Origin of the sequence: Stakelama sediminis, from assembly GCF_014199335.1 — a bacterium.
Taxonomy (GTDB): Bacteria; Pseudomonadota; Alphaproteobacteria; order Sphingomonadales; family Sphingomonadaceae; genus Sphingomonas; species Sphingomonas sediminis.
Genome location: NZ_JACIJI010000006.1, coordinates 1 through 56,004 on the forward strand (window position 1 = coordinate 1; position 56,004 = coordinate 56,004).

Annotated in this window: 59 protein-coding genes and 2 pseudogenes (1 of these 61 only partly in view); 53 read left to right on the top strand and 8 right to left on the bottom strand. The window is 64.4% G+C overall.

The window, feature by feature from the left end:
* The 4 genes and pseudogenes from FHR23_RS13240 to FHR23_RS13255 all read right to left on the bottom strand — a co-directional run.
* Window positions 1–833: pseudogene (locus tag FHR23_RS13240) on the bottom strand (nitric-oxide reductase large subunit); the annotation flags it as partial.
* 18 nt (window positions 834–851) lie between these two features.
* Window positions 852–1,316, bottom strand: a complete 465-nt coding sequence (locus tag FHR23_RS13245) for a hypothetical protein (RefSeq protein WP_142634322.1) — start codon at window positions 1,314–1,316, stop codon at window positions 852–854.
* The gene (locus FHR23_RS13250; protein ID WP_012115018.1) at window positions 1,309–1,602 is read right to left on the bottom strand and encodes a TehB family protein; all 294 of its coding nucleotides are present in this window, start codon (window positions 1,600–1,602) and stop codon (window positions 1,309–1,311) included. Before FHR23_RS13250 ends, FHR23_RS13245 begins: the two co-directional genes overlap by 8 nt.
* Window positions 1,599–2,051 carry a group III truncated hemoglobin gene (locus FHR23_RS13255; protein WP_107396135.1) on the bottom strand — a complete coding sequence of 151 codons (453 nt, stop codon included), beginning with the start codon at window positions 2,049–2,051 and terminating at the stop codon, window positions 1,599–1,601. Before FHR23_RS13255 ends, FHR23_RS13250 begins: the two co-directional genes overlap by 4 nt.
* An 87-nt stretch (window positions 2,052–2,138) precedes the next feature.
* On the opposite strand from FHR23_RS13255, the gene FHR23_RS13260 reads away from it, so the two are divergent.
* The 13 genes from FHR23_RS13260 to FHR23_RS13320 all read left to right on the top strand — a co-directional run bounded on the left by FHR23_RS13260 (window position 2,139) and on the right by FHR23_RS13320 (window position 18,006).
* On the top strand, window positions 2,139–2,588 hold the full coding sequence (locus FHR23_RS13260; RefSeq protein ID WP_184004925.1) for an RrF2 family transcriptional regulator: 450 nt from the start codon (window positions 2,139–2,141) through the stop codon (window positions 2,586–2,588).
* A 166-nt stretch (window positions 2,589–2,754) separates the two neighbouring features.
* Window positions 2,755–4,176, top strand: a complete 1,422-nt coding sequence (locus FHR23_RS13265; protein ID WP_184004929.1) for an IS1182 family transposase — start codon at window positions 2,755–2,757, stop codon at window positions 4,174–4,176.
* A gap of 157 nt (window positions 4,177–4,333) precedes the next feature.
* Window positions 4,334–5,287 carry an ArdC family protein gene (locus tag FHR23_RS13270; RefSeq protein WP_184004932.1) on the top strand — a complete coding sequence of 318 codons (954 nt, stop codon included), beginning with the start codon at window positions 4,334–4,336 and terminating at the stop codon, window positions 5,285–5,287.
* Entirely contained in the window at window positions 5,287–6,060 is a 774-nt protein-coding gene (locus FHR23_RS13275) for a hypothetical protein (protein ID WP_184005273.1), read from the top strand. The genes FHR23_RS13270 and FHR23_RS13275 overlap by 1 nt, the downstream gene beginning before the upstream one ends.
* Complete coding sequence (locus tag FHR23_RS13280; RefSeq protein WP_184004935.1) at window positions 6,057–6,479, top strand: hypothetical protein; 423 nt, start codon at window positions 6,057–6,059, stop codon at window positions 6,477–6,479. The genes FHR23_RS13275 and FHR23_RS13280 overlap by 4 nt, the downstream gene beginning before the upstream one ends.
* 131 nt (window positions 6,480–6,610) lie before the next feature.
* Window positions 6,611–8,788, top strand: coding sequence for a ParB/RepB/Spo0J family partition protein (locus tag FHR23_RS13285; protein ID WP_184004938.1), 2,178 nt, complete (start codon window positions 6,611–6,613; stop codon window positions 8,786–8,788).
* Window positions 8,789–8,942: 154 nt separating this feature from the next.
* Window positions 8,943–9,497 (top strand): hypothetical protein, encoded by a 555-nt coding sequence (locus FHR23_RS13290; protein WP_184004940.1) that lies wholly within the window; start codon window positions 8,943–8,945, stop codon window positions 9,495–9,497.
* A gap of 69 nt (window positions 9,498–9,566) precedes the next feature.
* Entirely contained in the window at window positions 9,567–9,983 is a 417-nt protein-coding gene (locus tag FHR23_RS13295; protein WP_184004943.1) for a hypothetical protein, read from the top strand.
* Window positions 9,976–10,620 (top strand): antitoxin of toxin-antitoxin stability system, encoded by a 645-nt coding sequence (locus FHR23_RS13300; protein ID WP_184004946.1) that lies wholly within the window; start codon window positions 9,976–9,978, stop codon window positions 10,618–10,620. The genes FHR23_RS13295 and FHR23_RS13300 overlap by 8 nt, the downstream gene beginning before the upstream one ends.
* Window positions 10,621–10,778: 158 nt before the next feature.
* Window positions 10,779–15,104, top strand: a complete 4,326-nt coding sequence (locus tag FHR23_RS13305; protein WP_184004949.1) for a strawberry notch-like NTP hydrolase domain-containing protein — start codon at window positions 10,779–10,781, stop codon at window positions 15,102–15,104.
* A complete protein-coding gene (locus FHR23_RS13310; RefSeq protein ID WP_184004952.1) occupies window positions 15,105–16,166 on the top strand; it encodes a DUF7146 domain-containing protein in 1,062 nt (353 codons plus the stop codon). It abuts the gene before it with no gap.
* Between the two features lie 329 nt (window positions 16,167–16,495).
* A complete protein-coding gene (locus tag FHR23_RS13315; protein ID WP_184004955.1) occupies window positions 16,496–17,425 on the top strand; it encodes a DUF2493 domain-containing protein in 930 nt (309 codons plus the stop codon).
* Between the two features lie 164 nt (window positions 17,426–17,589).
* Complete coding sequence (locus FHR23_RS13320; protein ID WP_184004958.1) at window positions 17,590–18,006, top strand: hypothetical protein; 417 nt, start codon at window positions 17,590–17,592, stop codon at window positions 18,004–18,006.
* On the opposite strand, the gene FHR23_RS13325 is transcribed toward FHR23_RS13320, so the two are convergent.
* A complete protein-coding gene (locus FHR23_RS13325) occupies window positions 17,998–18,369 on the bottom strand; it encodes a hypothetical protein (protein WP_184004961.1) in 372 nt (123 codons plus the stop codon). The genes FHR23_RS13320 and FHR23_RS13325 overlap by 9 nt on opposite strands.
* A gap of 467 nt (window positions 18,370–18,836) precedes the next feature.
* On the opposite strand from FHR23_RS13325, the gene FHR23_RS13330 reads away from it, so the two are divergent.
* From FHR23_RS13330 to FHR23_RS13465, 29 genes and pseudogenes are all read left to right on the top strand, one after another.
* Window positions 18,837–19,241 carry a single-stranded DNA-binding protein gene (locus FHR23_RS13330; RefSeq protein ID WP_184004965.1) on the top strand — a complete coding sequence of 135 codons (405 nt, stop codon included), beginning with the start codon at window positions 18,837–18,839 and terminating at the stop codon, window positions 19,239–19,241.
* A gap of 455 nt (window positions 19,242–19,696) precedes the next feature.
* Entirely contained in the window at window positions 19,697–19,861 is a 165-nt protein-coding gene (locus FHR23_RS13335; RefSeq protein WP_169516635.1) for a hypothetical protein, read from the top strand.
* Window positions 19,862–20,109: 248 nt separating this feature from the next.
* Complete coding sequence (locus FHR23_RS13340; protein ID WP_184004968.1) at window positions 20,110–20,376, top strand: helix-turn-helix domain-containing protein; 267 nt, start codon at window positions 20,110–20,112, stop codon at window positions 20,374–20,376.
* Window positions 20,377–20,469: 93 nt separating this feature from the next.
* A complete protein-coding gene (locus FHR23_RS13345; RefSeq protein WP_184004971.1) occupies window positions 20,470–20,730 on the top strand; it encodes a DUF2285 domain-containing protein in 261 nt (86 codons plus the stop codon).
* Window positions 20,731–20,858: 128 nt separating this feature from the next.
* Window positions 20,859–21,083, top strand: a complete 225-nt coding sequence (locus FHR23_RS16815; RefSeq protein ID WP_221227538.1) for a transcriptional regulator domain-containing protein — start codon at window positions 20,859–20,861, stop codon at window positions 21,081–21,083.
* A complete protein-coding gene (locus tag FHR23_RS13350; protein WP_246359892.1) occupies window positions 21,070–21,621 on the top strand; it encodes a DUF2285 domain-containing protein in 552 nt (183 codons plus the stop codon). Before FHR23_RS16815 ends, FHR23_RS13350 begins: the two co-directional genes overlap by 14 nt.
* A 142-nt stretch (window positions 21,622–21,763) precedes the next feature.
* Window positions 21,764–22,045: a helix-turn-helix transcriptional regulator gene (locus tag FHR23_RS13355; protein WP_184004976.1), complete on the top strand. Its 282-nt coding sequence runs from the start codon at window positions 21,764–21,766 to the stop codon at window positions 22,043–22,045.
* 18 nt (window positions 22,046–22,063) lie between these two features.
* A pseudogene (locus FHR23_RS13360) lies at window positions 22,064–22,885 on the top strand (replication initiator protein A); the annotation flags it as partial.
* Window positions 22,886–23,193: 308 nt separating this feature from the next.
* Entirely contained in the window at window positions 23,194–23,847 is a 654-nt protein-coding gene (parA, locus tag FHR23_RS13365; protein ID WP_184004982.1) for a ParA family partition ATPase, read from the top strand.
* On the top strand, window positions 23,844–24,587 hold the full coding sequence (locus FHR23_RS13370) for a DNA-methyltransferase (protein ID WP_184004985.1): 744 nt from the start codon (window positions 23,844–23,846) through the stop codon (window positions 24,585–24,587). The genes parA and FHR23_RS13370 overlap by 4 nt, the downstream gene beginning before the upstream one ends.
* Window positions 24,584–24,769, top strand: a complete 186-nt coding sequence (locus tag FHR23_RS13375; protein WP_184004988.1) for a hypothetical protein — start codon at window positions 24,584–24,586, stop codon at window positions 24,767–24,769. The genes FHR23_RS13370 and FHR23_RS13375 overlap by 4 nt, the downstream gene beginning before the upstream one ends.
* Window positions 24,766–25,287, top strand: a complete 522-nt coding sequence (locus FHR23_RS13380; protein WP_184004991.1) for a DUF2840 domain-containing protein — start codon at window positions 24,766–24,768, stop codon at window positions 25,285–25,287. Before FHR23_RS13375 ends, FHR23_RS13380 begins: the two co-directional genes overlap by 4 nt.
* Window positions 25,284–25,829: a S26 family signal peptidase gene (locus FHR23_RS13385; protein WP_184004994.1), complete on the top strand. Its 546-nt coding sequence runs from the start codon at window positions 25,284–25,286 to the stop codon at window positions 25,827–25,829. The genes FHR23_RS13380 and FHR23_RS13385 overlap by 4 nt, the downstream gene beginning before the upstream one ends.
* 67 nt (window positions 25,830–25,896) lie before the next feature.
* On the top strand, window positions 25,897–26,244 hold the full coding sequence (locus tag FHR23_RS13390) for a DUF736 domain-containing protein (protein ID WP_184004997.1): 348 nt from the start codon (window positions 25,897–25,899) through the stop codon (window positions 26,242–26,244).
* A 69-nt stretch (window positions 26,245–26,313) separates the two neighbouring features.
* Complete coding sequence (locus FHR23_RS13395; protein WP_246359893.1) at window positions 26,314–27,027, top strand: lytic transglycosylase domain-containing protein; 714 nt, start codon at window positions 26,314–26,316, stop codon at window positions 27,025–27,027.
* 243 nt (window positions 27,028–27,270) lie between these two features.
* A complete protein-coding gene (locus FHR23_RS13400; protein ID WP_184005003.1) occupies window positions 27,271–29,010 on the top strand; it encodes a relaxase/mobilization nuclease domain-containing protein in 1,740 nt (579 codons plus the stop codon).
* A gap of 24 nt (window positions 29,011–29,034) precedes the next feature.
* On the top strand, window positions 29,035–31,020 hold the full coding sequence (locus tag FHR23_RS13405) for a conjugal transfer protein TraG (protein ID WP_184005005.1): 1,986 nt from the start codon (window positions 29,035–29,037) through the stop codon (window positions 31,018–31,020).
* A 5-nt stretch (window positions 31,021–31,025) separates the two neighbouring features.
* Entirely contained in the window at window positions 31,026–31,454 is a 429-nt protein-coding gene (locus FHR23_RS13410; RefSeq protein ID WP_184005007.1) for a CopG family transcriptional regulator, read from the top strand.
* A gap of 187 nt (window positions 31,455–31,641) precedes the next feature.
* On the top strand, window positions 31,642–32,625 hold the full coding sequence (trbB, locus tag FHR23_RS13415) for a P-type conjugative transfer ATPase TrbB (RefSeq protein WP_184005009.1): 984 nt from the start codon (window positions 31,642–31,644) through the stop codon (window positions 32,623–32,625).
* The gene (locus tag FHR23_RS13420; RefSeq protein ID WP_184005011.1) at window positions 32,622–32,954 is read left to right on the top strand and encodes a TrbC/VirB2 family type IV secretion system protein; all 333 of its coding nucleotides are present in this window, start codon (window positions 32,622–32,624) and stop codon (window positions 32,952–32,954) included. Before trbB ends, FHR23_RS13420 begins: the two co-directional genes overlap by 4 nt.
* Complete coding sequence (locus FHR23_RS13425; protein ID WP_184005013.1) at window positions 32,954–33,232, top strand: VirB3 family type IV secretion system protein; 279 nt, start codon at window positions 32,954–32,956, stop codon at window positions 33,230–33,232. The genes FHR23_RS13420 and FHR23_RS13425 overlap by 1 nt, the downstream gene beginning before the upstream one ends.
* A gap of 14 nt (window positions 33,233–33,246) precedes the next feature.
* Entirely contained in the window at window positions 33,247–35,691 is a 2,445-nt protein-coding gene (gene trbE / locus FHR23_RS13430) for a conjugal transfer protein TrbE (RefSeq protein ID WP_184005015.1), read from the top strand.
* Window positions 35,692–35,693: 2 nt separating this feature from the next.
* Entirely contained in the window at window positions 35,694–36,458 is a 765-nt protein-coding gene (gene trbJ, locus FHR23_RS13435) for a P-type conjugative transfer protein TrbJ (RefSeq protein ID WP_184005017.1), read from the top strand.
* 21 nt (window positions 36,459–36,479) lie between these two features.
* Window positions 36,480–36,776 carry a putative entry exclusion protein TrbK-alt gene (trbK-alt, locus tag FHR23_RS13440; RefSeq protein WP_184005020.1) on the top strand — a complete coding sequence of 99 codons (297 nt, stop codon included), beginning with the start codon at window positions 36,480–36,482 and terminating at the stop codon, window positions 36,774–36,776.
* A 3-nt stretch (window positions 36,777–36,779) separates the two neighbouring features.
* The gene (gene trbL / locus FHR23_RS13445) at window positions 36,780–38,147 is read left to right on the top strand and encodes a P-type conjugative transfer protein TrbL (protein ID WP_184005022.1); all 1,368 of its coding nucleotides are present in this window, start codon (window positions 36,780–36,782) and stop codon (window positions 38,145–38,147) included.
* Between the two features lie 2 nt (window positions 38,148–38,149).
* A complete protein-coding gene (trbF, locus tag FHR23_RS13450) occupies window positions 38,150–38,833 on the top strand; it encodes a conjugal transfer protein TrbF (protein WP_425506374.1) in 684 nt (227 codons plus the stop codon).
* On the top strand, window positions 38,830–39,789 hold the full coding sequence (gene trbG / locus FHR23_RS13455; RefSeq protein WP_184005026.1) for a P-type conjugative transfer protein TrbG: 960 nt from the start codon (window positions 38,830–38,832) through the stop codon (window positions 39,787–39,789). The genes trbF and trbG overlap by 4 nt, the downstream gene beginning before the upstream one ends.
* Window positions 39,789–40,952 (top strand): TraB/TrbI/VirB10 family type IV secretion system protein, encoded by a 1,164-nt coding sequence (locus FHR23_RS13460; RefSeq protein ID WP_184005028.1) that lies wholly within the window; start codon window positions 39,789–39,791, stop codon window positions 40,950–40,952. Before trbG ends, FHR23_RS13460 begins: the two co-directional genes overlap by 1 nt.
* 2 nt (window positions 40,953–40,954) lie before the next feature.
* Window positions 40,955–41,182 carry a DUF2274 domain-containing protein gene (locus FHR23_RS13465; protein ID WP_184005030.1) on the top strand — a complete coding sequence of 76 codons (228 nt, stop codon included), beginning with the start codon at window positions 40,955–40,957 and terminating at the stop codon, window positions 41,180–41,182.
* On the opposite strand, the gene FHR23_RS13470 is transcribed toward FHR23_RS13465, so the two are convergent.
* Complete coding sequence (locus tag FHR23_RS13470; protein ID WP_184005032.1) at window positions 41,127–42,074, bottom strand: LysR substrate-binding domain-containing protein; 948 nt, start codon at window positions 42,072–42,074, stop codon at window positions 41,127–41,129. The two genes, FHR23_RS13465 and FHR23_RS13470, sit on opposite strands and share 56 nt — an antisense overlap.
* Before the next feature lie 211 nt (window positions 42,075–42,285).
* Here FHR23_RS13470 and FHR23_RS13475 point away from each other — a divergent pair, with 211 nt between their 5' ends.
* The 6 genes from FHR23_RS13475 (at window position 42,286) to FHR23_RS13500 (ending at window position 49,501) form a co-directional block, all read left to right on the top strand.
* Entirely contained in the window at window positions 42,286–42,894 is a 609-nt protein-coding gene (locus FHR23_RS13475; RefSeq protein ID WP_184005034.1) for a TetR/AcrR family transcriptional regulator, read from the top strand.
* Window positions 42,891–43,922, top strand: a complete 1,032-nt coding sequence (gene hlyD, locus FHR23_RS13480) for a secretion protein HlyD (RefSeq protein WP_184005036.1) — start codon at window positions 42,891–42,893, stop codon at window positions 43,920–43,922. Before FHR23_RS13475 ends, hlyD begins: the two co-directional genes overlap by 4 nt.
* Window positions 43,882–45,708: an ATP-binding cassette domain-containing protein gene (locus FHR23_RS13485; RefSeq protein ID WP_221227539.1), complete on the top strand. Its 1,827-nt coding sequence runs from the start codon at window positions 43,882–43,884 to the stop codon at window positions 45,706–45,708. Before hlyD ends, FHR23_RS13485 begins: the two co-directional genes overlap by 41 nt.
* On the top strand, window positions 45,705–46,874 hold the full coding sequence (locus FHR23_RS13490) for an ABC transporter permease (protein WP_184005039.1): 1,170 nt from the start codon (window positions 45,705–45,707) through the stop codon (window positions 46,872–46,874). Before FHR23_RS13485 ends, FHR23_RS13490 begins: the two co-directional genes overlap by 4 nt.
* 66 nt (window positions 46,875–46,940) lie before the next feature.
* Window positions 46,941–48,005 (top strand): ABC transporter permease, encoded by a 1,065-nt coding sequence (locus tag FHR23_RS13495; protein WP_425506372.1) that lies wholly within the window; start codon window positions 46,941–46,943, stop codon window positions 48,003–48,005.
* Window positions 48,006–48,103: 98 nt separating this feature from the next.
* Window positions 48,104–49,501, top strand: coding sequence for an efflux transporter outer membrane subunit (locus FHR23_RS13500; protein ID WP_246359894.1), 1,398 nt, complete (start codon window positions 48,104–48,106; stop codon window positions 49,499–49,501).
* Between the two features lie 44 nt (window positions 49,502–49,545).
* Here FHR23_RS13500 and FHR23_RS13505 read toward each other — a convergent pair whose 3' ends face one another.
* Window positions 49,546–50,034, bottom strand: a complete 489-nt coding sequence (locus tag FHR23_RS13505) for a hypothetical protein (protein WP_184005045.1) — start codon at window positions 50,032–50,034, stop codon at window positions 49,546–49,548.
* Between the two features lie 620 nt (window positions 50,035–50,654).
* Here FHR23_RS13505 and FHR23_RS13510 point away from each other — a divergent pair.
* Window positions 50,655–50,909, top strand: coding sequence for a hypothetical protein (locus tag FHR23_RS13510; RefSeq protein WP_184005047.1), 255 nt, complete (start codon window positions 50,655–50,657; stop codon window positions 50,907–50,909).
* A 23-nt stretch (window positions 50,910–50,932) separates the two neighbouring features.
* Here the strand turns inward: FHR23_RS13510 and FHR23_RS13515 are convergent.
* A protein-coding gene (locus FHR23_RS13515) for an IS3 family transposase (protein WP_184005049.1) occupies window positions 50,933–52,086 on the bottom strand; the annotation gives its coding sequence in 2 pieces (ribosomal slippage) (window positions 50,933–51,828 and window positions 51,828–52,086; 1,155 coding nt in all).
* 98 nt (window positions 52,087–52,184) lie between these two features.
* Here FHR23_RS13515 and FHR23_RS13520 point away from each other — a divergent pair.
* From FHR23_RS13520 to FHR23_RS13535, 4 genes are all read left to right on the top strand, one after another.
* On the top strand, window positions 52,185–52,592 hold the full coding sequence (locus FHR23_RS13520; RefSeq protein WP_343043164.1) for a tyrosine-type recombinase/integrase: 408 nt from the start codon (window positions 52,185–52,187) through the stop codon (window positions 52,590–52,592).
* Between the two features lie 275 nt (window positions 52,593–52,867).
* Window positions 52,868–53,197 (top strand): HigA family addiction module antitoxin, encoded by a 330-nt coding sequence (locus FHR23_RS13525; RefSeq protein ID WP_184005051.1) that lies wholly within the window; start codon window positions 52,868–52,870, stop codon window positions 53,195–53,197.
* Between the two features lie 326 nt (window positions 53,198–53,523).
* Window positions 53,524–54,993: an HsdM family class I SAM-dependent methyltransferase gene (locus tag FHR23_RS13530; RefSeq protein WP_246359895.1), complete on the top strand. Its 1,470-nt coding sequence runs from the start codon at window positions 53,524–53,526 to the stop codon at window positions 54,991–54,993.
* A protein-coding gene (locus tag FHR23_RS13535; protein WP_184005055.1) for a BsuBI/PstI family type II restriction endonuclease crosses the window boundary here: on the top strand, window positions 54,990–56,004 show its 5' portion. It continues 50 nt past the right edge of the window; 1,015 of the gene's 1,065 nt are visible here — the first part of the coding sequence; it begins with the start codon at window positions 54,990–54,992; its stop codon lies beyond the right edge, outside the window. Before FHR23_RS13530 ends, FHR23_RS13535 begins: the two co-directional genes overlap by 4 nt.

A 56,004-nucleotide genomic window follows, 5' to 3' on the forward strand; every position in this document is an offset into this window, starting at 1 on the left:
AGAAGATCAGAGGTCGCCATGCCGCCCTCGGGCAGGATGTCGCCGCGCCAGACGTCGAACTGCTTGGCGTAATAGGCGATGAGTGCGCCTGCCGCTGCAAGCAGCAGGATGACCGAAGCAAGGCTCCACAACAGAGTGCCGGTGGTTGGGCTATTGCCCACCAGGGGTTCGTGCGGCCAGTTGCTGGTATAAGTGATGGTCTGGTCCGGACGATCGGTGGTCGCCCCCCAGGCCGTCCAGAAATAGAAGGCGGTAAGCTGCCGGGCTTCCGCGGCCGACAGCTCGCCATAGACCGGGAAGGCATAGTCGCGGCGGAGCTTTAGCGAGGCAGGATCGCCGCCATCGTACAGGCTTACGAAATGCTGCTGCACCTGCCGAATTGCGCGCGCGCGGGTGTCGCTGACCGTGATGGCGCCGGACGCGGGGTCATAGCTGTTCCTGCGCATTTCCTCTTGCAGCGCGGCCTTTCGCATCGCTTCCGCCTGCGTGGGGGACACGCCCGCGGGGAGCGGAGTGGCCGATAGGGCGAGCAGTGCCTCCGCCTCGCGGTGCAGCCAGTCGGCGCTCCAGTCGGGCGCCAGATAGCTGCCATGGCCCCAGATCGAGCCCTGCTCCATGCCGCCGATCGACTGCCAGATATTCTGGCCGGTCTCGATGTCCGCGCGCGTGAACAATGTCTCGCCGCTTTGGGACTTCACTGCTTCGGGAATGGGCGGCGCCTGCTGGTAGATCTGCTGCCCGAGCAACAGTAGGATTCCGAACATGACCACCATGCCGACCGACAGGATGATCCACAGCCTTTTGATGCTGAATGTCGTTTGATAGCTCTTCATGCCCCAAACCCCCTCTGTTCAGAATAGTCCGTGACTACCGCCTACCGCGCCCAAAATTGTTATGATGCTGACTGCAAGTAATAACTGATGCAGCCGGATCATTCGAGCGAAATCCGCCTCGGGTGACTGTGTATTGGCGAGACGACGATGGAGATGCAGCGGCTCGATGACGAACAACATCAGCGCAAACACGGTCCAGAGCGCGACCATCAGGTGCATCCACCAGAACCGGCCGTCGAGGAAGCGGCTCCACAGATCGGCGCGCGCCACCAGCCACAGGCCACTTGCGCCGGCAAGTAGAACCCACACGCGTGCCTGCCAGGCAAAGCGCGCCTCCATCTGCTGAAAACGGCGCAAGCGATCCTGCGGCAGTTCCGTTGCCTTAAGCGTCGGCATCAGCACCCAGGTGACGAAACCGACGCCGCCTATCCAGAACAGGACCGCGATGACATGCACCGTGCGAGCAAGGGCGAAGTCATCCACGGTCCGCGTCTTCGACAAGCTCTGGGCGTTCCCGGTAGAACTCGACCTGCATCGTCATGGGGCCGAGCGGAACGACATGATGGGTTGCCTGCGGCGGGATGATCGCGGGCCTGTCGGGCGTCACGAGCTGCTCGCTCGGCGGATCGACGAAAACGAGCCGCACTTCACCCTCCAGCATCCGCAGGAGGCCCCAGGTGCCTGCTTTGGTGCGATGATCGTTGCGCAGCGCGTCGGGTAGGCTTTGCTCATCGAAGATCGGCGATGCGCCGTAGGGGACCGGTGTCACGACGCGGCCCTCGCGGAAATGGCGGCCAGACCGCCCCGGTCGATCTTGATGCCGGTCAGCAAGCTCTCGCCAATGCGTTGCGCCGCTTCGCCAAACCGGTCCGCGACCGCTGCGTTCGGCGCGATCCGGTCAAGCGTCTGGTCCCAAAGCGACTGCCAGCGCGCGAAATGCGCCTCATCAAGCTCGCCGATCGCGATATGCTTGCGCATCGGATTGCCGCTGAACCGACCGGATTCGAGCATAATCGAGGCCCAGAAATCCTTCATCCGCGTCAAATGATGCGGCCAGTCGCCGATGCGTTCAGCAAAGATCGGACCGAGCATGTCGTCCTGCCGGACGGTGTCGTAGAACCTCTCCACGAGCCGCGAGATGAAAGCATCATCGATCCCGCAGGCGAGCGCATCCGCCATCTTGCGCGCCCGCGCCTGCTCGGCATGGTTCGACGTCATTGCCTGCCTCGACTCGATTAAGATGAATTTCCTATGCATGGTTTACGCGCCTTGGCGGATAAAACCAATATATGATATGCATCTTTTATGAGATTGTCCGTCCAGACCGACTATGCCCTTCGCACATTGATGTTCCTGGCCGTGAAGGACGGCCACCATTCGATCGCCGAGATCGCACACGCATATGGCATCTCGAAGAACCATCTGATGAAAGTGGCGCAGCGACTGGCCGCGGAGGGATTTGTCGAGGGTGTGCGGGGCCGGAGCGGGGGCCTCAAGCTCACACGGCCCGCCAATGCCCTGAACGTCGGTTCGATCATGCGCATCATGGAAGACACCGGGACATTCGTCGAATGCTTCGACGCGGCGACCAACAGCTGCGTCGTGACGCCCGCATGCGGCTTGCGCCATGCCTTGGCAGGCGCGCTGGAAGCTTTCGCGCGACACCTCGATCAGTTCACCATCGCCGATCTCGTACCGGATTCCAAAAGCTACGGGTGGCAGCTCGACGCGCAAGCGGCCACTGCTTCGATGTAACGGAGAACCCGGCGCTTCTGACCTGATCCTTCTCGGAAGCCCGCAACATCTGTAATGAGTTATTACGCCACCTGGCGCAGATGTTCAAAGCCAATAACAAGCTTTTACTCATGAACCTGTCAGTGTAGAATCCAATTATCTTCCCATCTTCCGCGCCGGGGTGTGCATGAGTTTTATTGAGGGACTCGCGCGAGATCAGGTCAGCCTGCTTCCTCCTTGTGTTGATGACTATGTTTCCCCGGACGCATTGGTCCGAGTCGTCGATGCTTTTGTTACCAGCTTGAACTTGGCTGAGCTTGGCTTCGGTCGCGCTATCGCTGCGGTCACCGGCCGCCCTGGATACCATCCAGGCGATATGCTCCGGCTGTACATCTGGGGCTATCTCAACCAGGTTCGGTCCTCACGCCAATTGGAACGAGCGTGTGTCCGCGACCTCGAAGCGCTTTGGCTAATGCGCCGGCTCGCGCCGGATTACCGAACGATCGCCTCCTTTCGTCATGACAATCCGGAAGCCATTGTCGGCGCCAGCGCTGCATTCATCCAGTTCTGCCGCGAAACCGGCTTGATCAGCGGTCGATTGGTCGCGCTAGACGGGACGAAGATGCGCGCGGTCGCGAGCTCAAAGAACATCGCTGGCGCCGACCGGCTCGCCCGTGACGTTGCGCACACCGAAAAGGAGATCGCCTACTACCTTGAGCGGCTCGACATCATAGATGAGGCAGTGGCCCAGGGGTTCGACGATCAGCCCAAACATCGGGAGGCGTTCACCACTGCGATCGAGACCCTCGGGCGCCGCAAGGACAGGCTCGTGCGCCGGCAGGACATCCTGAAGGATCGCGACGAGACGGCTTTGGTCTTTGGCGAGTCCGACGCGCGGCCGATGGGCTATGGACGTTCTCCCAAGACACCCTGCTACAACATGCAAAGCGTGGTCGATGTAGATAGCGGCCTGATCATACATCACGACGTGACCAACGAGGCAAACGACAGCCAGCTCCTGCATCCAATGTCGATGGCGACGATGGAAGTGCTTGAGGTTGACGAGCTCAAAGTCCTGGCCGACGGCGGTTACTCCAACGCCCAGGCGGTCGCGCAATGCGAGCGCGACCATATTGAGGTCGCGGCGCCGATCAAACGCGGTGCCATGAGCACCGATTTTTTCCGGCCAGCGCAGTTCGTGTATGATGAGGGGACCGACACAATCCGGTGCCCCGCCGGCAAGACGTTGAGACCATCCGGCAAACATACCCGCAACCGTGCGATCCGATATAGAACGTCCGCATGCAAAGACTGTCGGCTGAAGAGCCGATGCACGTCCGGCGCCCAACGGACCATCCATCGGTTGTTCGACCAGGCGGCGCTGGATCGTATGGAGGCCAGAATCTACGCGGATCCGAGCTTGATGGTGACCCGCCGATGTACTGTAGAGCACCCCTTCGGCACGATTAAACGGATGTCCGGCGGCGGAAGGTTCCTCACGCGAGGTCTCAGAGCGGTAAAGGCCGAAGCGGCTCTCTCGATTGTCGCCTTCAACATCCTCCATGCAGTAAATGCCTTCGGTGCCGAGCGACTGACGCCAGCGGGGTGAGACGCGCGTCGCGGTGCTGGCGGCGGCGGATTAGACGAATGAGTTTTTGCACAGCCTGCCCCGCAACGCCCCCTGTAGAGTGAGAGTGCGGACGGGTTTTCCGTGACGGGTTGAGGACCGGAAGAGAGTCTTCCGGCGCCCGTCGCGGAGAACCGCGATGTCCAGATATGACCGCACCCCTCGCACCGGCGCTGACCGGGCGAACCTCTATGACGAAATCACCGACAAGATCATTGCCGAGCTGGAAGCCGGCCGCGTGCCGTGGGTCCAGCCCTGGGGCACCTCGGCGGCGAAGGCTCCGCTCGGCTTGCCGCGAAACGCCACGACCTCGCGCAGCTATAGCGGCATCAATGTCCTGATCCTCTGGGGCGCCGTCATCGAACATGGTTTCCCCGGCCAGGACTGGCTCACCTTTCGCCAAGCGCTGTCGCTCGGCGGCCATGTCCGCAAGGGCGAACGCGGCACCACCGTCGTCTATGCCGACCGCTTCACGCCGGAGGACGAGAAGCGCCGCGCCTTCAAGGCCGGCGAGGAAGCGCAGGCGATTCCGTTTCTGAAACGCTTCACGGTCTTCAACACGGCGCAATGCGACGACCTGCCCGAAGACATCGAGGCGGCGGTGCCTCCTCCGCCGCCCGGCATGATCGAGCCCCAGGTCGAGGCGCTCATCAAGGCGACTAGCATCGACTTCCGCATCGGCGGCAACAGGGCGTTCTACGTGCCGTCGCTCGACTATGTGCAGGTGCCGCCGCCGGCCGCCTACTTCGAGCCAGTCAACTGGCATCGGACGGCGCTCCATGAACTCGGTCACGCCAGCGGCGCAGCGCACCGGCTGAACCGAAACCTCTCCGGCTCCTTCGGCTCGAAGCTCTATTCGGTCGAGGAAATCACGGCCGAGCTGATCTCGGCCTTTTGCTGCGCCTCGCTCGGAATCGTCCCGACCGTGCGCCATGCTGATTATATCGGCTCCTGGCTGGAGGTGCTGCGCGAGGACAATCGCGCCATCGTCCGCGCCGCCTCGCAGGCCAGCAAGGCGGCGGACTGGCTCCTGTCCTTCCTGCCGGACGCCGACAGCCCTCCCGATGCCGACGACATGTGGAGGGCCGCGTGATGCGCTTCGGCCGTTGGCATCGCCCCGAACCCTATCGCGATACCTCACGCAAGCGCGCGGCGTTCCACCGCAAGCAGCGGCTCGAACGCGAGGCCCTGCCGCTCTTTGCCGACGACATCGCCGCCACGCAGCATGGCGCCGACGAGGAAATGGCTCGCCGCACCATCTGGTGGGACGAGTACGAACGCGACCGTCGCGATCAGCGCGCTGCCTGGTGGCGGAAAGGTCGTGCCCGGCTCTTTACGCTGCCCGACGCCCTGCGCGCTCGCGTCCGCGAGATCTGGCGGACCTGCCCATATCCTGCCGATCCGGCGAGCTTCGCCGATTTCCTGCATCAGATCGCCGTCGGCAAGCTCGATCCCGACCGGCCGCCATGGGTCTTCCATCAGGAGCGTTCGGCTCGCATCACCCGCGACCCTTCGAGCTTCCACGACGCCTTCCGCCAGATCGGCAAGCGCAAGATCGCGGGCGGTCCGAACAGGGCCGAAAGCGACGAGCGGCTGTTCTGCGGCAATCTCGGATCGGGCATTCTGTTTCTCAACGAGCGAGTGCATCCCATTGATCGGAATGCAGGATTCCACGCCGCGTCCGACCATCGCCTGCGCGATTCCCATCTTCGCCACGCCGATCATCGCGTTGAGATCGAGGTGCGCGGCCAATGTTCGGATGCCGATGTGGCGTTGATCGAGCAGCTCGCGCAGGCCGCCGAGACGCGGCCCGTCACCGTCCAGCGGATCATCCCCGTCACTATCGCCGGAGGTGCCCGGCCATGAGCACGCCCGGATCAGGTCACAACGGCGGGCCGCCGCTAGATCCGCCCGTTCGCCACGAACGCGGCCAGTGCAAGAACTGCATCCACTGGCACGCTCCGTCCGACAACGAGCAGCGCGCCTACGAGATGTTCCGGCTCGACCTTTCGCGCAAGCGCGTCAAGCGGCTGTCCGGCACATGCGACCGTGTGCTTCTGGATGGCCGGTCCTCCACCGCCTTCTCGGCGACGACGGCCGAGTTCGGTTGCCGGAATTTCGAGGCGAAACCCCGACCGGCGCGCCCTGTCGGCGGCGGCCTCCTCACGATCTGGCGGAACGGCCGCATCGCCTGGCAGGGGCCGGAGGAGAAAACGCCTTCGCGTTATCTTCAGGAAACGCTCGATCTCGAAGACGGCGAGACGCCGGAAACCGGGGGAGGATGAGGCGCAGCCGTGCGCTCTGCCGGTTGGCGCCCCGCCAGCCGCACCGCCGATAGAGGGAGAGAGGGGACGGGATTTCATGACGGGTTAGGCCCGAGAGAGAGGCTCTCGGCGCCCGTCGTGGAGTAAAGACCATGGCTAAAGCCGCCCGCAAGAAGAACCCCGCCGTCGCGATGATCGAGTTTTCCCGCACGCGCGACATTCCGTTCAACCGTATCCGGCTGTCGGACAGCAATGTCCGCGAGATCGACGTCGAAGACGGCCTCGACGAGCTGACCCAGGACATCGATCGCCGCGAAGACCTCGTGATGGGTCTCAATGTCCGTGCCGTCCTCGACGATGCCGGCACCGAGACCGGCGACTTCGAGACCCCGGCAGGCGGCCGGCGCTACCGTGCTATCGCCCGCCTGGTCGTGGCGGGTCGTTTCCCGGCTGACGGTCTCGTTCCCTGCCTCGTCAAGAAGGCCAATGCTAAGACCTCGGCCGTCGACGATTCCTACGCCGAGAACGTCATCCGGCTGGCGCTGCATCCGCTCGACCAGTTCAAGGCGTTCAAGCGCATGGTTGACGGCGGCATGTCGAAGGAGGAAGTCGCCGACGCATATCGCACCACGCCGCGCTATATCGCCCAGCGTCTGCGCCTTGCTCGTGTGGCGCCGTCCCTCATGGACGCCTATGCGCGCAGCGAGATGACGCTGGCGATGCTGGAGGCGTTCACCGTCAACCCCGATCATGCCCGTCAGGAGCAGGTCTGGGAGGCGATCCAGCGTTCTCACAACCGCCAACCCTGGTATGCTCGTGATCTGCTGACCGAGACGACGGTGCCGACCAATGACAAGCGCGCGCAGTTCATCGGCGTCGAAGCCTACGAACAGGCCGGCGGCGTGATGCTGCGCGATCTCTTCTCCGACGAGGACGAAGGCTGGCTGGAAAATCCCGAGCTGCTCGACCGGCTGGTCTCGGACAAGCTGAAGGGCATCGTCGATGAAGTCGCGGCCGAGGGCTGGAAGTGGATCGAGGTCGATACCGATCTGCCCTACGGCCATGATCGCGGCCTTCGCGTCCTGACTGCCACGTTCCCCGATCTGACCGAGGACGAGCGCGCCACCCGCGAGGCGCTGCGCGAGGAATATGAGCGGCTCGAGGCGGAACACGCCGACTATGACGAGCTGCCCGATGACATCGACGCGCGCCTCGGTGAGATCGAGGCCGCGCTGAGCGCCTTCGAGAAACGTCCGGCGATCTACGACGTTGCCGAGATCGGCCGGGCGGGCGTCTTCATCAGCATCGACCGGGCCGGCGAACTTGTCGTTGCCCGCGGCTACGTCCGTCCGGGGGACGAGGCGCCAGTCACCGTCGACGGCGAGGACGATGCCGGTGATGGCGAGTCTGATGCCGAAGGTGGCGCGGTCGCGGCCCAGCCCGGCGTGCAGCGCGCCGTCATCACCATCGGCGGCGAGTCGGCGGATGCGGAGGACGACGAGGATGACGGCATCAAGCCGCTTCCCGAACGGCTGGTGATCGAACTCACCGCCCATCGCACGCTCGCGCTTCATGACGCGCTCGCCAACAACCCGCATGTCGCGATGACGGCGCTCCTGCACCGCCTGGTCATGCAGCGTTATCACTACTCGGCGCCGACCGGCTGCATGGAGATCTCCGTGCGCCAGCAGCATTTCGGTGTGCAGGGCGGTGATCTCAGCGAGACGCCCTCGGCCAAGGCCATCGACGAACGCTTCGCCGCCTGGAAGGCCGACGTTCCTTCCGACGAAGGCGCGCTCTGGGATTGGATCGCCGCGCTCGACGAGGCGAGCCGGATGGCGCTGCTGGCCCATTGCGTCAGCTACGGCGTCAACGCCCTCTACGAGCGGCCGAACCCCCACAGCGGTTCCGGTGTCTCGCAGTTCGGCCTTGATCGTCGCCTCTCCGGTGCAGACCGTATCGCCCGCGCCACCGGCTTCGACATGGTGGCCGATGGCGGCTGGAGGCCCACGGTCGACAACTATCTCGGCCGCGTCACCAAGCCCCGTATCCTCGAAGCCGTCCGCGAAGGTGCGGGCGAGCGCGCCGCTCAGCTCATCAGCCATCTGAAGAAGGGCGACATGGCGAAGGAAGCCGAGCGCCTGCTGGCGGAGACCGGCTGGCTGCCCGAGCCGCTGCGCCTGATCGAACTCGACGGTGACGCCGCGGACGCTGGCGATGCCGGTGACGGTGACGGCGAGGCCCTGCCGGACTTCCTGGCAGGCGATGGCGACGAGGACGAAGCCACCGAAGCCGAAGACGAGCACGTCGTTCTCGTGGCGGCCGAGTGATCGAAACATGCGCCCCATCATCCGGTGGGGCGCATTTTTCATGCTCGCCACGGTCGCCTTCCAAGAGTGGAGAGAGGCAGAGGCCGGACGGCCTGGCCGTGACGGGTTACGAGGTAGAGGAGAGTCTTCCGCCGCCCGTCGCGGAGTAGATCCCATGACCCTTTCCGGCCAATCCCGCGTCGTCCCGATCGGCGCCATTCTCGCACATCATGTCCTGCCGACCCTGCAGCGCGCGCAGAAATTCCCGCTGCGGATCTCCTGCATCGGCACCGCCAGCTACGACGGCATGGATGCCGATGGCTTCGACCATATCGTCACCATCGGCGAATGCCCGTCGCCCGAAGAGGCCATGTCCGTCGCCAGCCGCCGCATCGCAGGCGGCGACGTCCGCGTCGGGACCGACCACATGCTGCGTTTCCGCCCGCGCATCGTGGTCATTCAGGACTGCGATCAGGACCTGGTTCTCGTCGGAACGATCCGGGCCGGGATCATCCTCTGGCAGCAGCCGGTCGCATCCGACGCCGAAGCCCGCCAGATCGTGACCGAGGCCAGCAAGTTGCGCGGCGCGGCCTTCGCCGCGTCCGGTCGCGGCGAGCACGGCCCGGCTCGCGACTATCGCTACCGCGCCAGCCAGCTTGAGGCGCGGCTGGTCGATGCGCTCTGGCGCGAGACGGCCACCGAACTTCTGCGATTGCCGCTCGCCGCCTGACTTTCCGCCACGCTCTTTCGTTCATTCGACCCGGCCATGCGCCGGGTTTCGTCGTTTCAGGAGCCAGTCATGGCCGAGTATTTCACCCGCTTTTCCTGCCTGCTCGACGTGGGCACCCCCGACAATGCCGCTCGTGCGCTCGATCTCTACAACACGCTCGCCGCCGAGAACGCCGTCGAAGACCCGCCATCGGAAGGCTTCCTCCTGTCGATCGAACCCGAGCATGGCGGCACCCAGCTCTGGATGCGCGATGACACCACCGGCGATCCCGCGCATGTCATCCGGTTCGTCCAGCGGTGCGCGACGGCGTTCGGTCTCTCCGGCCGCTGGGGCTTCCAATATGCCAACACCTGTTCGCGGCCGCGCCCCGACGGCTTCGGCGGCGGCGCGCATGTCCTTGATCTCGCCACCGGCGAGACCGTCGCCTGGACCTATACCCACGGCTGGCTTGCCCAGGTTCTCGACGGAGGCGATCCCGATGCCTGAGATTATCGAAACCACGGTCTATCGGCTCGACGAGCTTTCCGACGCCGCCAAGGACAACGCTCGGGCCTGGTATCGTGAAGGCGGCTTCGACTACGAATGGTATGATTCCGTCTTCGAGGACTTCCAGCGCATTGCGGAAATCCTCGGCATCTGCCTCAAAACCCGGCCCGTCCGCCTCATGGGCGGCGGCACCCGTCAGGAGCCGCAGATCGCGTTCACCGGCTTCTGGTCGCAGGGCGACGGCGCCAGCTATCAGGCGTTCTACGCCTTTCGGAAAAACGCCACCCGCGAAATTCGCGCGCACGCGCCGCAGGACACGCGCCTGCACGCGATCGCCGATGATCTGCTCGCGATCCAGCGCCGCAACTTCTATCAGCTCCGCGCCGATGTCAGCCATCGTGGCCGCTACTCTCATGAGTATTGCATGGCGATCTCGGTCGAGCGCGATAGCCCGACCTGGCAGGACATGACAGCGGATGCGGAAGACGCCGTGATCGAGGCGCTGCGCGATCTCGCCAGCTGGCTCTACCGGCAGCTCGAACGCGAATACGAATATCTCAGTTCGGGCGAGGCCGTGGACGAGACGATCACCGCCAACCAATACACATTCACCGAAACCGGACGCCGGTTCGGCTGACTTTCACAAGCGCCCGGCCGTACGGCCGGGCGCTTGTTTCATGTCGGCTATGGCCACGGTTTGAGAGGGAGAGAGTGGCCGGGACGGGTCGAGCCCGTCCGGTCCGAGAGAGAGCGTCGGCGGGCTTGCCTGTTTCCGCTCTCCCGAGGACTTCCACGATGAACGCTCTGCTTCCCCTTGCCGATACGCTGCCGGCGACGCCGCTCGCCGCATCCGGCAATTCCGCTGCCGTCCACGCTGCCGCCCTCCTGATCCTGCCGCATCTCGAACGCGGTGCGCGTGTCGATGCCCTCGCCCTGCGCGGCGCGATGGAAACGGCCTTCGGCGGTTCCGACGCCCACGGCCTCTGGGACTGGAAAACCGCCTATGAGGCGTCCGAGGTCGCAACCGTACTCTTCCTGCGCAAATACGGAAAGGCGCTTTTCCGCAAAGCCGGTTCTCCGGTCGCGGCACTCCCGCTGCTCGGCAAGATCGTCGGACTTCTGCCGACGCACACCCGCCGTTCGCAGGAAAGCCAGGCCCTCCAGCAATTTTCGACGCCGATCCCACTCGGCCTGGTCGCCGCGACCGCGGCCGCGATCACGCCCGCCGACCGTGTGCTGGAGCCCTCGGCCGGGACCGGGCTGCTGGCGATCCTCGCCGAGATCGCCGGCGGCTCGCTCGTGCTGAACGAGTTGGCCGACACGCGCGCCGCGCTGCTCTCCTCTCTCTTTCCGGCCATTCTCGTGACCCGCTTCGACGCGGCCCAGATCGACGATCATCTCGACGCCGCCGCCGTGCCCTCCGTCGTGCTGATGAACCCGCCGTTCTCGGCCATGGTTCATGTCGAGGGCCGCGTGGCTGACGCCGCGTTCCGTCATGTCGTCTCGGCGCTGGCGCGCCTGGCGCCCGGCGGCCGTCTCGTGACGATCACCGGCGCGAATTTCGGCCCGGAAGCCTCAGCCTGGACCGCCGCCTTCACGCGCTTGCAGGAACGCTGTCGGGTCGTGTTCTCCGCCGGGATCGACGGCGCGGTCTATGCCAAGCATGGCACGACCTTCGCCACGCGGCTCACCGTGATCGACAAGCTGCCCGCCGACGATCCCACGGTTTTCTCCGCCTCGCCGGGCACCGCGCCGGACGTCGCGACCCTCATGGATTGGATCGGCGCGCATCTTCCGCCGCGCCTGCCGGTCGATCCGTCCGTCATCGTGCAGGCCGCTGCGCCCGCCGCCGCGCGCAGCGTGCGCGGCTATCTCAGCCGCGCCGCCAGGACCGCGCCGGCCACGCCGATGACCGAGCCTGATTGCGCCGCGCTCGACTATGAGATTATCGAGCCCGAGGCCGGGGCCAACGACGATAGCCGCATCTCGGACGCCATCTATGAAGAATACGGATTGCAGGCGATCCGTATTTCCGGGTCTCAGGCGCACCCGACCAAGCTCGTCCAGTCGGCGGCGATGGCGAGCGTCGCGCCGCCCAAGCCCAGCTATCGCCCGCAACTCCCCGCCAACATCCGCGAGCTTCTGTCCGACGCGCAGCTCGAAACGCTGGTCTATGCCGGCGAGGCCCATTCGGACTATCTCGCCGGCGCATGGACGGTGGACGAGACGTTCGATCTCGTCTCCGCCGCGCGTGACGATGCCGAGAAGGCCGTGCGCTTCCGGCGCGGCTTCTTCATCGGGGATGGCACGGGCGTCGGCAAAGGCCGCCAGTCCGCCGCGATCATCCTCGACAATTGGCTGCAAGGCCGGCGCAAGGCGGTGTGGATTTCCAAATCCGACAAGCTGCTGGAGGATGCGCAACGCGACTGGTCCGCGCTCGGCATGGAACGCCTGCTGGTCACGCCTCTGTCCCGCTTCCCGCAAGGACAGCCGATCACGCTGCACGAAAGCGTCCTATTTACAACCTACGCCACGCTGCGCTCCGACGACCGCGGCGAGAAGCTATCGCGCGTCAAGCAGATCGTTGAATGGTTGGGCCCCGATTTCGATGGAGCCATCATTTTCGACGAGGCGCACGCGATGCAGAATGCCGCCGGCGGCAAGGGTGAACGGGGCGATGTCGCCGCGTCCCAACAGGGACGCGCCGGGCTTCGCCTCCAGCACGCGCTCCCGAACGCCCGCGTCACCTATGTCTCGGCGACCGGCGCCACCTCCGTCCACAATCTCGCCTATGCCCAGCGGCTCGGCCTCTGGGGCGGCGAGGATTTCCCGTTCTCGACCAGGGCCGAATTTGTCGAGGCGATCGAGGCCGGCGGCGTCGCGGCAATGGAAGTGCTGGCTCGCGACCTGCGCGCGCTCGGCCTCTACACCGCCCGCTCGCTCTCCTTCGACGGTGTGGAATACGAGCTCGTCGAGCACGCGCTGACGCCGGAGCAGACCCGCATCTACGACACCTATGCCGGCGCTTTCGCCATCATTCACAACAATCTCGACGCGGCGATGGAGGCCGCCAACATCACCGGATCGTCCGGCACGCTGAACAAGCAGGCCAAGTCCGCCGCCCGCTCGGCCTTCGAGTCCGCCAAGCAGCGTTTCTTCGGCCATCTGCTCACCAGCATGAAAACGCCGACGCTGATTCGGTCGATCACAGCCGATCTCGAAGACGGCCATTCCGCCGTCATCCAGATCGTCTCGACCGGCGAGGCGCTGACCGAACGGCGTCTGGCGGACATCCCGACCGAGGAATGGAACGATATTCGGGCGGACATCACGCCGCGCGAATATGTCCTGTCCTACCTCGAAACCAGCTTCCCCGTTCAGCTCTACGAGCCCTTCACCGACAGCGACGGCAAGGCCTCGTCCCGCCCGGTCATGCGTGACGGCCAGCCTGTCGAAAGCCGCGAGGCCGTCGCCCGCCGCACCGCGCTGATCGAAAAACTGGCGAGCCTGCCGGCCGTTCCCGGCGCGCTCGATCAGATCGTCCAGCACTTCGGCACCGACATGGTGGCCGAGGTGACGGGCCGCTCGCGCCGGATCGTCCGCAAGGGCCAGCGGCTCGTGGTCGAGAACCGCGCCGCGTCCGCCAATCTCGCCGAGACGCAAGGCTTCATGGACGACGCCAAGCGCGTCCTGATCTTCTCCGACGCCGGCGGCACCGGGCGTAGCTACCATGCCGAACTCTCGGCGCGGAACACGCGGCTGCGTGTCCATTACCTCCTCGAACCGGGCTGGAAGGCCGACGCCGCCATCCAGGGCCTCGGTCGCACACACCGCACCAATCAGGCGCAGCCGCCGCTCTTCCGCCCGATCGCGACGGACGTGAAGGCCGAGAAGCGTTTCCTCTCGACCATCGCCCGTCGCCTCGACACGCTCGGCGCCATCACGCGCGGCCAGCGCCAGACCGGCGGACAAGGTCTGTTCCGCCCCGAGGACAATCTGGAAAGCCCCTATGCGCGCGATGCGCTGCGCCAGCTCTACATGCTGCTGGTGCGGGGCAAGGTCGAGGGCTGCTCGCTCGACCGCTTCGAGTCCGCCACGGGCCTGAAGCTGATGGACTCGACCGGCATCAAGGACGCGCTGCCGCCGATCACCACCTTCCTCAATCGGTTGCTGGCGCTGACCATCGAGCTTCAGGGCGTCCTCTTCACCGCCTTCGAGCAATTGCTGACGGCCCGCATCGAGGGCGCCATCGCCAGCGGCACCTATGACGCCGGGCTGGAGACGCTGACCGCCGAGCGGTTCATCGTCACCGACCGCAAGACAATCTATGTCCATCCGGGCACCGGCGCCGAGACGCGGTTGCTCGCCATCACCCAGCGCGAGCGCAATCGTCCGCTGACGCTGGCCGCCGCGCTCGGCCATCTCGATGACCGGCGCGCGAAGCTGCTCGTCAACGAGCGTTCCGGCCGCGCCGCCGTGCAGGTGCCAACCACCAGCATCATGCTCGACGACGGTGAGATCGAGCGCCGCGTGCGTCTGCTGCGCCCGATGGAGGGGCATAACATTCCCCTCAAGGCCATGGGCGAAACGCACTGGATCGAAGCCGATCAGGATGCGTTCGCCGCCGCCTGGACCGCCGAGATCGCCGAGGTGCCGGAGTTTGCCGACAGCACGATCCATGTCGTCACCGGCCTGCTGCTTCCGATCTGGAAGCGCCTGCCGAACGAGTCGACGCGCGTGTATCGCCTCCAGACCGATGACGGCGAGCGCATCATCGGGCGCAAGGTCTCCCCGGCCTGGGCCGCCAATGCGACCACGACCGGCACGACCGCGCTCACGCCCGATGACGCCTTCATGGCGCTGATGGACGGCCGCACGATCCTCGATCTTGCCGAGGGCCTCCAGCTTCGGCGCGCTCGCGTCATGGGCGCGAACCGCATCGAACTCAGCGGTTTCACCGACACCATGCGCGAGCGGCTGTCGGCCTATGGTCTGTTCCACGAAATCATCTCGTGGAAGCTCAGGATGTTCGTGCCGGTCGACGCCAACGGGCCGGTCGTGCTCGCAAAGCTGCTCGAACGCTGGCCGGTCGAGCGCATCGGCGAACGGGAGGCGGCATAAATGGCTCGCCCCGACGCTGGCGAACTCGCAATCCGTCTCGGCCGGAAGGCCGAGGCGGTTTGCCGTCATTATCTCTCCTCCGGCCACCGCGCCGGACGATACTGGCAGGTCGGCGACGTCCGCAACACGCCGGGCCGGTCCATGTTCGTCCGGCTGACCGGGCCGGAAACCGGCAAGGGCGCAGCCGGCAAATGGACCGATTCCGCCACTGGCGAGCATGGCGATCTTCTCGATGTCATCCGCGAAAGCTGCGGGCTGATCGACTTCAAGGACATTGCCGACGAGGCCCGGTCCTTCCTGGCCTTGCCGCATCCTGAACCCGAACCCGGTGATCGTGACTGGCGACCGGCATCGGTGCCGACAGGATCGCCCGAAGCCTCACGGCGGCTCCTTGCCATGGCGAGGCCCATCGGGCGGACGCTCGTGGAAACGTATTTGCGGGGTCGCGCCATTACGGCTTTGCACGAAACCGGAGCCCTGCACTTCCACCCGCGCTGCTACTATCGAGCCGACGAGAACGCGCCGACCGAGACATGGCCCGCGATGGTCGCCGCCGTCACCGACCCCGCCGGCACTATTACGGGCGCGCACCGCACCTGGCTCGATCCCGACGGCTTCAGCGAGGCGCGTCTTGGCCGTGCGCCGATCGAGACGCCCCGGCGTGCAATGGGTGATCTCCTTGGGAACGCCGTCAGGTTCGGCATGGGCAGCGAGGTGATGACGGCCGGCGAGGGCATCGAAACGGTGCTGTCCGTCCGTTCGGTTCTGCCCAGGATGCCGGCACAGGCGGCGCTCTCGGCGGCCCATCTCAGCGCCATCCTGTTCCCGACGACGCTGCGGCGGCTCTACATCGCCCGCGACAACGATCCGGCCGGTGACGGGGCGATGGCGACCCTGACAGAGCGTGCGAGCGCGGTCGGGATCGAGACGGTCGTGCTCACCCCACGCCTCGGCGACTTCAACGAAGATCTCAGGCTCCTCGGCCACGACGCATTGGCGGCACGGCTACGGGACCAGATCGTCTCGCAGGACATAGCCCGCTTCATGTTGCTGGCGGCCTGATCGGTCACGATCAGGTGGTAGCGGCAACGTGGGATCGCGGGGCCGGTTCAGCCATGGCGATCTGCCTCCGGCGCGGAGAGGCCACACCCACGGCCTTCTGAGAGGGCGATCGGGGCGTCAGCCGGGCCGGACAGGCAATGCCGGTTGCCAACGATTTTCCGCCGCGTCCTGCGGACGCTTTGCATCGCGAAGCAAAATCGCCGGCCCCCGTCATCCTCCTCTGCGTTTCGGCCTCTCGCTGCGCTCCCGGTGCAGGTCCGTCCCGCCCGCCGCCTTTCGTCGCCACGAAGGCCGCGATGGGCGCGGCCACGAGCCGGAGGCAGACCACCATGACCGAACACCACGACACCGACTACGAGCCGCACCACGCATCCTCCCCGACCGATCACGTCCTTCAGGAACTGACGCTCTACGGCTACCGTCCCTTCGAGGATGAACCCGACCCGAGGCCGCTCCCCGAGGGCAATGTCGTGGCCGGCAGCATCGCCGACATCTTCGACGCCCTCGTGGTGGCGCTTTCGGACACCCGCCTCGAACCCGACCTAGAAGAACTGCTCTGGGGCACGGTCAACCTCTTCCAGCGCGCAGGCGACCGGATCGCACGCGAGCTGGACGACAACGAAGTGGCGCAACGCCGCCTTCAGCGGGAACAGGACGGCTCCGAGGTGAAATCCGTCGAACTGGAGCGCCTGACGGCAGAGGGGCAGACCCTTCTCGAACGGCGCGACGCCTTCGAGCTGATGCGCGACCAGGCCGCCGATCACTTCGAGCGCCATACTCACTCGATCTGGCGGCCGCGCACGGGCTCCATGGTCAACCATCGCAACCTGACCGCCGCGATGATCGACAGCCGCGACTTCCTCGCCGCGAAGAAGCACGCCGAGAACGAGGTGCTCCTTCCGCCCGGCCCGAAAGTGGCCTTCACCGGCGGTCTCGACTACAACGACCATCGCCTGATCTGGGCCAAGCTCGATCAGGTTCACGCCAAGCACCCCGACATGGTGCTGCTGCACGGTGGAAGCCCGAAGGGCGCCGAACTCATCGCCGCGAAATGGGCCAGCAACCGCAAGGTCACGCAAATCCCCTTCAAGCCCGACTGGACGAAGCACGCCAAGGCGGCGCCGTTCAAGCGCAACGATGCGATGCTCGACACCATGCCGATCGGAGTCATCCACTTCCCCGGAACCGGGATTCAGGACAACCTTGCGGACAAGGCCCGCAAGCTCGGCATCCCGGTCATGAAGCACGGCGGCGCGTAAGCGCCGCCGCAAGGCGGCTGTGACGGCCGCCAATACTTGATGGCGCAAAAGTTTGAAGGCTCTTATGATGTTTTCTTGCAGAACCGGCGAAGCAGCATAGTCGCAGGCGGAGCGTATCCGAAGTCAGCCTGTCGTGATCCTCAACTGTTCATCTGGAGGTTTCCATGACGCTGATCCTTCTCGCCATTTCGCTCACCATCACCTTCTGCGTGATCGCCTGGCATCTCGCCATCTATGCGCTGCCGGTGATGACGGGCATCACCACGTTCCAATATGTCTATGCGACTGGCTCGGGCTTCTGGCTTTCCGCCCTTGCTGCCATCGGTGCGGCCATCGGCTCCATCGTGCTCGTCATCGGCGTCCTCGGCTTTGCCAAGAACCCGGCCTTGCGCCTGATCGCACTCGCCATCTTCGCCATTCCGGCCGTCATCGCGGGCTTCGCGCTGGTTCATGGCGTGACCAAGCACATGATCGACTCGACCGTCGCCATCAATATCCTCGGCGGGATCGGTGGCATCGTCATCGGCATCGCTGCGGTGCTAAACCTCAATGCGGTCGGAACGGCTGCGCTTTCACGCTGACATTGTTGTTTCGGTGATGCTGGCGGCATGGGCCTGAAAGGATGGGTGTCGCCCTTCGGGCCGCTCATTCGGCTGCGCCGGAACCACGCCTGCGGCGCGTTTCCGCCATTCGGCTTCAATCGCTGACACGGGGCGGCGGCGATCCATCATTCCCACATCCGTCCCGGCAGCTTTCGCCGCCGGGTCTCTGGCCGTCCGATCAGAACAGAGTGTCATCGCCGTCGCTGAGCGCGCCATCGCCGTGTCGGTCGCGCCGTCCGGCCCGGTGCGTCGGCACCGGGCGGGATCTACGAGCGCGGCGGCCGGAGCGGTGCTGATCGGCTCATGGGATTGTGCGACGAGCCGCCCCGCGAACACCTTCATGCTTTTCCTGCAATGCACTGGATCGAATCTCATACCGTGGAACGATGATCCCGCCGTCGGTGCGGACAACCCGGCAGGCGTCTCATTCTCGCGGAAGCCCTCGCTTGCCTGCGAAGCCAAGGCGCGGATCGGCAGGCGAATGGGGCCGTGGCCGGTGCGCCTACGAGGCGATGCGTCTGGCCCTGTCGTCATCTGCCGCCAGCAAGGATGCGGTTCTGGCTCCGGTCTCCATCGGGCTTACGGAAGCACCAATCCCTCCGACTGACTGATCCCCTAAGTCCGTTCTGTTTCCTTCCGGCAACCCCCGCGGTTTCCGGCCGTGTTGCCGCGCGGGGCGCGGCTGCCCGCTCCACCCGGACCTTGGGGGTCAAGCCGCCGCCGAAGGCGACGATGCAGGAGTCTCCAGACGGCCTTTGCCGGGTCTCGTCGGAGGGAATGGTTCCTCCGAGAAGCAACGGAGACCTACCATGCAGAACATCGTCATCCTCGCTGGCAACATCGGCCAGGACCCGGAAACCCGCACCACCCAGGGCGGCACCAGGATCACCCACTTCACCCTCGCGACCTCGCGCCCCCGCTACTCTGAAGGCAAGGTGGTCCGCGACGACAAGGGCTACCGGGTGCAGGACACCGAATGGCACCGGATCACGGCCTTCAACGGCCTCGGCAAGACGATCGAGGAGCATTGCGAGAAGGGCATGAAGGTTCTGGTTCGCGGCCGCATCCACTACACCAAATGGACCGACCAGCAGGGCAATGACCGCTACGGCAGCGAAATCATCGCCGAGACCGTCGATTTCCTGAGCCGGGCGAAGCAGACCGAGAACGGCGGCGACGACCAGCGCGACATGGATGACGACATCCCATTCTGACCGGACGGCCAGAGACCCGGCGGCGAAAGCCGCCGGGATTTCTTATGTTCGCGCCGGATCGCCGCCCCACTTGCATCCCCCGCCACGCTGGCGCTGCGCACAGTCTCACGCGCGGGGATCGGAACAACCGGGCGTGCGTCAGGCGCATATTCGGCGGCGGGCATCACGCACGTCACGAACGGCGCGGGACGGATCGCGACCATCAGACGGCGAGCTAGGGGCAGCACCGGCAATGGCAATGCAGGGACAACCGGCTCCGGCAGGCGGAAACCACCCCGCTCTTATGGCTTAACCTTGGTTCCGGTCCCGGCCTTCCAGGGTCAACCCTCATGGGGTCCGCTACGCAAAGCGTGCGGTCGCTTCGTCTTCGCCTGCGCGATGACCCGGCCGAGCCCAAAACACTTCGGGCGCCCGTCGAGCGGGGAATGGTCCCCGCCAAAATCGGGAGCCGGACAATGACCCTCGCAACTGCCAACGCCTACGCCGCCAGTCTCGCCTCCACCCTGATGGTCGCCATCATCATCTTCCGCGCCGGCGACGGCACCATGAGCGTGATGCCCGCCACCGAATATGACGGCGACGATGACACCATCGTCTCCGAGATCGATCCCTTCGCGTGAAACGGGGCGGATCATCCGCCCCTCCATCTTTTTCAGACGCCGCCCGCCCAACGCTGTCGTCGGCGCACGGCGGACCGGGGGCCGCCTTGCAGGCTCCCCGATACCCCACGGCCCTGCGAATCGATGCACGGGGAGCCACGTCATCGCAGGTCCCTTGCAGCACCTTTGGGCTGGAAAAAGGAAGCAAAAACGACTAAAATAGCCGTAGTTCTGGAATGCGCGTAGGTCCGGATGGGAGGTGATCATGCATGATCACCGCCCGACAATCACGGGCCGCACGCGCGTTGCTGGGTTGGACACAGGAGACGCTCGCTGACAAGGCCCGCATATCGCTGACCGCGCTCAAACGCCTCGAATCCGAAAGCGGACTCGATGTGTACGAGACAACGCGCGATCAGGTGCGCAGGGCTTTGGAAGCTGCCGGCATCGTCTTCCTGTCCACCGATAAAGGGCAAGGAGTGTTGCTGGTCGATGATCGCGGAAATAAGTCCAATCCATCCACCGTCGCGCGCTGATCGGTGGGCAAAGCCCGCCGATGCCTGTTACCGCTCCATTTTGGACCAAGTTTGGTTAAGATGCAGCAGATGCATAGTAACCGAGCCTGCACCATGATCGAGACATTCGACGATACCGCGCCGGCAGGACAGGAACTCACCGCCTACGACAAGGCGCACGTCAAGCTCTACGCGCGCTTGCTGGACGCGGATGCCGACGGCGCCGATTGGGCAGAGGCGGTTCAAATCTTGTTCGGACTCGATCCCACACACGACCCCGAACGCTGTCGACGCATCCACGATAGTCATCTCGCTCGCGCTCGCTGGATGACGCATACCGGCTATCGGCATCTTCTGCGCCAGTCCCACGGCTGATCAGCCGCTGTTCGTCGCGATGCTTTTTGCGCATCACGCAATGTCCTCTCCCGGCCTTCCACCACCTGTGATGAAATAGGAAAACTGAGCGTTCGACTTGTGCGCGCAATCTGCGAGGAGTTGACGCTATGAGGCCAGATACAAGCGACTGGCGGGACGACAGCCGTTACGACTATTTCGATAGATTGCCGGTCGAAGGTCTCGCTTGGGAATGTCTTCGCCGATACGTTCCTTATCAGGAACTCTACAGCGGTCTTGTGAACGCTGCCGCCGAAGCCGCACCGCTTCCAAAAGATGCACAACAACTCTGGGGGCTGCGATTTCGCCGCCAGGCCGGGCTTGTCCGCGCTTGACCAAGATGTTGTGTGGTCGCCCTCATGCGATGGTGCCGTTCTTCTGCTGACACGCAGACCGGAGTTTCTGCCTCCTGCCTCCGCTGTATCTCCCGACCCGTTTGTCGTAGGGCGTGACGCCCCAGAAGGCGCCTATGCGTCCTTCTCCGAACACGACATCCGGGTTCTTTTCCTTTCCGACACTGTTCCAGACGACCAGCTCGCCGCGCTGGTTCCGTTCGACAGCGAGGTCTTCGACCGCATCGATGCCCTGACGCGCATGGCGCGCATCTGGCTCGGCCGCCCGCCGCCGCGCGATACGCGCATGACCACCGAGCAACGGCGGCGCTTCCGGCTCAAGCTCCGCGCCGCCGACGGTCATATGAACGGCGCAAGCTATCGCGAGATCGCCATCGCGATCTACGGCGCGGCGCGCGTCGACACCGAGCCCTGGAAGACATCGCCGCTGCGCGATGCCGTCATCGCCTTCGTCGAAGGCGGTCTTTCCCTCATTGACGGCAATTATCTGCAACTGCTGCGCCATCGCCGCCGCTCCTAGTCGCCGCGCCTCCATGGCATCCGGGTGGAGATTTTAGCCACCTCAAGTTCCCCATCCATCCCACCGACGGTTCTCCGCCACCGTGGTCGTTGTCAGCCGCTGATCGCCAGCGGCCCCCAGCAACCCCACGGAGGCCCGCCCCATGCGACCCGAAACCGCCGCGCTCCCGCCCCGCTACCTGCGGACCAAGGAAGCCGCTGAATTTCTCAGCCTGTCCGCCCGCACCCTCGAAAAACACCGGACCTACGGCACCGGCCCGGCCTACCGCAAACTCGGCGGGCGCGTCGTCTATGCCGTCGACGATCTCGAAACGTGGGCCGAACGCGGGGCGGTGACGTCGACGTCCGATCCGCGCGGCTCCGTACTTCCCGCAAAGCGCCAGACGCTGCCGACCGGCCAGAGCGCCGGCCGCTACGCGCGCTGATCCTGGCCAGTCCCTTTCATGGTGGTGCGGCGTCGTGACCCTTCGGAGCGTGGGCAGCTTGATTTGTTTCGCGCGCTCCCCGGCGACTTCGCGCCACGAGATGCGCAGGATCTCATGGCCTATCCTTTTTTCTCCCTCTCCAAATCCCATCGCGTCGCCCCGATCGACTTCGCGGCCGGCGACATCACGATCCGCGTCGAGGCCGTTCCAGATCATGGCATGGCCACGATCTGGGATGCCGACATCCTGATCTGGGCTGCCAGCCAGATCGTCGAAGCCCGCGACAACGGGCTTCGCACGTCCAGGCTGATGGCCGCGACGCCCTATGAAATCCTCACCTATGTCGGACGCGGCACATCGCTGCGCGACTATCAGCGCCTCAAGGCGGCGCTGGACCGGCTGCAATCGACCACCATCTCGACCTCGATCCGCCAGCCCACCGAGGGCCGCCGCCACCGTTTTTCATGGATCAACGAATGGCAGGAGCGCACCGACCGCAATGGACGGCCGGACGGTATCGAACTCATCGTCCCCGACTGGTTCTACAAAGCCGTCCTCGATGACGCGCTCATCCTCACCATCGACCCGGCCTATTTCTATCTGACCGGCGGTCTCGACCGCTGGCTCTACCGCATCGTGCGCAAGCACGGCGGCCGCCAGCGCAACGGCTGGCGTTTCGACCTGCGCCACCTCCACGTCAAATCCGGCAGTCTGTCGCCGTTCAAACGCTTCGCGTTCGAGCTACGCGACATCGTGCGGCGCCAGCCGCTGCCCGGCTACGTCCTGTCGCTGGAGGTGGAAATCGGCGGGCGCACGCTGCTCGCTTTCGAGCCGCTCCCGGCCTGTGGAAAACCTGTGGACGGCTTCGTGCTATCGGGAACCCGGACTATCGTGCCATCGGGAACCCAAGGCTCGTGCTATCAGGAACCCAAACCAGCCTTAACGTCCGGGAATCGCAGGCGGATTCGCGCCCTTAACTTAGAGTCTAACCAAGAATCTAACCTTGAAGAGCGCGCGCGCGATGTGGAACACCTCATCCGCGACGCCGCCAGAAACCTCAGCGTAGCCGCGAAAAAGCGCGTCCCGACCGCACAGGTCGGCGATCCCGAAGCGCCCTGGCTTCCCCTCGATCCGCCGGGGGAACGCCGATGATCGTCGCGCTTCTCAATCAGAAAGGCGGTGTCGGGAAGACGACGCTCGCCCTCCATCTCGCCGGTGAACTCGCCGGGCGCGGGCGCCGTGTCACGCTGATCGATGCGGACCCACAGGGTTCGGCGCTCGACTGGTCCGAGCAGCGCAGTCGTGAGGGCCTGCCGCGCGCGTTCGGTGTCGTCGGCCTGGCGCGCGATACGCTCCACCGCGAAGTACCCGAGCTGGCGCGCGATGTCGATCACATCGTCATCGACGGCCCGCCGCGTGTCGCCGGCCTCATGCGGTCGGCCTTGCTCGCCGCCGACCTCGTGCTGATCCCGGTGCAGCCATCGCCGCTCGACGGCTGGGCCTCGGCCGAAATGCTATCGCTCCTGTCAGAAGCGCGCATCTACCGGCCGCAGCTCGTCGCCCGCTTCGTTCTCAATCGCTGCGCCGCACGTACCGTCATCGCGCGCGAGACGGCCGAGACGCTGGCCGATCACGATCCGCCAGTGCTCGCCACGACCGTCGGCCAGCGCATCGTCTTCGCCGACGCCGCGCAGTCCGGGCGGCTCGCCTCGGAGATCGACAGCCGCTCGTCCGCCGGACGCGAGATCACCGCGCTCGCATCCGAGATCGGGCGGCTGCGCATCGGGAGGGACGGTTCATGATCGTCCTCACCGGCGACTGCCGCGAACTCATGCCGGCGCGCGGCCCGTTCGACATGATCCTCGCCGATCCGCCCTATGGCGACACCTCGCTTGCCTGGGATCGGCGCGTCGAGGGCTGGCTGGCGCTGGCGCGCGCCGCGCTCAAGCCCAGCGGGTCGATCTGGGTCTTCGGCTCGCTGCGCAGCATCATGGCGACCGCCACCCGTTTTGCGGACGCTGGATTGCGCATCGCGCAGGAGATCGTCTGGGAGAAGCAGAACGGCTCCAGTTTTCATGCCGACCGCTTCAAGCGCGTGCATGAGCTGGCGGTGCAGTTCTATGCGGCCGAGACGGCCTGGCGCGACATCTACAACGACGTCCAGACCACGCCAGATGCGACGGCCCGCACAGTCCGCCGCAAGCAGCGTCCTCCCCATACCGGCCAGATCGACGCCGGCCATTACGTCAGCCAGGACGGCGGGCCGCGCATCATGCGGTCGGTCATCTACCTGCGCAACTGCCACGGCCGCGCGATCCATCCGACCGAAAAGCCGTCGGTGCTGCTCGAAATCCTGATCCGCACGAGCTGCCCGCAAGGCGGGTTGCTCGGCGACTGGTTCGCAGGGTCGGGCGCGGCCGGCGAAGCCTGCCGGCTGTCCGCCCGCCGCTATATCGGCTGCGAGATCGATCCCGTCATGGCCGAGCGCGCCCGTTCACGGCTCGCCTCGCTTTTGCCCTTCGGCGACGGAGGCGCGTCATGACGGCCCGCGCCGAAAAGCGCGGCTTCGCCAAGCGCCCCGCCGATCCCGAGCAATGGATCAAGACGGCCGAGAGTCCACCGTGCGCATCCGAGGCGACCGCCTACTCGGCGCGGCTCACCATCGACGTGACGCCCGAGCTGCGCGGCCGCGAATTTCCCCCGACCCCAGGAGACCCCACATGACCGGCACCGCGGCCCCCCGCGTGCGCGGCGGCCCGATGCCGTCCGCGCTCTCCCATGATCGCATGACCCGCGTCGAACTGACGTGGATCGAGAAGAAGATCGAATACTGGATCAGGTTTGGCCAGGCGGCGAACGAACAGATCGTCGACCGTCGCCAGCGCATTCTCTCTTTCCGGCCGAACACCGTCTTCGCCTTCGTGCGATGGGCGGCGAACGACTTCGGAACGATCATCTCGCGCATCGACATTGTGCGTGCGGTCGAGCCGGGCGAGGCTTACCAGACGCTGCCTTTCGTGCGGCCGGGCGGCGAAATCCTACTGAAGATCGAAGGCTGGCCAAAGGTCGAGGACGTGCTGCGCCACGTCGATGCGATCGAGGCGATCGGCATCGATGCGGACGCCGTTTCGCCGGAGCACTGGCGGCACGTCCACAACCGGATGGCCGCCGCCCATCAGCCGCGCGCCTATACGCTCGAACAGCATCGCGCCTTCCTCCTGCGCAGGAAGGTGCAGCCATGACGCGCACCAGCCTCCTCCTCGTCATGGCGCTCGCCACGATGGGCATCGGCTATCCGGCGCTCACGCCGATGCCGATCAAGCTGATGTGGAACGCCTCGGCCAGCGCGCCCATCGGCCTCTACACGATCGACTTCGACGGCCCGTTCGACGTCACCGATCTGGTCGCGGTCGACGCACCCAAACCGCTCTCCGCCTTCATGGCCGAGCGCGGCTATCTGCCCAAGGGCGTGCCGCTGCTCAAGCGCGTTCTCGGCGTTTCCGGGCAGATCGTTTGCCGCATCGGCCGCACGATCACCGTGGACGGGATCGAAATGGGCGCGGCGCTGGAGCGCGACCGCATCGGGCGGGAACTGCCGGTCTGGCAGGGCTGCCGCCGCATCCAGACCGGCGAAGTCTTCCTCATGAACTGGCAGGTCCGCGACAGCCTCGACGGCCGCTACTTCGGCCTGACTTCCACCGACCAGATCATCGGCCACGCGGCCCCGCTTTGGACCGACGAAGACGGCACCGGCCGCTTTGAATGGCGTGCTCCGACCCGGTGAACGCCTGGCCATCGGCGGGAGCGGTGCCCGCCGACGGCTTTCCCAACGCACCGCAAAGGAAGCAATCATGCCTCAGATTGGTACATTCACACGCGAAGAGACCGGCTTCATCGGCAATCTTCTGACGCTGCTGCTCGTTCAGGACATCATCATCGTCCCGGCTGAGCCGTCAGACGCCGAAAACGCGCCCGATTATCGCGTTCACGTCTTCGATGCCATGAGCAACGAGACCACCGCCGAGATCGGCGCGGGGTGGAAGCGCATCGGCGAGAAGGCCGGCGAATATGTCGCCCTGTTGATCGACGATCCCACATTCATGCAGCCGATCCGCGCCAACCTGTTCCGCGACGACGATGCCGGAAAAGACTGGTCGCTGCACTGGTCGCGTCCGCGCGACCGCGCCGAGAAGGACTGACCGATGCCCGCTCGCCGTCCATCGACGAGCCATCGGAGTGCGCACGGGCGGCATCACGCCGCCCGGCGCATGGCTCTCTTTCTCCTTTCCGGCCTGATCCTCGCAGCGAGCGCGACCGGCGCCGCTCATGCGCAATCCGCCCCCATCGCCCGTCCGGCCGCCGTCGATCCCTTTGCCGCCCACATTACCGAGGCGGCGCAGCGGTTCGGCATCCCCGGACGCTGGATTCGCGCCGTGCTGCGCGCCGAGAGCGCGGGCGACGTGCGCGCCATCTCGTCGGCGGGTGCATTGGGACTGATGCAGGTCATGCCTGACACATGGGCTGGCTTGCGCGTCCGCTACCGTCTCGGCCGCGACCCTTTTGATCCGCGCGACAACATCATGGCGGGAGCGGCCTATCTGCGCGAAATGTGGGACCGCTATGGCGATGTCGGTGCGATGCTCGCGGCCTACAACGCCGGTCCCGGCCGCTATGACGACCATCGCTCGACCGGCCGCGCGTTGCCGCCCGAAACACGGACCTATGTCGCCGCGCTCGTGCCGGTTCTCGGCGGCGCGGCGGCACCCGAAACGTCAATTCAGCGAGCCGATCCGCCACCCGACTGGCGCGAGGCGGCGATCTTCGTCGTGCGTTCCGCCGACGCTCGCTCCGCAGCGCCACGGTCGGCCAATGAGCGTTCGGACGACAGCCGATCCCCCGTCACGGCGAGGCCATCCGATCCGGCCGCAACATCGGATTCGCCCCTTGTCGTCGCACGCTCCACTCCAGGAGATCGCCCATGAGCGTGCGGGCCGCCATTCGCATCCTCTCGTGTTCCGGCGTGTCATGGAGGGCGCAAGGGGCAGAGGCAGGCACAACAACCGGACGATGGCGAGATAAAAAGGCGCACGGTGCGCTTCGGTCGGTCGGTTGTTTTTGCTTGTTTTTTCGGCGCGTTCCGCACCGTGTCGTGCTTTCGCGCACCGTGCGACCCGCACCCATCTTCCTGATTTTCCTGTTCCTTTTGTACCGTGCGGAGTTCCGCCATGGCCGATGACAGCGAAATCCGCATCCGGCCTGGGCGCATCCGCTCGACCCGCGCACAGCAGGCCCGGCCCTTCATTTCGCAGGCGCTCGCCGCCGCGCAGAAGGCTGGGGGCCGCGTCTCCCGTTCCGGCAAGATCACGACGAGCAACCGCTCACGGTTCGGACGCGGCCAGCGCGCCAGCATTCAGGCCAACCGCCTGCTGACCGGCCGCTCGCGCATCGTCGTCATCAAGACCCGCGTGGTGCGCCATAGCGCGCGCGCCGCGCCGCTGGCTGCGCATCTGACCTATCTGCGCCGCGACGGCGTGACCCGAGACGGGGAGAAGGCGAGGCTGTTCGGCCCCGAAGGCGACAACGTGGACGCGCGCGACTTCGCGGCGCGCTGCGAGGACGACCGGCACCATTTCCGCTTCATCGTCTCGCCCGAGGACGCCGTGGATATGGCCGACCTCAAGGAACACGCCCGCGAACTGATGGGACAGATGGAAAAGGATCTCGGCACCAAGCTCGATTGGGTCGGTGTCGATCACTGGAACACCGACAACCCCCATATCCATATCATCCTGCGCGGCCGCACCGACGACGGCCAGGACCTCGTGATCTCCCGCGATTACATCAAGGAGGGAATGCGCGCCCGCGCGCAGGATCTCGTCACCCAGGAGCTCGGCCAGCGCACCGATCTGGAGATCAACCGCAATCTGGAGCGGCAGGTCGAGGCCGAACGCTGGACGCAGCTCGACCGGCAACTTGTCCGCGAGGCCGGCAAGTCGGGCATCATCGACCTCGCGCCGCAGCCCGGCCAGCAGCCGGACGAATTTCATGCGCTGAAGGTCGGCAGGCTGCGCACCCTCGAAATCCGTGGGCTGGCCGGACAGGTCGGACACCAGCAATGGTTCATCAAGGCCGAGGCCGAATCCGCGCTTCGCGAACTCGGCGAGCGCGGCGACATTATCAAACGGATGCACCGCGCGCTGACCGAACGCTGCATCGAGCGCGGCTCGGGGAGCTATGTCCTCGCCGGCGAGAGCCTCGATGTTCCCGTCATCGGCCGCCTGGTCGAGCGCGGCCTTGACGACGAGCTGAAGGGAACGGCCTACGCCGTGGTCGACGGCGTGGACGGCCGCACCCATCACATCAGGCTGCCGCATCTCGACGCCACCGGCGACAGCCCGCCGGGATCGATCGTCGAGCTGCGCGCTTACGAGGACGCGAAGGGCGATCGCCGTGTCGCGCTCGCCGTCCGCTCCGATCTCGATCTCCAGCATCAGGTGAGCGCCACCGGCGCGACCTGGCTCGACCGGCAATCCATCGCCCGCGAACCCGTCGCCATGTCGGACGGCGGCTTCGGCGCCGAAGTGCGGGACGCGATGCGGCAACGCGCGGAGCATCTGGTCGGCGAAGGTCTCGCCGAGCAGCAAGGGCGCCGCGTCATCTTCAACCGCAACCTGATCGAGACGCTCCGCCGCCGCGAACTAGATGCCATGGCCAGCAGGCTCGCAAAGGAGACCGGCCAGCCATTCAAACCGGCCGAAAGCGGCGAATATGTTGCCGGCACATATCGCCAGCGTCTGACGCTCGCCTCCGGCCGCTTCGCCATGGTCGACGACGGCCTCGGCTTCCAGCTCGTGCCCTGGTCGCCATCCCTCGACAGGCAGCTCGGCCGCCACGTCTCCGGCGTCGCCCGCGACGGCGGCGGCGTCGATTGGGATTTCGGCCGTAAGCGCGGGCTCGGCCTCTAGCTTCAACAGACAAGGAACATCGCAATGTCCGCGACCAAAATCCTCTGGGGACAGATTCTGATCGTCTTCCTCATCGTCCTCTCTACCACCTGGGGCGCGACCGAATATGTCGCCTGGAGGCTCGGGTTCCAGGCGCAGCTTGGGCCGCCCTGGTTCGTCCTGTTCGGCTGGCCGATCTATCATCCGCCCAGCTTCTTCTGGTGGTGGTTTTCCTACGACGCCTATGCGTCCGAGATATTCACCGAGGGCGCGTTCGTCGCCGCGTCAGGCGGCTTCATCGCGATCGCCGTCGCGATCGGCATGTCGGTCTGGCGGGCGCGCGAAGCCAGGGACGCCGCGACCTATGGCTCGGCACGCTGGGCCGAGAAGGAAGAGGTGAAGGCCGCGGGGCTGCTCGATCCCGATGGCGTCGTGCTCGGCCGCTACGAAAGAGAGTATCTGCGCCATGACGGGCCGGAGCATGTGCTGTGCTTCGCGCCGACGCGATCGGGCAAAGGCGTCGGCCTTGTCGTGCCCTCGCTCCTGACCTGGCCGGGCTCGGCCATCGTCCACGACATCAAGGGCGAGAACTGGACGCTGACATCCGGTTTCCGCGCGCACCACGGCCGCGTGCTGCTGTTCGATCCGACCAATCCGAAATCCTCGGCCTACAATCCCTTGCTCGAGGTGCGGCGCGGCGAGTGGGAAGTGCGCGACGTGCAAAACATCGCCGATATTCTGGTCGATCCCGAAGGGAGCCTCGACAAGCGCAACCACTGGGAAAAGACCTCCCATTCGCTGCTCGTCGGCGCGATCCTCCATGTCCTCTACGCCGAGCCGGAAAAGACGCTCGCCGGTGTCGCCAACTTCCTCTCCGATCCGAAACGCCCCGTCGAATCCACGCTGCGCGCCATGATGAAGACCGCCCATCTCGGCGAGGACGGCCCGCATCCTGTCGTTGCCAGCGCGGCGCGCGAGCTGCTGAACAAATCCGACAACGAACGCTCCGGCGTCCTGTCCACGGCCATGTCGTTCCTCGGCCTCTACCGCGATCCTGTCGTCGCCGAGGTGACGCGGCGCTGTGACTGGCGCATCAGCGACGTCGTGGGCGGCGAGCGCCCGACGACGCTTTACCTCGTCGTGCCGCCGTCCGACATCAATCGCACCAAGCCGCTGATCCGGTTGCTGCTGAACCAGATCGGCCGCCGTCTGACCGAGGATCTGCAGGCAAAGGGCGACCGTCACCGCCTGCTCTTGATGCTCGACGAGTTTCCGGCGTTGGGGCGGCTCGACTTTTTCGAGAGCGCACTGGCTTTCATGGCGGGCTATGGCCTCAAAGCCTTCCTGATCGCGCAGTCGCTCAACCAGATCGAAAAGGCATACGGCCCCAACAACTCCATTCTCGACAACTGCCACGTCAGGGTCAGCTTCGCCACGAACGACGAGCGCACCGCCAAGCGTGTGTCCGATGCGCTGGGCACCGCAACCGAAATGAAGGCGATGAAGAACTATGCCGGGCATCGACTGTCGCCCTGGCTCGGCCATCTGATGGTCTCGCGCTCGGAGACCGCCCGCCAGTTGCTGACGCCCGGCGAGATCATGCAGCTCCCGCCGAGCGAGGAAATCGTCATGGTCGCCGGCACCCCGCCGATCCGGACGAAGAAGGCGCGCTACTACGAGGACGCCCGTTTCCGCGAGCGCCTGCTGTCACCGCCCGAACTGAAACGTCCCGACAAGCCTCGCCCCGACGACTGGAGCAGCCTGCCGATCCCGGCGCGGCCGGAGGCGCTGGGCGCGCAGGCACCCGGCGGATCGGACGACGAAGACACCACCGATTCCGAGCGCCGGCTGCAACCCGAACTCAGCCGCGCCAAGCCGGTAGAAAAGAAAGAACCCATCGCCAACGAGTTCGAGATCGAGCTTCCCGACGACACCGACGAGGACGCCACGCGCAATCGACGGATGATCCGCCAGGTTCAGGGCATCGCGCGCCAGGTGGCGCTCGACCCCAATGACGGCATGGACCTGTAAGCGCCATGGCCAGCCATCGGAAAAAGTCGAAGTTCACGGTCTATCTGGACCCCGACGTGACACAGGCGCTGGCGGATTTCGCCGCGCGCCGGGATCAATCGCAATCCATGGTCGCCGAGGCCGCCATCGCATCGTTCCTGTCGCCGGACGACGCCCAGCGACGCGAGGCTGTCGTCGCCAAGCGCCTTGACCAGATCGACCGCCGCATGACCCGCATGGAGCGGGACATCGGCATCGCCGTCGAAACGCTGGCGGTGTTCATCCGCTTCTGGATCACGACCACGCCAGCCTTGCCGGAGCCTGCCGCGCAGGCGGCACGCGCCAAGTCGGCCGAACGGTATGAGGCTTTCATCACCGCGCTCGGCCGGCGTCTCGTCAAGGGTCCGAAGCTGCGACAGGAGATCCCCGAAGACGTCTCCGAGTCGGAGCCGTGACGATCTCGCGCGTCATCTGGTGAGCCGGCGACGACATCAAGATCGAGGCTCCACCGCCGTTCTCCTGTATTTGCACGCCACGCTACTACTACGACCGATACTTGTTGAACCGGCCCGATTTCGGGCTCTTTTAATCGACCCCATTCCGGGGACTGTCTGTTGCGCCTCGTGAGGAAACGGGGCCGATATGACCACTTCATACCAGAAACCAGAGGCGATCCAACGCGGCGCAAGGATGCTGCGCACGGCGCTTGGCCCGGCCATCGCACGCTTTCTGGAAGACCCCGCCGTCGTCGAGGTGATGCTGAATCCTGATGGGCGCATCTGGATCGATCGCCTGTCCGAAGGGCTGGCCGATACGGGCGAGAGACTGTCGGTCGCGGATGGCGAACGCATCGTGCGCCTGGTCGCGCACCATGTCGGCGCGGAGGTTCATGATCGATCCCCGCGCGTCTCGGCCGAGCTGCCCGAGAGCGGCGAGCGGTTCGAAGGCCTGCTTCCGCCCGTCGTCGCTGCGCCCGCATTCGCGATCCGCAAGCCCGCCGTCGCGGTCTTCACGCTCGACGATTATGTGGCTGCCGGCATCATGACCGCCGATCAGGCCGCAACCTTGCGCGAAGCCGTCGCGGCGCGCGCCAACATCCTCGTCGCGGGCGGCACCTCGACCGGCAAGACCACCTTGACCAATGCGCTGCTCGCCGAAGTCGCCAAGACCGCCGATCGCGTCGTCATCATCGAGGACACGCTCGAACTGCAATGCACAGCGTCCAACCTCGTCGCCATGCGCACCAAGGACGGCGTCGCCACGCTCTCGGATCTCGTCCGGTCCTCACTGCGCCTGCGGCCCGACCGCATCCCCATCGGCGAGGTGCGCGGCGCTGAAGCGCTCGACCTTCTCAAAGCCTGGGGCACCGGACACCCCGGCGGCATCGGCACCATTCATGCCGGCACCGGCATCGGCGCGCTGCGCCGTCTCGAACAGCTCATCCAGGAAGCCGTCGTCACCGTCCCGCGCGCGCTGATCGCCGAGACGATCGATCTCGTCGCCGTCCTGTCAGGCCGCGGGTCCGCGCGCCGGCTCGCCGAACTCGCCCGTGTCGAAGGGCTCGGCCCGGACGGGGATTACCGCATCAGCCCTGCAACCCCCATCAACGCTGGAGACCATTCATGATCCGCATCCCCATGCGCGTCCGTCGCACCGTCGCGACGGTCGCCGCCGTCACCTACGTCAATCTCGTCCTCGCTCCCGCCGCCCACGCCTCCGGCTCCTCCATGCCGTGGGAAGCGCCGCTCCAGAAAATCCTTCAGTCGATCGAAGGCCCGGTCGCAAAGATCGTCGCAGTCATCATCATCATCGCGACGGGTCTGGCGCTCGCCTTCGGCGACACGTCTGGCGGCTTCCGCAAGCTGATCCAGATCGTGTTCGGCCTGTCGATCGCCTTCGCGGCGTCGAGCTTCTTCCTGTCGTTCTTCTCGTTTGGCGGCGGGGCGCTCGTCTGATGGCCGTCGCCTTCGAGCAACTGGATGTGCCGGGATTCACCGTCCCGGTTCACCGCGCACTGACCGAGCACATCCTGCTCGGCGGTGCGCCGCGCTCCATCGCGATCCTCAACGGGACGCTAGCCGGAGCCGTGGGCCTCGGCCTGCGCCTCTGGCTGGTCGGCATCGCCATCTGGGCCATCGGCCATGTCGCTGCCGTGTGGGCCGCCAAGCGCGATCCCCAATTCGTCGAGGTCGGCCGACGCCATCTGCGCGTCCCAGCTTTTCTCGCGGCCTGAAGGGGACGCCCGCCATGATGAACCTCTCCGAATATCGCCGCACCGCAGCCCGCCTTGCCGATTTCCTGCCCTGGGCCGCCTTGGTCGGCCCCGGCGTCGTCGTGAACAAGGACGGCTCTTTCCAGCGCACGGCGCGCTTTCGCGGCCCCGATCTTGATAGCGCCGTCGCCGCCGAACTGGTGGCCGTCGCAGGCCGCATCAACAACGCCTTCCGCCGTCTCGGCTCGGGCTGGAGCATCTTCGTCGAGGCGCAGCGAAGCGAAGCCGCGACCTATCCCGACAGCAGCTTTCCCGATCCGGCATCCGGCCTGGTGGACGAGGAACGCAAGGCCGATTTCGAGGAAGCCGGCAGCCATTTCGTGTCGGACTACTATCTGACCTTCCTCTATCTGCCGCCCGCCGAGGACGCCGCCCGGGCCGAGACATGGCTGTACGAGGGCCGCGAGCAATCCGGCGTCGATCCCCATGAGGTGATGCGTGGGTTCATCGACCGCACCGACCGGGTGCTCGCGCTGCTCGATGGCTTCATGCCCGAATGCGGCTGGCTCGATGACTCGGAAACGCTGACCTATCTGCATTCGACCGTTTCGACGAAACGCCACCGCGTCCGCGTTCCCGAAACCCCAGTCTATCTCGATGCGCTGCTTGTCGATCAGCCGCTGACCGGCGGCCTGGAGCCGCGCCTTGGCGACCAGCATCTGCGCGTCCTCACCGTCATCGGCTTTCCGACCGCGACGACGCCGGGGCTGCTCGACGAGCTCAACCGGCTCGCTTTCCCGTATCGCTGGTCCACTCGCGCGATCCTGCTCGACAAGACCGACGCGACCAAACTGCTGACCAAAATCCGCCGCCAGTGGTTCGCCAAGCGCAAGTCGATCGCCGCGATCCTCAAGGAAGTCCTGACCAACGAGGCGTCGGCGCTGGTCGACACCGATGCGTCCAACAAGGCCGCCGACGCCGACATGGCCTTGCAGGAACTCGGCGCCGATGTCGCCGGCATGGCCTATGTCACGGCCACCATCACGGTCTGGGATGCCGACCCGCGCATCGCCGACGAGAAGTTGCGCCTGGTCGAGAAGGTCATTCAGGGCCGCGACTTCACGCCCATGACCGAGACGGTGAATGCGGTCGATGCCTGGCTCGGCAGCTTGCCCGGCCACGCCTACGCCAATGTCCGCCAGCCTCCCATCAGCACTTTGAATCTCGCCCACATGATCCCCCTGAGTGCCGTGTGGGCGGGGCCGGAACGGGACGAGCATTTCGGTGCGCCCCCCTTGCTTTACGGCAAGACCGAAGGCTCGACCCCGTTCCGGTTATCCCTCCATGTCGGCGACGTCGGCCATACGCTCGTCGTCGGCCCGACCGGCGCGGGCAAGTCCGTGCTGCTCGCGCTCATGGCCTTGCAGTTCCGGCGCTATAGCGATGCCCAGGTCTTCGCCTTCGATTTCGGCGGCTCGATCCGCGCCGCGGCACTCGCCATGGGCGGCGACTGGCACGATCTTGGCGGCGGCCTCACCGAAGGCTCCGACGCATCCGTCTCGCTTCAGCCGCTCGCCCGCATCCACGACACCTATGAGCGTGCCTGGGCGGCAGACTGGATCGTCGCAATCCTGATGCGCGAGGCGATCCAGATCACGCCGGACGTGAAGGAGCATATCTGGACGGCGCTTACCTCGCTCGCGTCCGCGCCGGTCGAAGAACGCACAATCACCGGCCTGTCGGTGCTGCTCCAGTCTAACGACATCAAACAGGCGCTCCGGCCCTATTGCGTAGGCGGCGCCTATGGCCGGCTGCTCGACGCCGAGGCCGAACATCTGGGCTCCGCCGCCGTGCAGGCGTTCGAGATCGAGGGGCTGGTCGGCACCGGCGCGGCGCCCGCCGTGCTCGCCCATCTCTTCCACCGCATCGGCGACCGGCTCGACGGCCGACCGACGCTGCTCATCATCGACGAAGGCTGGCTCGCGCTCGACGATGAAGGCTTTGCCGGCCAGCTCCGCGAATGGCTGAAGACGCTGCGCAAGAAGAACGCATCGGTCATCTTCGCCACGCAGTCGCTCAGCGACATCGACAATTCGAGCATCGCGCCCGCCATCATCGAAAGCTGCCCGACGCGGCTGCTCCTCCCGAACGAACGCGCAATCGAGCCGCAGATCACGGCGATCTATCGCCGCTTCGGCCTCAATGATCGCCAGATCGAGATCCTGGCACGGGCGACGCCCAAGCGCGACTACTACTGCCAGTCTCGACGCGGAAACCGCCTGTTCGAGCTGAGCCTGTCCGAAGTCGGCCTTGCGCTCTGCGCCGCATCCTCAAAATCCGACCAGACCCTGATCGCCAACCTCGTCGCCGAACATGGCCGCGAAGGTTTCCTTGCGGCCTGGCTTCGCGCCCGCGACGCCGGCTGGGCCGTCGATCTCATCCCGACTTTTCCGTCCCCCCAAGCAGCAAAGGAGTCCTGACCATGATTACCCGTTTCCGCTCGCGCGCCATGGCGCTCGCCGCAGCCATGCTGGCGGCCGCGCCGCTCGCGCTCTCGCCGATGGTGGCGACGCCCGCGCACGCCATCATCGTCTTCGATCCCTCCAATTACGCGCAAAACGTCCTGACCGCTGCGCGCACACTGGAGCAGATCACCCATCAGATCACCTCGCTTCAGAACGAAGCGCAGATGCTCATCAATCAGGCGAAAAACCTGGCGAGCCTGCCTTACTCCGCGCTCCAGACCTTGCAGCAGAACGTGCAGCGCACCCAGCAGCTTCTCCAGCAGGCGCAGGGCATCGCGTTCAACGTCCAGCAGATCGACCAGATGTTCACCCAGAAATATGGGAACGTCTCGATGTCGACGACCGACAAGCAGATGGTCGCCGACGCCCGCTCGCGCTGGCAGAACACCGTCGGCGGCTTGCAGGACGCGATGCGCGTGCAGGCCGGCGTCGTCGCGAACATCGACACAAACCGCACGCAGATGTCGGCGCTGGTCAGCCAGAGCCAGGGCGCGAGCGGCGCGCTTCAGGCGACCCAGGCCGGCAATCAGATCCTCGCGCTCCAGTCGCAACAGCTCTCCGATCTCGTCGCGCTGCTCGCCTCCAATGGCCGCGCCAATGCGCTCACCGAGGCCGAACGCACCGCGGCCGCCGAACAGGGCCGCGAACAGCGCCGCCGCTTCCTGACGCCGGGCTCGGGCTACCAGCCCGGCAACGCCCAGATGTTCAACAGCGGCAAATAAACGCCGGAAAGGAGAAGGCTCATGGACGGCAAGTTGCTGGCCCGGCTGGGCGCTATCGTATTCGTCGCGGTCGCCGTCACGGCGACGGCGATCGAAATGACTCGCAAGCAGGACGCGCCGGCATCGCCGTCGGCGCGTCAGCTCCAGCCCGAACGCGATCCGCTGCGCGAGAGCCAGCGCCGGTGCCAGCAACTTGGTCAACAGGCCGCAAGCGACCCGGAATGCCTCCGCGTCTGGGCTGAAACCCGCGACCGCTTCCTCGGCAACGCGCCCATGCCGGTCGCACCGGCAGCGCCCGCCACAGCGGAAGGGCGGTGAGCCATGGGCGGCGCAGGCGTCATCGACAATTTCCTCGGCGTATTCACCAAATACATCGACTCGGGCTTCGGCCTTCTCTCCGGCGAAGTGGCGTTCATCGCAACCACGTTGATCGTGATCGACGTGACACTGGCGGCCCTGTTCTGGAGCTGGGCCGGCGATGACGACATCATCGCGCGCCTGGTCAAGAAGACCTTGTTCGTCGGCGTGTTCGCCTATCTCATCGGCAACTGGAACAACCTTGCGAAGATCGTCTTCGACAGCTTCGCGGGGCTTGGCCTGAAGGCGAGCGGCACGGGCTTTTCGGCCGCCGACCTGATGCGCCCCGGCAAGGTCGCGCAGACCGGCCTCGATGCCGCCCGGCCGTTGCTTGAAGCGATCTCGCCGCTGATGGGCTGGATCTCGGTATTCGAGAACCTGATCCAGATCATGTGCCTGCTGTTTGCCTGGGCGCTCGTGATCCTTGCCTTCTTCATCCTTGCGATCCAGCTCTTCGTCACCCTGATCGAGTTCAAGCTGGCGACACTCGCCGGATTCGTCCTCATTCCGTTCGGCCTCTTCGGCAAGACCGCCTTCATGGCCGAGCGTGTGCTTGGCAACGTCATTTCCAGCGGCATCAAGGTTCTGGTGCTGGCCGTCATCATCGGCATCGGCTCGACGCTCTTCGGCGAGTTCACCAAGGGCTTCGGCGGCACGACGCCGACCGTCGATGACGCCATGGCGATCGTGCTCGCCGCTCTCTCGTTGCTCGGTCTCGGCATCTTCGGTCCCGGCATCGCCAACGGACTCGTCTCGGGCGGTCCCCAGCTCGGCGCGGGCGCGGCTGTGGGCACTGGCCTTGCCGTCGGCGGCGCAGCCCTTGCGGCAGGTGGTGCGGCAGGTCTCGCCATCAAAGGCGGATCGGCGGCGCTCTCCGGTGGCGCTGCCGTGGCACGCGGCGGCGCGACGGCGGCAGGTGCGGCATCTGCCGCCTATTCGCTCGCCTCTGTAGGGCAGTCCGGTGCGGCCGGCGTCGCCTCCGGCATGGGCGGTGTTGCCCACGCCGCAGGCTCCGCAGCCGTCTCGCCGCTGAAGCGTGCCGTGGCACGCGCCTCCGAAAGCATGAAATCCAGCTTCTCGGATGGTGCGAAGGTCGGCTTCGAGGCGACCGGCGGCTCCTCGACCATGGGCACGGTCGGCGGTGGTCTGCAAGGAACCGAGGCCGCGTCCACGCCGACAGCCCCGGCGGGCGGCGCCCCCGATTGGGCCAAGCGCATGAAGCGCGGTCAGCATCTTTCACACGGCGTCAGCGCCGCCGCCCACGCCGTCCGTTCCGGCGACAGTCACGGCTCCGGTTCTTCCGTCAACCTCTCTGAAAGCGACCGCTCATGAATATCTTCAAGCGACCCGCCGTGCATTACGGCAAGACGCCCGAACCCGAGACGCCTTACCAGAAGGCCGCCCAGGTCTGGGACGAACGCATCGGCTCGGCCCGCGTCCAGGCCAAGAACTGGCGATACATGGCCTTCGGATCGTTGATCCTCTCGGCGGGTTTCGCCGGCGCGCTGGTCATTCAGTCCGCGCGCGGGACCGTCGTGCCCTGGGTGGTGCAGGTCGACAAGCTCGGCCAAGCGCAGAGCATCGCACCGGCCACCGCCGACTATCGCCCGACCGATCCGCAGATCGCCTGGCATCTGGCCCGCTTCATCGAGCAGGTCCGCTCGATTCCGGCCGATCCGATCATCGTCCGGCAGAACTGGCTTCGCGCCTATGAGTGGACGACCGATCGCGGCGCGGGCGCGCTCAACGACTATGCCCGCACCAACGATCCCTTCACCAAGGTCGGCAAGCAGCAGATCGCCGTCGACGTCTCCAGCGTCATCCGCGCATCGCCCGACAGCTTCCGCGTCTCCTGGACGGAGCGGCGGTTCGAAAACGGCGCACTCGCGGCGACGGAGCGATGGACGGCGATCTTGACCATCGCCGTCCAACCGCCCCGAGACGCTGAACGGCTGAAAGCCAATCCGCTCGGCATCTACGTCAACGCTATTAGCTGGTCGCGGGAGATGGGCCAATGATCCCGGCAATCCGCAAATCCGCAGCCATGGCGCTGATGCTGTCCGCGACCGCCCTGGCGGGCTGCGCCAGCATGACGAAGCCTCCTGCGATCAGCTACGACGCCACCGTGTCGCCTTTGCCGACCATTCCCGCCGCCGTCACCGATGACCGGCCGAAGCCGGTGCTGATCCCGCCGGCCTGGACGGTCGCACGCGGCGGCGAAACCGCCGGCACGCCCACCGGCCGCGTCGAGAACGCCAATGCCGCCGCCCGCGTACAGCCGCGCCGCGAAGGCTACTACAACGCCATCCAGGTCTATCCGTGGTCGGAAGGCGCGCTCTATCAGGTATATGCCGTTCCCGGCCAGATCACCGACATCGCGCTGGAACCCGGCGAAAGCCTGACCGGCGCGGGACCGATCGCGGCCGGCGACACGGCGCGCTGGATCATCGGCGACACGGAATCCGGCTCCGGCGTCACACGCCGCGTCCATATCCTCGTCAAGCCGAGCCGGCCCGACATCGCCACCAACCTGATCGTGACGACCGACCGGCGCACCTACATGCTGGAGCTGCGCTCCGGCGAGAAACCCTACATGCCGTCGGTCGCCTGGTCCTATCCGCAACCGCCGGCCAGCCAGCGCCAAAGCGTCCCAGCCACGCCGGTCATTCCGGCCGTGGCCGCGCGCAACTACCGCTACGCCCTGACCGCCACCGGCAATCCGCCGTGGAAGCCGATCGCCGTCTATGACGATGGCCGGCATGTCTATGTCGAGTTCCCGGCCGGCATCGTCCAGGGCGAAATGCCGCCACTCTTCGTCATCGGCCCCGAAGGCGAAGCCCAGATCGCCAACAGCCGCATCTATCAACACATCCTGATCGTCGATCGTCTGTTCGGCGCGGCCGAGCTGCGCCTTGGCGCTGGCGACAAGCAGCAGACCGTCAGGATCGTCCGCACCGACGGGAGGCCGTCATAATGACCGATACCGCAACCAATACCGAAACCAGCACCCCCGTCGCGCCGATGCGGCTTCGTGCCGAACCGCCACGCGTCACCCGCCTGTCGCGCAAGATGCTCGCGAGTGTCGCCGCCGTCGCCCTGGTCGGCATCGGCGGATCGCTGATCTATGCCCTTCAGACGCGCGGGCCGGATGATGGCGGGGCCGAACTCTATTCCACCAACGACCGCCAGACCGCCGATGGCCTGGCCGGACTGCCGAAGGACTATACCGGCCCGGTCCTCGGCCCGGCGCTGCCCGGCGATCTCGGCCGTCCCATCCTCGACGCTCATAACAACCGCCAGCCCATCGCGACGCCCGCGGTTCCGACGCCCGGCGTCAGCGAGGCCGAGCAGCGCCGCCGCGCCGAGGAAGAGGCCGCGCGCCTCAGCACCGTCTTCTTCCAGTCGCGGCAGGGATCAACGGCCACCAGCACGGCGAGCGCAATGCCCGGCCTTGCCGGCCTCGATCTGTCTGGCGCCGGCGGACAGGCCGCGACGGGACAAGACAAGCAGCTCGCCTTCCTCAACGCGGCGGCCGACCGGCGCACCGTCACGCCCGATCGCGTGACCCCGCCGGCATCGCCCTTCGTGCTTCAGGTCGGCGCCGTTATCTCGGGCGCGCTCATTACCGGCATCCGCTCCGATCTTCCCGGTCAGATCATCGCCCAGGTGACGGAGCCGATCTATGACAGCCCCACGGGGCGCATCCTGCTCGTGCCTCAGGGGACGCGGATCATCGGCCAGTACGACAACAACGTGCAGTTCGGCCAGCGCCGGGTCCTACTCGTCTGGAACCGGCTCATCATGCCCAACGGCCGCTCGATCGTTCTCGAACGCCAGCCTGGGACCGACACACAAGGCTATGCCGGGCTGGAGGATGGGGTCGACTATCACTGGTGGGATCTCGCCAAGGCCGCCGGCCTCTCGACGCTGCTTTCGGTGGGAGCCGAACTTGCCGTCGACGATCAGGACCGGCTCCTGCGCGCCATCCGCAACGGCGGCCAGGACACGATCAACGACGCCGGACAGCAGATCGTTCGCCGCCAGCTCAACGTCGCGCCGACGCTGATCATCCGGCCGGGCTTCCCGGTCAGGATCGTCGTGACGCGCGATCTTGTCCTCGAACCCTTTAGGTACTGACCATGACCAAGCTGAAACTCGGCCCCATCGCCGACGATAAACCCGTCAAGGTCACGGTGGAACTGCCAGCGAGCGTCCACCGTGACCTCATCGCCTATGCCGAGATCCTCGGCCGCGAGTCAGGACAGACATCGGCCGATCCGGTCCGTCTCATTGTGCCTATGCTGGAGCGCTTCATAGCCACGGATCGGGGATTTGCGAAAGCGAGGAAGTCAAAAGCATCGCAGTAATGATTGTTGCTCTTGTTGATCGGGATAATGCGCGGGCGAGGCTGAGCAATCGACGGCAGGCCGGATTATCGTTCCGGGGCGACCACACTGCGCTGAAGGGCAGCACTTCATTCGTGATCGGTCGATAGGTGATCCCTGGGAACTGTGCGAGCGTGGTCGCTTCGCTCGTCAGCGTTAGACCTCGACCGACCGCTACAAGCGAGAGAAGGTTGTCTCGTCCGACATACTGTGTGTGAACTTCTGGATGGCGCCCGAGATCAGCGAGGCGCTGTACCAAGTAGTCGTAAATCTCCGGTCCAGGCGCACCATCGCTTACAATGAACCGCTCGCCGACGAGATCGCACCAATCGAGTTCCGCCTTGCCGCAGAGCGGATGGTTAGCGGGAAGGACGACAAATACCCGCTCTGACCAAAGCTGATCGACTTCGCAATCGGGCCACTGCGACGTACCGGTGATGAACGCTACGTCAAGTCGCAGCTGACGAATCGCCGAAACATGATTCGCCGGATCGCCGTCTATCAGTTCGATTCGAACCTGCGCGTGACCCTTGTCATAAGCACGCAGCAACTCCGACAGGAAGCCCGAGGCGAGCGAGGAGAATATCCCGATCTTGATCCGACCGTCTTCGGAGCGTCCGATCGTGGCGACGTCCCTTGCCCCATACTCGATCTGCCGAAGTGCCTTTCGCGCGTGCCGCACGAAGCGCTGGCCGGCCAGGGTCAGATTGACCCCGCCATTGTGCCGCTGAAAGAGCGAGGCGCCCAAGTGATCCTCAAGATCGCGGATTCTACGACTGACTGCTGATTCTTGGATGCCAAGCGCCGACGCAGCCTTGCGAAAACTGCCATGTTCCGCTGCGGAAACAAAATATCGGAGGTGGCGTAGTTCCACTTATATTCCGGTGAGTTCATGATGTATCGGGCTTCTCCCCTGGAGGGAGGACAGGCGCCTACCGTTCCATTCACGTGGGATCGACCGATACTGGTCGACCGGGATAACGGTCTTGCTGTCGATCACGATTACCCCCTCGTGGTTTCCTCTTGCGGTGAGCAACTACAATGGATAGATAGTAATAGATTACTTTCTTATGTGAGAGCAAGCCATGAGTGGGCATCCCAAGCATCTTCCCGCTGACGAGCGACGGGCGGCGACCGTAGAGGCGGTGGTCGGCCTGGCCGGGGAACAGAATCCAAGCGACATCACGACGACGGCCATCGCGCAGCGAATGGGACTGACCCAGGGGGCGCTGTTCCGCCACTTCCCAAGCAAGGATGCCATCTTAGAGGCGGTCATGTCCTGGGTGGCCGAGCGCTTGCTCGCCCGCGTGGATGAGGCTGCAGAAGGAGCCACGTCTCCGATCGCAGCCCTTGAGGCGGTTTTCATGACGCATATCGATTTCGTGTCTGACCATCCGGGAGTACCGAGAATGCTTTTCGGGGAGTTGCAACGACCGGGTGAGACTCTTCCGAAACGCATGGCCCAGACGCTGATCCGCCACTATGGCGAACGGCTGCGTTGCTTGCTCGAAGCGGGAAAGGCACAGGGCGAGTTGCGTGCGGGCCTCGACCTAGATGCCGCAGCCACCCTGTTCATCGGCACGATCCAGGGCCTCGTCATGCAATCCATGCTGGCGGGTGACGTCGCCCGCATTCGTAGCGATGCGCCCGGCGTGTTTGCCATCTATCTGCGCGGTATCGGAACGGTGCAATGAAGAGCATCCGTCTATCCAGCACTACAAAGCGGGTCATCGTTGTTGCCGCCGTCATTGCGATAGTTGGTGCTGGATGGCTGTGGATGCAGCGTGGCAGCCACGGCGACGACGCACTGCGCTTGTACGGCAATGTCGACATCCGGGAGGTCCAATTGGCCTTCCGTCAGTCCGGCCGTGTGGCGCAGATGAACTTCGATGAAGGTGATCACGTCGAAACGGGCGAGCGCATGGCAGCCCTCGACGCTCAGCCGTTCAGAGAAGCGCTCGCGGCGGCCGATGCGACCGTAGCCGTGGCTCAAGCGGACCTCGACAAATTGCATCGCGGCCTACGTCCACAAGAGATTGTCCAGGCCCAGGAGGCCCTCAATCAGGCATTGGCCGTCGCCAAGGATGCGGAGCGCAATTTCAATCGGCAGAGCCAGTTGATCACGTCGGGAGCCACCAGCCAAAAAGCGGCCGATGCCGCGCGTGCCGCGCGCGATCAGGCAACTGCCCGAGTCAACGCCGCCCGGGCCGCGTATTCGCAGGCCGCGGAAGGTTTCCGCAAGGAAGATATCGCCGCGGGGCAAGCCCGCCTGGCCGCCGCGCAAGCCGCACGGGCACAGGCGGCCACGGCCCTTGCAGACACAGTATTGGCTGCGCCAAGTACCGGCACGATCATCGCACGGGTACGCGAACCCGGCAGCATGGTTGTCAGTCAGAGTCCAATCTATAGCCTCAGCCTTGATGCGCCGGTTTATGTACGTGCATATGTCAGCGAACCGGATCTTGGCCGCATCGCGCCCGGAATGCAGGTGCGCGTTCGCAGCGACTCGTCCGACAAGGTCTATCAAGGTCAGATCGGGTTCATTTCACCGCGCGCCGAGTTCACGCCAAAAACGGTAGAGACCACGGATCTGCGCACGGATCTGGTCTATCGCCTGCGGATCGTGGTCACCAATGCAGATGCCGCGCTGCGCCAAGGCATGCCGGTGACCATCGACGTCGATGCCGGGCAAGCCCCCAACGCGCACGCCAAAGGCCGTTGAGGTGGAGCCCGGTAGCGCAACATCCGGCCCGCCACGCGACACGGATAGTGAGGTCGCGGTCGTCATCAACGGGGTGAACAAGCATTTTGGCAGCGTGCATGCATTGCAGGGCTTGAACGCACGCATCCGGTACGGCCGTCTTACCGGGCTGGTTGGACCGGACGGCGCGGGCAAAACAACCTTGATGCGCATCCTGACAGGTCTGCTGGCGCCGAACAGTGGCCACGCCGTGGTGGCGGGCTTTGACGTGGTGGACGACAATAACGCGATCCACGTCGCGACCGGCTACATGCCGCAGCGCTTTGGCCTCTACGAAGACTTGTCGGTCATGGAGAACATGCGCCTCTATGCGCAATTGCGCGGTATGGATGCCGACAGGAACGCTGACCTTTTTGCGGAATTGCTCGACTTCACGCGTCTTGCCCCCTTTACCGAACGCCTAGCGGGCAAGCTCTCCGGCGGCATGAAGCAGAAGCTGGGGCTGGCCTGCGCGTTGATGGCCCGGCCTGCCGTATTGTTGCTTGATGAACCGGGCGTCGGCGTCGACCCGGTCAGCCGTCAGGACCTGTGGCGCATGGTGCAGGCGCTGACCGACGAAGGGATGGCCGTAGTCTGGTCGACCGCTTACCTCGACGAAGCCGAACGCTGCGACAGCGTGCTGCTGCTCAACGAAGGTCAGCTCGCTTATGACGGGCCACCCGGAGAGCTGACCGCGCGCCTTACAAACCGGAGCTTTCGTCTGGAACAGGTTGGCGATCAGCGGCGGGCCGTGCTTGCCGAGGCATTGGATCTGGAAAGCGTCAGCGATGGGGTGATCCAGGGTGCAGGCGTACGCGTGGTGCTGCGCGCTCATGCGGGAACCGAACAGATAGCAGCGTTCGCCGGGCGGGCCGATGCGCAGCTCAGGGCGGTACCCGCCCGTTTCGAAGACGCCTTCATTGATCTTCTGGGTGGTGGTCCGGGCGGCACATCAGCACTCGCCGAGGGGTTGTCGCCGGTCGAACTTGCCTCAGACGTTGCGGTTTCCTGCCGAGATCTGACGAAGCGCTTTGGCGATTTCACAGCCACTGACACTGTAAGCTTTGAGGTCCGCAAAGGCGAAATCTTTGGCCTGCTCGGACCGAATGGCGCCGGCAAATCGACTACGTTCAAAATGCTGTGTGGCCTGCTCAAACCCACCAGCGGCGAGGCTCATGTGGTGGGACTGGACCTGCGCCGGGCGACCGGCGCGGCCAAAGGCCAGCTTGGCTATATGGCGCAGAAGTTTTCGCTCTATGGTTTGCTGTCCGTGCGACAAAACCTGGAGTTCTCCGCGGGCGTATATGGCCTGGAAGGCGCCGCGCGGCAGGCGCGAATCGAGGAGATGGTCGACATCTTCGGTCTGCAACCCTGGCTCTCGGCAGCGCCGGACTCATTGCCGCTTGGATATAAGCAACGCCTGGCGCTGGCCTGCGCGGTGATGCATCGCCCGCCCGTGCTGTTCTTGGATGAGCCGACTTCAGGTGTCGACCCCATCACCAGGCGCGAATTCTGGACCCATATTAACGGCCTTGCCCGCAAGGGCGTGACGGTGATGGTCACCACCCATTTCATGGACGAAGCAGAATATTGCGATCGGGTAGCGATGCTTTATCGCGCCCGGCTGATCGCGCTTGACACGCCGGACGCTCTCAAGCGCGGCGCGGTCAGCGATACCCGGCCCGACCCGACCATGGAAGACGCGTTCATTCATCTGGTCGAAGCCGAAGATCTCGCTGACGAAGCCCGCAGCGGGGCGGCGGCATGAACAGCACGAACGGACCGCGCCCGGATCACCGGGTGCCACTTGAGGCCGTGCGCCGCTTCGATCCAAAGCGTCTTTGGGCTCTGGTGCTCAAAGAAAGCCTGCAGGCGATGCGCGATCCGTCCACGCTACTGATCGCCTTCGTTCTCCCGGTCGTATTATTATTTCTGTTTGCCTATGCCGTGTCGCTGGACGTGCGTGCGGTGCGCATCGGCGTGGTGCAGGAATCCGAATCCGCGTCAGCACACTCACTGGCCGCCGCATTCGCCGGCACGCGCTATCTGGATGTAACCTTCGCCCATGACCGGCGCGAGGTCGCCGACCGGGTCGTCTCCGGCAGCTTGCGCGGCTTTGTCGTGATTCCGCAGGATTTCGAGCAACGCCTGGCCAACCGTGGGGCTCAGCCTCTCGTGCAAATCATCACCGATGGTTCACAGCCCAATACCGCCAACTATGTCACGAACTATGCGCAGGGCGTCGTGCAGACTTGGCGCGACGGCCTCGGTGTCGAGGCATCCCGGGCAGGCGTAACACTGGAACCCCGTTACTGGTTCAACGCCGAGTTGGAAAGCCGTCGTTCGCTCGTACCCGGCGCCATCGCCATCGTCATGACCATCATCGGCACCATGCTGACCGCCCTGGTGGTCGCGCGCGAATGGGAACGCGGCACGATGGAGGCGGTGCTTTCAACGCCTGCTTCTGTCGCTGAAATCCTGATCGGAAAGCTCCTGCCCTATTTTGCGCTTGGCATGTTGTCCACGCTTGGCGCTACAGCACTAGCAGTCTTTATATTCGACGTGCCGCTGCGCGGATCGCTGGCTGCTCTTCTTTTGCTTTCGGCCACGTTCATGGTGCCTGCGCTGGGCCAGGGGCTGCTGATCTCCTCCGTTACCCGCAATCAATTTCTGGCTGCACAGATTGCATTGTTCTCCGGTTTTCTGCCGGCATTCATGCTGTCGGGCTTTCTCTATGAGATCGATGCCATGCCCGCGCCGATCCGGGCCATCACCTGGCTGATCCCGGCACGCTATTTTGTCTCTTCGCTGAAGACCATTTTTCTGGCCGGAGACATCTGGCCGGTCTTCGTGCCGAACCTGCTGGCGATGGCTGGAATCGGCATCCTGTTTTTCCTCCTGGCAAAGCGCGTCACGCGCAAGAATCTGGAGTGAGCGGCCATGGCGCAACACAATAGCTATTTCACTTTCACCCGCCTGCGAGCCCAGTTCATCAAGGAAGTGCTGAGCATTCTGCGCGATCCGCGCAGCCGCATGGTCGTGTTCGTGCCGCCACTGCTGCAACTGCTGGTGTTTGCCTTTGCCGCAACGTTGGAAGTGCGCAATGTCGATATCGCCGTGCACAATCAGGATGCGGGCCGCTGGTCGTATGAACTGATCACGCGGCTGGACCGGGCCGACTTCATTACTCAGGTCTATCGCGTGACCGACAGCCGGGAGCTGCGCCATCTTATCGACCAGGGCAAGGTGATCGCGGCGCTCGATATCCAGCCAGACTTTTCGCGCTCCATTGCTGCCGGCGACAATGGTCGCATCCAGTTGCTGATCGATGGCCGGCGGAGCAACTCAGGGCAGATCACAGCCAGCTATCTCTCCGCCATCGCTGCCGAGGTTGGTGCGGAGGCCAATGCCGACGCCAAGCCCGCGACGCCGGCAGCGGTGCGCAACTGGTTCAATCCCAATCTGACGTACCGCTGGTTTATCGTGCCCGGCCTCTCCGGTATATTGGCCTTCTTCAGCGCGCTGCTCATCACGTCGCTGTCGATCGCCCGTGAACGCGAATTGGGAACGTTCGACCAGTTGCTGGTGTCGCCAACCTCCACGCCGGAAATCATTATATCCAAATCCCTACCGGCGCTGGTCATCGGCACCATACTCGGACTTCTGATGATGGCGGCGGCCGCGGGACCATTCCGGATTCCGTTCAACGGATCGTTTGGGCTACTATTTGTCAGTCTGGTTCTGTTTATCCTGTCGGTGGTGGGCATCGGCCTGATGATTTCCGCGATCAGCGCGACTCAGCAGCAGGCCATCCTTGGCGCCTTCGCCATTGGCGTGCCTGCCGTTCTGATGTCGGGCTTCGCCACGCCGGTCGAGAATATGCCCACGCTGCTGCAATGGCTGGCTCAGGCGATTCCACTCACCCATTTTCTGATCATCGTGGAAGGCAGCTTTCTGAAAGCAATGTCGCCCGGCGACATCCTTGCAAGCCTTTGGCCGCTGGCGCTGATCGCCCTGGTGTCGCTCACCATGGCCACCATCTTCGTTCGAGGACGTCTGCAATGAGATTGACCCACCATCGCGAATCAGCAGTCTTGTCGGATTCGAGCGGACGCTCTCGGCGATGGTCGCGCGCCGCAATATTGATATCTGGCTGCACCTCGTTGACTGCCTGTGTCGTCGGTCCCGACTATCACGCGCCACCTACCGTTGATACGGGCAGCGGCTGGACCAGACCGGTCGCGGGGGCGTCTGTGCCAACGGACCTTACCCGCTGGTGGTCAACACTTGGCGACCCTGAACTGGAGAGATTGGTCGACACCGCACTGGCTCAGAACCTTGATATCCGCCAAGCCACCGCGCGGATCGACGAAGCGCGCGCACTGCGGGATCGAGCTGCTGGTCAACAACTTCCCACGGCTTCCGCCGGCGCCAGCGTGAATCGGCGCAGGCAAAGCGAGAATGGCCCGCTGCCCATTGGCTCCATTCCCGGCCTTGAAGCGTCCCAGACAATCTACGACGCCGGCTTCGACGCAGCCTGGGAACTTGATCTGTTCGGTGCCAATCGGCGAGGGTTAGAAGGCGCTAGCGCCAGGCTGCAGGCAACCGAAGCCGAAGCGCAGGGCGTGCGCATGCGGATCGCGGCCGAGGTCGCCCGCACATGGTTCGAGGCGACCGGCGCCAGAGAGGAATTGCGTACGCAGCAGGCGATGGTCGCGACGTTGCAACAGACGTTGGACCTAATGCGCAGCCGAGCCGCTCTCGGCGACGTTTCTGAGGCCGACGTGGAGGCCGCTTATGAACGCTTGGCTGCGGCCAGTGCCGCGCTACCGGACATCGAGGCTCGACAGCGCGGGGCGGTGCTCAGTATCGGTGTCCTGCTCGGCTCACCGCCGGAGCGGGAACTGAAGCTGCTCAATAGCGCTGCGTCGACCCTCACGCTGCCGACGCTGCCGGTAGGGGAGCGTGCCGACATTTTGCGTCGTCGCCCCGATGTTTTGGCTGCTGAACGGCGACTCGCTGCCAGCACCGCTGATATTGGCGTTGCAACCGCAGAGCTGTTTCCCAAGCTGTCCATTGGCGCTGGTGGCGGATTTCAGGCGCTCAGTCCGGGCGACTGGTTCGACTCATCCAGCACTCGCTTCTCCATCCTGCCGCTCATTTCCTGGCGGCTGTTCGACGGCGGCCGCGTGCGCGCGGAGATCCGCGCCCGGGAGGCCGCACAAAGGCAGGCGGCGCTCGGCTATGAACAGGCGGTGCTGGCGGCTCTCGGCGATGCGGAGCGCAGTTTGAGCGATTATGACGCCGGGCTTGCCACATTGGCGCGGCGGCAGGCGGCGCTCGATGCTGCACGCCGGAGCGCCGGTCATGCCGAGGCGCGATATGCCGCCGGCGACATCACACGGATCGAGTTGCTTGCGGTCCAGCGCCTGCTGCACGAGGCCGAAACTGCAAATGCGCACGCGCAGACGACAGCTGCTGTGCAACTGGTAGCACTGTATAAAGCGATCGGAGGTGGTTGGGGGGCGTCCGAAGTAGCCTCATCCACTCCTGTTTCGTGACCAGATCAGTAGTCGACTTATCGGTTGCGCTATGTTTTCTTTACTTACAGTATATTGTCGTTGCCGTGGCGTGGCATCTCCGTCCCGATATGATCGGAGTCATTTGGTCTCAAATCAGTTTCCGCAACTGGCGAAGTTGAATAAGCATTGCGCGCGAACAATGCGACAATGCTCACGCTACACCAAAATGCGGTTCGCAGGCTCATGGCAATGAGAGTTCTCATTTCGTAAGCGCGACCTTGGAATATCCACACTCCAAAGCCAGAAAAGACAATGACAGTGACAATAGCTACGGTGACCGCGAATGCAGGCGCCCATCTACTTCGCAAAATCAAACCGATCCCGGTGATGATGTATGCAAATCCAGCAAGAAAATTAAAATACAGGACGAATGATACAATTTCCTCGCTATATTTACGTATCCCGTAAAGATTAAGAATCGCGTTTCCACCCGAAACGACCGTAGCTATTCCAAATAGAATTGCCGCTACACCGGAAGCTTTTATAGTAAAATTTAGTCTATATTTAGACATCGACCTCGTCCCATTCGCTCTTGTGAAACGTAGCCTATCGTTCCAACTTGAAGAGCTGCTCGCCAGCCCTCATGCCGACGTATCCATTGTTGGATCGCACCAATTGCACGCACCGCTCGGAAAGCAGGAGGCCGGGTTTGAGGCACAGGCCATCTGGCGTCGGTCTCCATTTCGGGGACAATTTCACAGGCCCGCCGGTCATCTTGCCTTTGCCGTTCTCAAAAAGGACAAGAGTGGTAACGCGGCCATCTTCCGTGGTCATCTTCCAGGGACGGCCGTCTGCAACATAGTGGGCAATTGGCACTTGCTCTGCCCTTACCGGGGAAACCGGATACCCGACTGAAAATATCGCGAATGCTAAAACCGGCAATTCCAAGCGCCTTATGTGGTTACTTTTGCGATGATTATTTGGAAAACTCTTCATCTATACCCACTCCCGGAGTTGCAAAGACACATCGTCAACATGAGGCCAATGCACTCACGCCGACCCAAGACTCCTTGGTCTCCCTCAGCCGTATGGCGATAGCCTCGGTCGAGAGGTCATACACTTCTGAGAGAAAGTAATCTATTACTATCTTTTGTGTCTTAGTTTTTCAGGTCATTCCGGATTGGTAAGTCTGATGCGGCCCGGCTTTCTATGGCTGCTGCAAGAGAGGATCAGCGACAGCACGACGCCGGACGCGCTCTTCGACAAATACCGGATGACGGTAGAGATCGTTCGGCAGCTGGCGCTCACCGGATGCCACCGGTCTGAGATCGTGGGGCTTCGTTGGGACAACGTCGACATTGCATCAAGCTGTTTGCGCCTGGCCGACAGCAAGGAGGGAGCGTCCGTCCGGCCGATTGGTTTGTCCGTGATGGAATACCTTGAGTGACCTGCCCCCCGCTGGTCCCGCGGTCATAACGAGAGTCTGCCGGTTTGATATTCGTGCTGCTCCACCGGCACAAGCGCGTCGGGTGTGAGGCTTCCATCATGCAGGAACGCCCGACGCGCTTGTGCCGGTGTCCGGTTCCCCAAGGATGAGTGCGGCCGGACGTTGTTGTAGTCGTAGCGCCAGACGGCCAGCTTGCGCCGGGCGTCAGCCAGGCTGTCGAACAGCTCCTCGTTCAGGAACTCGTCGCGCAGCGACCCATTGAACGATTCAATGAACGCATTCTGCTGCGGCTTGCCGGGATCGATGTAGTGCCACTCGACCCGGTTTTCGCTAGCCCACTTCAGGATCGCCCGGCTGGTGAACTCGGTCCCGTTATCGCTGACGATGCAAGCCGGTTTGCCATAGAGCCGCACCAGCGTGTCCAACTCGCGTGCCACCCTCACGCCCGAGATGCTGGTATCGCCCAGCAGGCACAGGTTTTCGCGGCAGGCATCATCATTGATCGCCAGGATACGCAGCCGACGGGAGGCGCCGAAGGTGTCGGCCACGAAGTCCATCGACCAGCGATCGTTTGGCCGCAGCGGCACCGGCATCGGCGTGCGACTGCCGCGAGCACGCTTGCGCCCCCGTCGCCGGCGCACCGACAGACCCTCCTCCCGGTATAGCCGGTAGAGCTTCTTGTGGTTCATGATGTGCCCCTTGCGTTCGAGCATGACGCCGACCCGCCGGTAGCCGAACCGGCGGCGCAGGCCGGCGATCTCGCGCATCGCCTCGCGGATCACAGCATGGTCAGGCGGACGTTCTCGCCGGACCGTTTTCGGATCGACGCCGATCAGCACGCAGGCTCGGCGCTGCGAGACCTGGTAATCCCGCATCACGCCGAGCGCTGCGTCCCGTCGCTGGCCTGGCGTCGTCAGCCTTTTCCCAACAGGTCTTTCAGGATCGCGTTGTCCAGCACGCTCTCGGCCAGAAGCCGCTTGAGCTTGCCGTTCTCGTCCTCAAGTTGCCGCAGACGCCGGGCATCGGACACTTCCAGCCCGCCGTACTTCGCCTTCAGCTTGTAGAACGTTGCCGGGCTGAGGCCATGCTTGCGGCAAACCTCCACCGTTGGCAGGCCCGCCTCCTGCTCCTTGATCATCCCGATTATCTGTTCCTCGGTGAAACGGCTCTTCTTCATTCGTCTGCTCCTTCGTTGGGGCAGACTCTACATCAGATCGAGGGAGCCAGCGGGGGGCAGGTCATGAGGAGTGTAGATCGAAGGTTTCGAAGACCTACGTGTTCCCCGGCGGCGGGGAGGACAACCCCTTCGGCAGCTTTCCCAATCACTGGGAGAAAATTTTCCAGAATACAGCTTTGGCGGATGTGACGCCGCATGTCCTTCGTCATAGTTTTGCGAGTGTGGCGAATGACCTGGGCTTTACGGAGACAACGATCGCAGCTTTGATCGGGCACTCTCGGGGCACCGTCACGAGCAAATATATTCACTCGCTGGACGCGGCGTTGATCATGGCCGCGGACACGATCTCCGGTTATATTGGAGGACTTCTGGACGGCGTGGAATTTAAGCAGACGTCCTACGCGCTCGACCGCGGCGCCAGGAAGGCTACTCTGACCCGCTTCCTGAAGAGGATGTGCAGCCCACCCGACGATGGGCTGATCCCCGAGGAGCATTTGGCGGCTTGACGCAGGATCGACACTCCCATCCCGAACCTCATCTGCGTCTTGGCAGCATGCTGGCTGAACACAGCCGCCGCATCGGGCTAACCAACGAAGACGTTGAGGCCCTCGAGCAGACCCGAGACAGGACGCCCGCTGAGCCTCACTCAATCGAGTGAGTGTGTTCTGATAGAGCAATTTCGGCTGCATTCCTCCTGCGAACAAAAATGGAACAAAGGACTTGTAAAGCGACTCTTTACAGGGCACAGTCCATAAAGTCGCAAAGGTAGGGAGGCGGCCACATGCGAGCTGCAGTCCGGACAACAGAGCCTGGCCATCCTGGCGAGTTCGTCAAAAGCGAAATTGTCGAGGCCAATGGTCTATCGGTGACGGATGCCGCACAGGTACTAGGCGTGACCCGGCCGGCGCTTTCGGCCCTGCTTAACGGCCGCTCGGATTTGACGCCCCAAATGGCGGTTCGCATAGAGAAAGCCTTTGGCGTGTCTATCGAACAGTTGATGGAGATGCAGACCAGCTTTGACATCGCGGAAGTCCGGAAGCGGGCGAGCGAAATCAAGGTGGCGCCTTACAAGCCGAAGACGGCTAAAGCGCGGGATGGGGGGAAGAGATGACAAATTCTAGATCGACCGCACGCTTGGAAAGCCCAGCGATAGCCGACGCGGCCGTTGCCATAGACTCCAAGCGCGTCGAATTGGCGCGCGCCCGCGTCATGGCAAGGGCTTGGGCAGAAACGATTCCGGAGACGCGCCGCACCAGCCAAGCCGCCCTTTTCGCAAGGGCAGCAATAGAGGCATTTGCCGCGTGTGTGGCTCCTCGGCTGACCCTCAGCCCGCCCTTTGTGGCTGTCCGCGGAAAGCTCGACGCGACCGCGCGCCAGCTCGCCACATCTATTGGGCGTGAGGCGGCGATACTGCCTATCCTAGAAGGCGGCCACTTCTTGACTAGCCTCTATACGACCTTATTGCCGGGGAGAGAGCGCAGCGCCCTCGGCGCATTTTACACGCCTCCGGCGTTGACACAGCGCCTGCTCGATCTCGCCGATGAAGGCGGCGTTGACTGGTCAACTGCACGAGTGCTCGACCCGGCGAGCGGCGGTGGCGCCTTCCTTTTGGAAGTCGCCGCGCGCATGCGCCTAGCACTTGAAGGCAGCGAGCCGGCTTTTGTCCTTGCCCAGCTAGGCACCCGTCTTTCGGGCCTCGAGCTTGATCCGCATGCGGCGTCCCTCTCACAGGCCGCGCTCGAAATCTTCCTATCCGATCTCAGCATGGCGAGCGGTCGCACTACACCAGTCTTTGTGAAAGTCTGTGACACGCTCGAAGAGACGCCCGTGGCGCAATATGACCTGGTGATCGGCAATCCACCCTACGGGCGCGTGACCCTCTCGGCTGCGCAACGCGCCCGCTATGCACGCAGTCTGTACGGCCATGCCAACCTCTATGGCGTGTTCACTGACGTTGCGCTGAGATGGACACGGCCGGGAGGCGTCATTGCCTACCTCACGCCCACGAGCGTTCTAGGTGGACAGTATTACACTGCTTTGCGCCGGCTTCTCGCGGACCAGGCTCCACCCATCGCGATTGATTTTGTCCATGCCCGCCGTGGCGTCTTCGAGGATGTCCTGCAGGAGACCCTACTTGCGCTCTATCGCAAGGGCGGAAAGCGGGATCGTTTCCAAGTTCATTATCTCAATGTCGATAACGAGCGCGAAGCGCGGCTAACTAAGAACGGCAAAGTTGGTCTTCCGCTCGACGCCAGCGCACCGTGGCTTGCGCCCCGCGAGCCGGGCCATGTGGGGTTGATCAAGTCGGCCGAAGGCATGGCCGCCCGCCTGTCGGATTGGGGATATGGCGTTTCGACTGGGCCGCTTGTGTGGAATAGGTTCAAGCCTCAGATGCGCACCCGCGCGGCGCACGGACTGCACCCCCTAATTTGGGCGGAGGCCGTAACGGCTGATGGGCGCTTTGTATTCCGAGCACAGAAGAAGAACCATGCTCCCTACTTCAAGACGGAAGCGGGCGACGAATGGCTTGTCGTAGAGCAAGGGTGCGTCCTGGTGCAGCGCACGACTGCCAAGGAGCAACTGCGCCGCCTGATAGCGGCTGAATTGCCGCAGACCTTCATCGACGCGCATGGTGGTGTCATCGTCGAAAACCACCTGAACATGGTGCGCGCTATCGGAAAGCCGAAAGTGACCCCGGCTACCGTTGCCGCCGTGCTCAACAGCGACGTGGTCGATCAGGTGTTCCGTTGCATCAGCGGGAGTGTCGCCGTGTCGGCGTTTGAATTGGAGGCCATTCCGCTGCCGCCTGCCTCGGCCATGGTGCAAATCGAGCGGCTTGTCGCGAAGGACTCTCCGCGTGCGGTCATCGAAAAGGCCTTGCGCAGCCTCTATGGCCTCAAAGCATGACGCTCCCCCAGGTCCTATCGTGGAAGGACATCCACGCACGTTTGCCGGAAATATTCCCAGAAGGCCTACAGAACCGCGAGCATTCAATCTGGGAAATCGCGGCCAAGACGATCTTTGTCATGCTCTACGCGGGCGCGGTCGAAGGCGCAGACCGATGGATTCGCCCTGACCAGGTCACGCGCATGACCGACGAGCAAGCAGCTCTGTCGGATGACGATGCACGCCATGCATGGGCGAAGGCTTCCATCACGCCAAGCAAGGCGGACGTCCCTGGCCGCTGGTACGCGGTGAATACACGGGAATCTATCCGCGATGACACGATCCGATATGCCCTAATCCAAAATAGCGCTGTGATCGAGCGCCCCGGCCTTTCTACTACGTCGCCGGCCGGCCGCTATGCTCTGCAGGCCGACTTCGCGGGTCTCCTGTCGCCCAAACTTGATGAAGCCACGTTCATTGCGAAAGCGGCCGCTTGGCGAGAGAAGCATCTCAACGCGGGCGCGCTCGCGCGAATTGCGATCGTTCGCAGGGGCGCGGCCGGTGGCGGCGCTTATGAACTTGTGACTTTTCCTAACGGCGAAACTCGGCGCATGACAACCGGACCGAGCGCTGACATTTCCAAGGCGGTGATCGAAGTTTTCGCGCCGAAGTTCCTGCAAAAGCCGGGGGTCATCACCCTGAGCGAGAGTGGCAATAAGGTAGTGGCGCGCGATGACGAACTGGCCAAGGCGATCGGTCTGACAATCCCAACGGATAGAAGCCTGCCCGACATCGTGCTGGTCGACCTCGGCCCGGCGCACCCGTTGCTCATTTTCATCGAGGTCGTGCACACGGACGGTCCCGTCAACGATGCGCGCAAGACGGCACTCCTGCAAATTGCAGAAGGGGCTGGGTTTGCGCCACAGCACGTGGCGTTCGTGACCGCTTATCTTGATCGAGCTTCACCGACATTCCGCAAAACTGTCAGCAGTCTAGCTTGGGGTAGCTATGCCTGGTTCGCATCTGAGCCTG

Coding starts and splice junctions, on each gene's coding strand:
- FHR23_RS13290 (WP_184004940.1), top strand. CDS start 8,943: ATGACCCTTTCCGGCCAATCCCGCGTCGTCCCGATCGGCGCCATTCTC.
- FHR23_RS13510 (WP_184005047.1), top strand. CDS start 50,655: ATGCGGCCCGGCTTTCTATGGCTGCTGCAAGAGAGGATCAGCGACAGC.
- hlyD (WP_184005036.1), top strand. CDS start 42,891: ATGAAGAGCATCCGTCTATCCAGCACTACAAAGCGGGTCATCGTTGTT.
- trbL (WP_184005022.1), top strand. CDS start 36,780: ATGGGCGGCGCAGGCGTCATCGACAATTTCCTCGGCGTATTCACCAAA.
- FHR23_RS13485 (WP_221227539.1), top strand. CDS start 43,882: ATGCCGGGCAAGCCCCCAACGCGCACGCCAAAGGCCGTTGAGGTGGAG.
- FHR23_RS13355 (WP_184004976.1), top strand. CDS start 21,764: ATGCGACCCGAAACCGCCGCGCTCCCGCCCCGCTACCTGCGGACCAAG.
- trbJ (WP_184005017.1), top strand. CDS start 35,694: ATGATTACCCGTTTCCGCTCGCGCGCCATGGCGCTCGCCGCAGCCATG.
- parA (WP_184004982.1), top strand. CDS start 23,194: ATGATCGTCGCGCTTCTCAATCAGAAAGGCGGTGTCGGGAAGACGACG.
- FHR23_RS13395 (WP_246359893.1), top strand. CDS start 26,314: ATGGCTCTCTTTCTCCTTTCCGGCCTGATCCTCGCAGCGAGCGCGACC.
- FHR23_RS13295 (WP_184004943.1), top strand. CDS start 9,567: ATGGCCGAGTATTTCACCCGCTTTTCCTGCCTGCTCGACGTGGGCACC.
- FHR23_RS13390 (WP_184004997.1), top strand. CDS start 25,897: ATGCCTCAGATTGGTACATTCACACGCGAAGAGACCGGCTTCATCGGC.
- FHR23_RS13525 (WP_184005051.1), top strand. CDS start 52,868: ATGCGAGCTGCAGTCCGGACAACAGAGCCTGGCCATCCTGGCGAGTTC.
- FHR23_RS13325 (WP_184004961.1), bottom strand. CDS start 18,369: ATGAAGGTGTTCGCGGGGCGGCTCGTCGCACAATCCCATGAGCCGATC.
- FHR23_RS13265 (WP_184004929.1), top strand. CDS start 2,755: ATGAGTTTTATTGAGGGACTCGCGCGAGATCAGGTCAGCCTGCTTCCT.
- FHR23_RS13315 (WP_184004955.1), top strand. CDS start 16,496: ATGACCGAACACCACGACACCGACTACGAGCCGCACCACGCATCCTCC.
- FHR23_RS13260 (WP_184004925.1), top strand. CDS start 2,139: ATGAGATTGTCCGTCCAGACCGACTATGCCCTTCGCACATTGATGTTC.
- FHR23_RS13255 (WP_107396135.1), bottom strand. CDS start 2,051: ATGACGTCGAACCATGCCGAGCAGGCGCGGGCGCGCAAGATGGCGGAT.
- trbE (WP_184005015.1), top strand. CDS start 33,247: ATGATGAACCTCTCCGAATATCGCCGCACCGCAGCCCGCCTTGCCGAT.
- FHR23_RS13420 (WP_184005011.1), top strand. CDS start 32,622: ATGATCCGCATCCCCATGCGCGTCCGTCGCACCGTCGCGACGGTCGCC.
- trbK-alt (WP_184005020.1), top strand. CDS start 36,480: ATGGACGGCAAGTTGCTGGCCCGGCTGGGCGCTATCGTATTCGTCGCG.
- FHR23_RS13300 (WP_184004946.1), top strand. CDS start 9,976: ATGCCTGAGATTATCGAAACCACGGTCTATCGGCTCGACGAGCTTTCC.
- FHR23_RS13270 (WP_184004932.1), top strand. CDS start 4,334: ATGTCCAGATATGACCGCACCCCTCGCACCGGCGCTGACCGGGCGAAC.
- FHR23_RS13490 (WP_184005039.1), top strand. CDS start 45,705: ATGAACAGCACGAACGGACCGCGCCCGGATCACCGGGTGCCACTTGAG.
- trbG (WP_184005026.1), top strand. CDS start 38,830: ATGATCCCGGCAATCCGCAAATCCGCAGCCATGGCGCTGATGCTGTCC.
- FHR23_RS13375 (WP_184004988.1), top strand. CDS start 24,584: ATGACGGCCCGCGCCGAAAAGCGCGGCTTCGCCAAGCGCCCCGCCGAT.
- FHR23_RS13370 (WP_184004985.1), top strand. CDS start 23,844: ATGATCGTCCTCACCGGCGACTGCCGCGAACTCATGCCGGCGCGCGGC.
- FHR23_RS13320 (WP_184004958.1), top strand. CDS start 17,590: ATGACGCTGATCCTTCTCGCCATTTCGCTCACCATCACCTTCTGCGTG.
- FHR23_RS13345 (WP_184004971.1), top strand. CDS start 20,470: ATGATCGAGACATTCGACGATACCGCGCCGGCAGGACAGGAACTCACC.
- FHR23_RS13400 (WP_184005003.1), top strand. CDS start 27,271: ATGGCCGATGACAGCGAAATCCGCATCCGGCCTGGGCGCATCCGCTCG.
- FHR23_RS13385 (WP_184004994.1), top strand. CDS start 25,284: ATGACGCGCACCAGCCTCCTCCTCGTCATGGCGCTCGCCACGATGGGC.
- FHR23_RS13330 (WP_184004965.1), top strand. CDS start 18,837: ATGCAGAACATCGTCATCCTCGCTGGCAACATCGGCCAGGACCCGGAA.
- FHR23_RS13380 (WP_184004991.1), top strand. CDS start 24,766: ATGACCGGCACCGCGGCCCCCCGCGTGCGCGGCGGCCCGATGCCGTCC.
- FHR23_RS13335 (WP_169516635.1), top strand. CDS start 19,697: ATGACCCTCGCAACTGCCAACGCCTACGCCGCCAGTCTCGCCTCCACC.
- FHR23_RS13405 (WP_184005005.1), top strand. CDS start 29,035: ATGTCCGCGACCAAAATCCTCTGGGGACAGATTCTGATCGTCTTCCTC.
- FHR23_RS13475 (WP_184005034.1), top strand. CDS start 42,286: ATGAGTGGGCATCCCAAGCATCTTCCCGCTGACGAGCGACGGGCGGCG.
- FHR23_RS13285 (WP_184004938.1), top strand. CDS start 6,611: ATGGCTAAAGCCGCCCGCAAGAAGAACCCCGCCGTCGCGATGATCGAG.
- FHR23_RS13425 (WP_184005013.1), top strand. CDS start 32,954: ATGGCCGTCGCCTTCGAGCAACTGGATGTGCCGGGATTCACCGTCCCG.
- FHR23_RS13410 (WP_184005007.1), top strand. CDS start 31,026: ATGGCCAGCCATCGGAAAAAGTCGAAGTTCACGGTCTATCTGGACCCC.
- FHR23_RS13310 (WP_184004952.1), top strand. CDS start 15,105: ATGGCTCGCCCCGACGCTGGCGAACTCGCAATCCGTCTCGGCCGGAAG.
- FHR23_RS13275 (WP_184005273.1), top strand. CDS start 5,287: ATGCGCTTCGGCCGTTGGCATCGCCCCGAACCCTATCGCGATACCTCA.
- FHR23_RS13305 (WP_184004949.1), top strand. CDS start 10,779: ATGAACGCTCTGCTTCCCCTTGCCGATACGCTGCCGGCGACGCCGCTC.
- FHR23_RS13280 (WP_184004935.1), top strand. CDS start 6,057: ATGAGCACGCCCGGATCAGGTCACAACGGCGGGCCGCCGCTAGATCCG.
- FHR23_RS13465 (WP_184005030.1), top strand. CDS start 40,955: ATGACCAAGCTGAAACTCGGCCCCATCGCCGACGATAAACCCGTCAAG.
- FHR23_RS13460 (WP_184005028.1), top strand. CDS start 39,789: ATGACCGATACCGCAACCAATACCGAAACCAGCACCCCCGTCGCGCCG.
- FHR23_RS13505 (WP_184005045.1), bottom strand. CDS start 50,034: ATGTCTAAATATAGACTAAATTTTACTATAAAAGCTTCCGGTGTAGCG.
- trbB (WP_184005009.1), top strand. CDS start 31,642: ATGACCACTTCATACCAGAAACCAGAGGCGATCCAACGCGGCGCAAGG.
- FHR23_RS13340 (WP_184004968.1), top strand. CDS start 20,110: ATGATCACCGCCCGACAATCACGGGCCGCACGCGCGTTGCTGGGTTGG.
- FHR23_RS16815 (WP_221227538.1), top strand. CDS start 20,859: ATGAGGCCAGATACAAGCGACTGGCGGGACGACAGCCGTTACGACTAT.